Genomic DNA, 54,737 nt, shown 5'->3' on the forward strand with positions numbered 1-54,737 from the left:
CTGGCCCTGACGCAAGCCGGAGCCAGCCGCGAGGAGAGCTATTCCCTGGTCCAGCGCAACGCGATGCGGACCTGGGAGCATGGCGAGGACTTCCTCACCAACCTGATGGCCGACAAGGACGTCGCGGAAAAGCTCTCGGCCTCCGAGCTCAAGGCGATGTTCGACGAGGGCTATCACTTCAAGCATGTCGACACGATCTTCCGCCGGGTATTCGGCGAGGCGTGACGCTCTGGACTTCGGCGTCGGCAGGTCTATCTAGGCCTGATGAAATCCTCCGACGTCGATATCCTCATCGTTCCCGGCTGGTCGGGCTCCGGGCCCGATCATTGGCAGAGCCGCTGGGAAACCCGCCTCAAGACCGCGCGCCGCGTCGAGCAGGCGGACTGGTACAAGCCCTCCCGCCATGTCTGGGCCGATGAGATCGTGAAGGCCGTGCGCTCCGCGACGCGGCCCGTGGTGCTCGTGGGGCACTCGGCCGGCTGCAGTGCGATCGCCTTCGCCGCCGAGCATCTCCATCCCGGCGAGGTCGCGGGCGCCTTCCTGGTCGCGCCGGCTTCCGAGAGGGCGAAGGGTGCGGTCCCCGGCATGGGATCGGATTTCATCGGGCATCGCCGCGAGAAGCTGCCGTTCCCCTCGGTGCTGATCGCGAGTGCGACCGATCCCTATTGCACGCCGGACGAGGCGCGGGCGCTGGCCGAAGCCTGGGGCTCGGAATTCGTCGAGGCTGGCGATAGCGGGCATCTCAACAGCGAATCCGGGCACGGTCCCTGGCCGGACGGACTTCTGCGTTTCGCAGGGTTTCTCAAGAGCTTGAGCGTGGTTTCGCAGAAAGTGAATCAGTAGCCGGCCTGCGATTTCGCCGTCATCAGGGTTACCTGCCGGAACAGCAGCCGGCGGACCGGTTCCCGCCATGGCGGGTTCGCCAACGAAAAGCCCGCCCCGGACGATCCGGGGCGGGCTCTTTCGTTCAGGAGGCCGGATCAGCCGCCGAGATCAATTCTCGACATAGGTGATCTTGCCGTCGGCCTGCTTCTTCCAGGTGTAGACGGTGTAGTCCGGACGGGTGATGTCGCCCTTCTTGTCGAAGCCGATATCGCCGATCACCGTCTTGACCGGCTGGCCGCCATGCAGCGCGGCGGCGATCTTCTTCGGATCGACCGAGTTCGCGCGCTTGGCGCCTTCCGCCATGATCTGGACCGCAGCGTAGCTGTAGAGCGTGTAGGCTTCCGGCTTGAAGTTCTTGGACGCGAACTTCTTGATGACAGCGGCCGCCTCCGGGCGCTTCTGCGGGTCCGGCGGGAAGGTCATCAGCGTGCCTTCGACGCCGGGGCCGCCGATCGTGGCGAACTCGTCGGTGGTGATGCCGTCGCCGGAGACGAGGATCGTCTTGAGGCCCTGGTCGCGCATCTGGCGCACGATCAGGCCGCCTTCGGTGTGCAGGCCACCCCAGTAGAGGTAGTCGGCGCCGGAGGCCTTGATCTTCGAGACGAGGGCCGAGAAATCCTTCTCGCCGGCATTGATGCCTTCGTAGAGCACTTCCTTGACGCCGCCGGCGTTGAGGCCCTTCTTGGTCTCGTCGGCGAGACCCTGGCCATAGGTCGTCTTGTCGTGGACGACGGCGATCTTCTTGTCCTTGAAGTTCTTCAGCAGATAGGCCGACGCAACGCCGCCCTGCTGGTCGTCACGACCGCAGACACGGAAGGTGTTCCACAGGCCGCGCTCGGTGATCTTCGGGTTGGTGGCCGAAGGCGAGATCATCAGGATGCCGTTCTCGGCATAGACTTCGGACGCCGGCATGGTGACGCCGGAGTTGAAGTGGCCGACCACCCATTTCACGCCGTCGCCGACGAACTTGTTGGCGACGGAGACGCCCTGCTTCGGATCGGAGACGTCGTCGCCGACGCTGACCGCGATCTTCTGGCCGAGGACGCCGCCGGCGGCGTTGATGTCCTCGGCGGCCTGCTCGGCACCGTTCTTGAGCTGCGCGCCGAATGCAGCGTTCGGGCCGGTGATCGGACCGCCGACGCCGAGCTTGATCTGCGCGTTGGCCATGCCGGAGAAGGCGAGGACCGCGCCGAGTGCAATGCCGCCCAACAGCAGTTTCTTCATGTGATGCAACTCCCCTGTATTGATTGATCAACGGGCTGGACGGGCCGCCCGTCTCGGCGCGTTCTGGCCATCGTGAGCCGCAGTCTTGCGCTTTTCCGATGGTCTGTCACGCGACAAGCTCGCAAATTTCCTAGAGCAGTTCGGGCCGGATCACGGCGCCTGCGCGGGGCTTCCAGCCGAAGGGGCCGGCGGGCTCGAACAGCCAGTGATATTGCCGCGTCATCTGCTTGGCGCGGGTGTAGCGCCAGCCGGCATAGCCGAAGGCGACAAGCACGATCGTGTCGACGACGTAGTAGTGGACGGTCAGCAGCGTCGCCTCGAACAGCGCGAAATGGATGAAGCGCACGAACAGGCCGAGGACCAGCATGTAGACGACGAGCTGCCAGTTCGGCCGCCAGGTCAGCGCGATGGCGCGGCCCGCCATCCAGGCAAGCCAGCCGCCCATGACGACGGTCACCAGCAGGAAGAGCCAGATCGTCGGTTCTTCGTAGAGGATGCCCTGCATCTCGTGCTCCCGGCTTCAGGCGGCTTTGGAAGCGGCTGACATCACCACAGCGATGACATGGGTGGCGTGCAGCCGTCTCTCATCAAAAAGTTGCAGCGGAGGAGAGGTGCTCCTCCGCCGTCTCATCTCAGTGCCGGCCGCCTTCGAGATAGGCGGCGCGCACCTGCGGATTGGCGAGCAGTTCCTTGCCGGTGCCGCTCATCGTGACGACGCCGTTGACCATCACATAGCCGCGATGGGCGAGCTTCAGCGCGTGGAAGGCGTTCTGCTCGACCAGGAAGACGGTAAGCCCTTGCGTCCGGTTGAGTTCGCGGATCGCCTCGAAGATCTGCTTCACGATCAGCGGCGCAAGACCGAGCGAGGGCTCGTCCAGCAGCAGGAGCTTGGGGCGCGCCATCAGGGCGCGCGCGATCGCGACCATCTGCTGCTCGCCGCCCGAGAGCGTGCCGCCGCGCTGCTGCAGGCGCTCCTTGATGCGCGGGAAGAGCACGCAGATCTTTTCGAGGTCCTCGTCGAAGTTCTCGAAATTGCGGACGGCGGCGCCCATCTGCAGGTTCTCGTACACCGTCATGCGCGGGAAGATGCGGCGTCCTTCCGGGGATTGAGCGATCCCCAGCCTCGCGATCTGGTGGCTCGGCATCCGCGTGATGTCGCGGCCCTCATAGGTGACCGAGCCTTCGCGGGCCTGCGGATTGCCGAAGATCGTCATCATCAGCGTCGATTTTCCGGCGCCGTTAGCGCCGATCATGGTGACGATCTCGCCGGGGTTGACGTCGATGTCGACGCCCTTCAGCGCGATGATCTTGCCGTAATAGGTCTTGACGCCACGGACGGCCAGAAGGGGCTGGGCGGGAGGCTGAGTTTCAGGCTGGGCTGCAGTCACGAGATGCCGACCTCCGCTTCGACCTCTTCGACCTCCTCGTCGTCGACGCCGAGATAGGCGGCGATGACTTTGGGATCGGCCTGTACTTCGGCCGGCGTGCCGTCGGCGATCTTGGTGCCGTAGTCGAGAACCACGACGTGGTCCGAGATTTCCATGACGACCGACATGTCGTGCTCGATCAGCAGCAGCGCCGTGCCCAGGTCCTTGCGGATCGAGAGCAGGAGATTGTTGAGGTCGAGGCTTTCGCGCGGGTTGAGGCCCGCGGCCGGCTCGTCGAGGCAGAGCAGGACCGGGTCCGTGCACATGGCCCGCGCGATCTCCAGCCGGCGCTGGTCGCCATAGGGCAGGTCGGCAGCGGGATCGTCGGCGCGGTGGGTCAGGTTGATCTTGTCGAGCCAGAATTTGGCTTTCTCGATCGCCCGCTTCTCGCTGGCCTTGTAGCCGCCAATGCCGAGCACGCCGAGGAAGGTGAAGCCTGAGGCCAGCATCAGCGGGTTGTGCTGGGCGACGAGCAGGTTCTCCAGCACCGTCATGCCGCCGAACAGGCGGATGTTCTGGAAGGTGCGGGCGACCTTGGCCTTCCAGGAGATGCGGAAGTCCGGCATGCGCTCGAGCAGGTAGCTAGACCCGTCGTCATGGTTGAGCGAGACCATGCCCTGCGTCGGCTTGTAGAAGCCGGTGATGCAGTTGAAGCAGGTGGTCTTGCCGGCACCATTAGGGCCGATCAACGCGGTGATCTCGCCCTTGTGGGCCTGGAAGGAGAGGGCGTTGACGGCGGTGAGGCCGCCGAAGCGCATGGTGACCTGCTCGATCTCGAGCAGGGCGCGGCCCTGCGGCGTCGTCTGGGGAGCGATCATGGCCATCAGCCGTGTCCCTCCTGCACCATATCGGCGGAGATCGCCTTCTTCTCCTTGAGGAAGGCGGTGGGCTCGCGGGTCGAGATCAGGCCGCGCGGCTTCCAGATCATGATCACCACCATGGCGAAGCCGAAGATCAGCATGCGGTACTTCGTCGGGTCGAAGTCGTTGCCGAAGATCTGCTTCATCCATTCGAGCTCGCGCAGGAGCTCGGTACCGCCGATCATCGCGATCGCCGCGATGGCGCAGCCCCAGAGCGAGCCCATGCCGCCGAGCACGACGATGGCGAGGATGACCGCCGATTCCATGAAGACGAAGGATTCAGGCGAGATGAAGCCCTGCCGCGCCGAGAAGAAGGCGCCGGCGAAGCCGCCGAACATGGCGCCGATCGAGAAGGCGGTGAGCTTGGTGTTGGTGGTGTTGATGCCGAGCGAGCGGCAGGCGATCTCGTCCTCGCGCAGGGCCTCCCAGGCGCGCCCGACCGGCAGCCGCCGCAGGCGCAGCGTGACGAAGGCGGTCAGCAGCGCCAGGCACAAGATCAGGTAGTAGAGGAAGATCGTTCGGTAGAGCGGCGTGAACTCCAGACCGAAAACGGCGGCGAAACCATCGTCCGCCGCCGTGAAGGGAATGCCGAAGAAGGTGGGGCGCGGAATGCCGGAAATGCCGGCATAGCCGTTCGAGAACTCGGTCCAGTTGATCAGGACGAGGCGGATGATCTCGCCGAAGGCCAGCGTCACGATGGCGAGATAGTCGCCGCGCAGGCGCAGGACGGGGAAGCCGAGCAGCATGCCCCAGAAGGCGGCGAGGATGCCGGCGAGCGGCAGCAGGAGCCAGAAGGACAGGCCGAAATTCTTGGCCAGCAACGCGTAGGAATAGGCGCCGACGGCATAGAAGGCGACATAGCCGAGATCGAGCAGGCCGGCGAGGCCGACGACGATGTTCAGGCCCCAGCCGAGCATGACGTAGATCAGGATCTGGACGCCGAAATTGTCGATCCATTTCAGCGCGCCGCCCCAACCGGCGAGCCCGATCGCGATCGCCGGGAAGGTGGCGAGGAAGCCGAGCCCGAACAGCGAGAAGACGCGGGAGTGGCGCTGGAAGAAGGCGATGGTGCCGTGCGGCAGGATGCGCAGCGCGGCCTTGCCTTCCTGCCGGCCCTGCTTGCGCAGCGCGACCAGGAAGCGGCCGACGAAGACGATGCCCACCGCCCAGGCGACGGCATCCCAGCGCGGATCCAGGACCAGGACGTTGTCCATGTTCTGGCGCGTGCCCCAGGCGATGATCGGGATGCAGAGGCCGAGCGTCACGAAGGCGGCGAAGCCGGCCTCCTTGAAGGCCGCCTTCAGGTCGCGGCCGGGAGCGGCCGGGTTTGCGGTCGGATTGTTCGCCATGGTCTCAGACCTTCTCGACTTCCGGGCGCCCGAGCAGGCCGGAGGGCATGAAGACCAGCACGATCGCCAGGATGGCGAAGGCGGCGACGTCCTTGTAGTCGATGGTGAAATAGGCCGACCACATCACCTCGATCAGGCCGATCAGCAATCCGCCGATCACCGCGCCGGGCAGGGAACCGATGCCGCCGAGCACCGCCGCCGTGAAGGCCTTCACGCCGGGCACGAAGCCGTCGGCGAAGTTCACGACGCCGTAGAGCACGAGATACATCACACCGGCCACCGCCGCGAGCGCCGCGCCCATGACGAAGGTGATCGAGATCGTGCGGTCGACGTCGATGCCGAGCAGCGCCGCCATCTTGCGATCCTGCTCGCAGGCGCGCTGGGCGCGGCCGAGCGGCGTCTTCTGCACGATGTACCAGAAGGCCGCGAGCAGCACCGCCGTCGTCAGGATGATGACGATCTGCTTGTAGGAGATCTGGACCGAATAGGTCGTGCTCTCGATCAGAGTGATCGACTTGTTGAGCAGCGGCGGGATCGATTTGTTGCGCGGGCCCTGCACGACCTGCACGAAGTTCATCAGGAAGATCGACATGCCGATCGCCGAGATCAGCGGCGCCAGGCGGAAGGAGCCGCGCAAGGGCCGGTAGGCGACGCGCTCGATCGTCCAGTTCCACAGCGAGGTGACGAACATCGCCAGGCCGAGCACCACGACCAGCGCCAGCATGACCATGCCGGCGCCGGTGCCGACCACCGCCGTGATCAGCATGAAGAAGATCAGCGCGATGAAGGCGGAGAGCATGAAAATATCGCCGTGGGCGAAGTTCACCATGCCGATGATGCCGAAGACCATCGTATAGCCGATGGCGATGAGACCGTAGATCGATCCCAGTGTCAGCCCGTTGATGAGCTGCTGCAGGAAGACTTCCATTGAAAAACGCCGACCCCTCGAACCAGCTCCCGTTCTCGTCACCGGCATGACGCCGGCGCATGCGGGATGCGATTGCCGTGCAGAGCTACCAACGGCTCGTGCCGGGGACAATCGCTCCGCGCCAAATTTCTGTCAAAAGCAATTACGAACGACCTGCCCTGAAAATGTGCAGAATTCTCTGCGAAGCAGCGGGTGTTATACGCATGATGATTGCGTTGCAGGCTGTGAAAACTCGCTCCGATCGCATTTCCTGCCATCGCGGCGGTGATGGTCTGCCATGCGCCTGAGTGCAGGTTATCCAAAAGACGAATACGAAAAGTCGATTGTTGGATCGGAAAAATGCATGGGAGGGCGCTGCGAAGCCGTGGGCTCGGCAGTGCTTCCGAGGCCGGTCATCGGGCGGCTGCCGTCACGGCAGCGAGAGTTCCTTGAGGGCTCCGGGCTGCTTCACCTCGATCTCGACGAAGGCGATCGGATGATCCGAGCCGTTCATGACGTCGTGGCGGATGCCGGCCGGGCGCATATAGGCTTGGCCCTGCGCCAGCGGCACGTCGGAGACATCCGTTCCGTTATGGATACGCAGCGTTCCGGCGGTCAGCATGATGACGAAATAGGGCCAGCCATGCTCGTGCCAGCCGGTCACGGCGCCGGGCTCGAAATCCCAGCGGGTGATCCTGATCTTCTCGTCGTCCTGCTGGACAGTCGGCGCGGCGGGAATCGTGCAGGTGAAGGCCATCGGGATCTCCATGGGCGGAACGCCGACGGCCACAGTCCCGATCAGGCTCCGGCCCGGCCGCTGGCAGCCGACATCGCCCCAGCCTGATGGATCGCCATCACGATATCAAGTTGCAGCGGTGCGGCCGCTTGTGGCGCCCGGCCCGTTAACGGAAGGGTGCTATATCCGGTGGCGTATTGGAGTGAGCCGCCGGCTTCGCCCTGGCTGGCGCCGGCGACCTCAAGTCTCTACATGGACTGCTGTTCCGCCGGATCCGGGACATCGAACCGATCGAGCCGATGACGAAGACCGTTCACCCCCTGCCGCCTCTGGACCATCCGGACGCCCATGCGTTCCGCGATGCCATGGCGCGAGTCGCGAGCGCCGTGCATGTCGTGACCACCGACGGGCCAGGCGGGCGCATCGGGCTGACGGCGACGGCCGTTGCCTCCGTCTCCGATTCGCCGCCGACGGTGCTGGTCTGCATCGCCCGCGGCAGCCGCACGCTGGCGGCGATCGAGGCGAGCGGGGTGTTCTGCGTCAACACCTTGCCGGAAAAGCTCGTCGATCTCGCGGAAATCTTCGCCAGCCGGCGCGGCATCGAGGGCGAGGCGCGCTTCGACACGGCCCGCTGGGGCCGGCTCGTCACCGGGGCGCCTGTCCTGCTCGACGCGATCTCTGCCTTCGACTGCCGGCTGGTCACGACGCATGACGCCGCCAGCCATCGCATCGTGATCGGTGAGGTTGCCGGCCTCGGCGGGGCCGGGCGCGGGGCGGGGCTGATCTATCGGCACCGCCGTTTCAGCGCGGTGTAGAGGCCAAACTCAAGCGTCAAGCGATGGTGATCAGACCCTCTGCCGAGATCGTGATCCTGCGGTCGGCGAGCGGTCCTTGATCGGCGGCCGGCAGGCGGAAGGCCGGCGGCGTCGGCCAGCCCATCTCGCGGGCGACGACCAGGCCGAGCAGGAGGATGGCGTCCGGCGCATCCATCAGCAGGGCGGCCGGCGCCTTGCCGGCATGGACCAGCTCCAGCAGCACGGCGGAGGCTGAGGACGAGCCGATCGTGCCGGGCAGGGCGAGGATGCGGCCGGCGATATTCCGGCCACGCTCGGGATGGCGGGCATCGATGATCGCGCCGCTCGCAGGATCGACGCCGCCCCAGAAGCTGATCGGGGCGGTCAGGGCAAGGCAGCCGCCAGTGACGGCGTCGCCGGGCAGGAGGATCTCCGCTTTCAACACCATGCGCGGGCTTCCCTGACCAGCCGGCCGGCCACCGCGCTCTCGACGCATTCGGAGAGCGAGCCATAGGTCACGGCGTAGCCGGTATTGCCCGGCGCGTAATGGGCGAACTTGCCGGAATTGGTCATTAGCACGGCGCCCTCAAGCTCAGGCAGGATCGGGGTGACGACGACGCAGGTATCGACGACGAAGATCACGCCCGCCGCTTCCAGCGTTGTGCGCCGGCCCTGCTCTTCGAGCGGGCCGACGACGTGTCGGCCGGTATTGGCATAGAGCGGCACTGTCAGCTTGCGCCCGGCCATGAGGCGTTCGAGCGCATCGATCTCGACCAGCGAGAGATGCGGCGAGCCGATCGCGACGGCATCGATGCGCTCCGTCGGCCCGGCTGTCGAGAGGCGGGCGAGGGCGGTCGCGATGTCGGCAGGCGTCAGAGCGCTCGTCTCGCGCGGAGCGATGCCGCCCAACGCGGTCGCGGCATCCGGAGCCTCGGGCGTGACACCCGCGACATGGAACAATCCGACGCCGCCCGCCGAGGCGGCGGCGGCACCGAGCGCCTTGAGGCGGTCCTCTGTCGTGCAGCCCTGCAGGCCGTCGATCACGGCGACGTCGCTGCCGGCGCGGCGGCCGAGGATCGTGCCGAGCACGGGATAGAACACGTCCGACGAACGTAATTCGCGGGAAAGGCCGCCGACATCGATCAGCAGAGTCGCGACCCGGTTCTCCGGGCGATGCAGGCCGTAATCCGGGGCACGGCCGCTGATCGCGCAGGCGATGTCGAGGAAGTCGCCATAGCGGTTGGTCCGGGCGCCGAGCACCGAGTTGCAGAACACCACGGCATTGGATTCGCCCCAGGCGACGTCGCTGCCCTGCGCCGGGCGGTGGCCGGCCTGGTAGGGCGCGCAGGTCCAGCTCGGCTCGCAGCCCATCGCCTCATAGGCCCGCATCATCCGCCGGGCCATGTCCCGCTCATGCGGCGGCAGACGGATTGCGGCGCAGCCGGCCGGCGCTAGCGAGCCGACATTGAGGCTGGCGCGCACGCCGACGCGAGCGCCGCCTGAGACCAACTTCTCCGCGAAAAGCGTGCCGGAATCGCCATGGTAGAGCGCGCCGTCGATATGGGCGGAGGCGATCGGGATCAGGCGCGGCGCGCCCATCAGGCGGGCGGCTTCGGCCACGATCCGCATCGCCATGGCCGCCCCTGCACCGGCAGAGCCGCCGGCGATCATGCGTTCGTCGGTGGTGAGTTCCAGCATCGGTTCTCCCGCGGCCTGCCGCTTTCCAGGCCGGGCGCCTCTTGTGCAGGCGGGGGCTTTGCGACCATGGATAGGGAACTGGATAACCTTCGAACCGCGCCGGCCGCAATCGTCCGCGCTGCGGTCGTGCTGCTCGGGAGATGTGCCATGGCGATGACGATGAACGGCGAGGCGACGCTGCCGGCCGCCAAGGACGTGGTCTGGGCCAAGCTGAACGATCCCGAGGTGCTCAAGGCCTGCATTCCCGGCTGCGAGCAATTGACCATGGACGACGTCACCCATCTCTCGGCCATCGTGAAGGTCAAGCTCGGGCCGGTGAAGGCGACCTTCAAGGGCAAGGTCGAGCTCAGCGAGCTCGATCCGCCGAACGGCTATCGCATCTCCGGCGAAGGCGAGAGCGGCATTGCGGGCTTCGCCAAGGGCGGGGCGCGGGTCCATCTGAGCGATGCAGAAGGCGGCCAGACCCTGTTGCGTTACGACGTCGAGGCCCAGGTCGGCGGCAAGCTGATGCAGCTCGGCTCCCGCCTGATCGATTCGGTCTCGAAGAAGCTCGCCGACGAGTTCTTCGCCAATTTCGCCAAGGCGGTCAGCGAAGGCTGAGCGCCCTCAGGACGCTTCGCGCAACGTGGCCAGTGCCTGGGTGACGGCGGCCTCGGCCGCCCCGACCTGAAGCGCGATATTGGCCGCGGCGGCGTTGGCCTGCTCCAACGCCTTCTGCGTCATGTCGAGGCTGCCATTGACGGCATTGGCGCTTTCGATCGCCTCGTCCGAGCTGTCGGCAACCAGCGCGGCGTCATGCGCGATCGTGGCGGTGACCTTGCTCTGCTGGGTGACGGCTTCCGAGATCGCCTCGGAATCGAGACGGATGGCATCGACGGTGGCTGCGATGGCGGCAGCGTGCGTCCCGCAGGCCTCGGCGCTCGCCGCGAGTTCGGCGATCTGGCCGGCGATGTCCTGCGTCGCGCTCGCGGTCTGGGTCGCCAGCGACTTCACCTCGGCGGCGACGACGGCGAAGCCGCGACCGGCCTCGCCGGCGCGGGCGGCCTCGATCGTGGCGTTGAGCGCCAGCAGATTGGTCTGCGCGGCGATGTCGGCGATCATCCCGACGACCTTGCCGATATTGCCGGTGGCCTCCCGCAGCCGAACGACGGCCTCGTTCATCTGGCCGGCGTCGAGCACGGCCTGATGGGTGATCGACAGGCTTTGCCGGGCGCGCTGGCCGATATCGGCGATATTGGCCGACATTTCCTCGGTCGCGGCGGCCGTCTGCAGCGATTTCTCGCGCACGACCACCGAGGCGCTGGCCACCTTTCCGACGGTGTCCTTGATGAAGCTGGTGGTCAGCCCGGTCTGGTCGGCGGTCGCCACGAATTGCTCGACGGCGTCGCTGATGGTGTCGTCGAGATGGCCAATCCGGGTCCTGAGCTTGACCGCCGCCTCGTCGAGGGTGGAGGTGCGCCGGCGGGCATCACCTTCCTCGATCTGCTGATTGATCGTGATCGCCGTATTGATATCCATCACCAAGAGGTTCTCGATGATCTCCATGTCGCTTGCGAAACGGCTGGGCGACAGCAGGGTGGCCAGGCGCGGCTTCGTCGCGATCGCCCGAAAAAGAGCGCCAGCAATCGATACGCGCGATCGGGTGCCGACCTTGATCGCGCGCTCCAGCGTGCACACGCGCTCCATCGACTCGTAGTAGCGGTCGTCGAAATCACCTTCAAAGATCAGTCGGAAGTGCTGCTCCGTGACCTCGTAGATGCTCTCGGTCAGCGGGCTGATGTTGTCTTTCAGATCGGGATGGATCTGGCGGCCGTAAGCGAAGGCATTGGCGACGATCTGTTCGATGACGAGATCGACATGCTTGCGATAACCGCGCAACGCGGCGCGTTTCTGCTCACCGTAGCCCGTCGAGCGCAGGCGTCGCTCGACCTGTTCGGAAATCGACGTCAAGAACGGCTCCCGTGCAGCCGGCAAACAGCGCTCCACCGCCACATCACCGTGAACGGGCTCGGTTAAAATTTCGGCAATGCGAGGCCGGCCGCGCGGTTTTGTAAATTTTCGGCTACGTTCCAGCCAAACGCGACGAAACGCCCGCAAAACGGTGCAAATTAGCCTAGCTTGTCTTGGTGCCTCCGGCTTGACCCCGGAAAAACGCGGGTCCACATTCATTTTTGAGCTGTTCCAAGGAAAGCCTGCCTGATGAGGCCGGTTGCTCCTTAGGCTTCAGCACGGTCCAGTCCCGGGGAGGGGATGGGCCGGCGTCGGAGACGGGTCACAGGAGATATGCTCATGGCCACTGTTTCGCTGACGGTGAACGGCAAAGCCGTCACCGCCAACATCGACCCGCGCACCCTTCTGGTGCAGTTCCTGCGAGAGAATCTGCGGCTGACCGGAACCCATGTCGGCTGCGATACCAGCCAGTGCGGCGCCTGCCTCGTGCATCTCGACGGCAAGGCGGTGAAATCCTGCACCACGCTCGCCGTCTCCGTGGACGGCGCCTCCGTGACGACGATCGAGGGGCTCGCTTCCGGCGACACGCTGCATCCGATGCAGGAGGCGTTCCGCGAGCATCACGGCCTGCAATGCGGCTTCTGCACGCCGGGCATGATCATGTCCGCCGTCGACATGGTGAACCGCCGCGGCCATCAGCTCGACGAGAAGACGATCCGCGAGGATCTCGACGGCAATATCTGCCGCTGCACCGGCTACCACAACATCGTCAAGGCAATCGCCGCCGGGGCCGAGGCCATGGGCAAGGGCGCTGCGCCGGCCCGCCAGGCCGCCGAATGAGGCCGCTGCCCGCGCCGCTCGGTGCGGGCTCTTCATCCTTCATGCGTTCCATGCAGTGAGGCGCCCGCGAGAGGCGCCGTGCGAGGAGGGAACACCATGTCCGCCACCGGAATCGGCGCCGCAGTCCGCCGCAAGGAAGATCACCGTTTCATCACCGGCCAGGGCCGCTACACCGACGACGTCAACCGGCCGGGCCAGGCCCATGCCTATTTCCTGCGCTCGCCGCATGCCCATGCCAAGATCAAGTCGATCGACACCAAGGCTGCCGGCGGCATGCCGGGCGTGCTCGGCATCTTCACCGGGGACGACCTCGCGACCGACAAGATCGGCGGTTTGATCTGCGGCTGGATGATCCACAACAAGGACGGCTCGCCGATGCGCGCCGGGCCGCATCCGGCGCTGGCGCAGGGCAAGGTGCGCTATGTCGGCGACCATGTCGCCGTGGTGGTGGCCGAGACGCTGGCTGAGGCAAGGGATGCTGCGGAGGCGATCGCAGTGGATTACCAGGAGCTGCCGGCCGTGGTCGACACCGCCAAGGCGATGGGCGCCAAGACCGTGGTCCATGACGAGGCGCCGGACAACAGCGTGTTCAACTGGCATCTCGGCGACAAGGACGCGACCGAGAAGGCCTTCAAGGCCGCCAGGCACGTCACGAAGATCGATCTCGTCAACAACCGGCTCGTGCCGAACGCGATGGAGCCGCGCGCGGCTGTCGGCGACTACGATGCCGGCGACGGCATCTTCACGCTCTACACCACCAGCCAGAACCCGCATGTCGCGCGGCTCGTGCTCTCGGCCTTCATCGGCATCGCGCCGGAGAACAAGCTGCGCGTGATCGCGCCTGATGTCGGCGGCGGTTTCGGTTCGAAGATCTTCATCTATGCCGAGGAGACGGTCTGCGTCTGGGCGGCGAAGAAGGTCGGACGGCCGGTGAAATGGACGGCGGACCGGACCGAGGCCTTCCTCTCCGACGCGCATGGCCGCGACCATGTCACCCATGCGGAACTCGCGACCGACGCCGAGGGCAGGATCCTGGGTATGCGGGTCAAGACAACCGCCAATCTCGGCGCCTATCTCTCGACCTTCTCCTCCTCGGTGCCGACCTATCTCTACGCCCCGCTGCTCTCGGGCCAGTACGACATCCCGGCGATCTATTGCGAGGTCGATGCGGTCTACACCAACACCGCCCCCGTCGATGCCTATCGCGGCGCCGGGCGGCCGGAGGCGACCTTCGTGGTCGAGCGGTTGATCGAGGTCACCGCGCGCCAGCTCGGCAAGGACCCGGCCAAGTTCCGGATGCAGAACTACATCAAGAAGTTCCCGCACCAGACGCCGGTCATCATGATGTACGACACCGGTAATTACAGCGCCTCGCTGAAGAAGGCGCTGGAAATGATCGACTACAAGGGGCTGGGCAAACGCAAGCGCGATTCCGCTCGTGCCGGCAAGCTGCGCGGCATCGGCTTCTCCTCCTATATCGAGGCCTGTGGCATCGCGCCCTCGGCGGCGGTCGGCTCGCTCGGCGCCGGCGTAGGTTTGTGGGAATCGGCCGAGGTCCGGGTCAATCCGGTCGGCACGGTCGAGGTGCTGACCGGCTCGCACAGCCACGGCCAGGGCCATGAGACGACCTTCGCGCAGCTCGTCAGCGACCGGCTCGGCATCCCCATCGACAATGTCTCGATCATCCATGGCGATACCGACAAGGTGCAGATGGGCATGGGCACCTATGGCTCGCGCTCCGGCGCGGTCGGCATGTCCGCGATCTTCAAGGCCCTCGACAAGGTGATCGCCAAGGGCAAGAAGGTCGCTGCCCATGTGCTGGAGGCCGACGAGGCCGATATCGATTTCGCGGACGGGCATTTCGCGGTGAAGGGCACTGACCGCAAGCTCGATTTTGGCTCCTGCGCGCTGCAGGCCTATGTGGCGCACAAGTTCAACGGGCAGGAGCTGGAGCCGGGGCTGAAGGAGGGGGCGTTCTACGACCCCACCAACTTCACCTTCCCGGCCGGCGTCCATATCTGCGAGGTCGAGATCGACCCCGAGACCGGCGTGACCAGGATCGAGCGCTGGGCCGCCGTCGACGATTTCGGCAATGTCATCAACCCGATGATCGTCGAAGGGCAGGTCCATGGCGGGATCGCGCAGGGTGTCGGCCAGGCGCTGCTGGAAGGCGCGCGCTACAACAGCGACGGCCAGCTCGTGACCGCGAGCTTCATGGACTACACCATGCCGCGCGCCGACGACCTGCCATCCTTCGATGTCGGCATGACCGTGACCCCGTGCCCGTCGAATCCGCTGGGGATCAAGGGCTGCGGCGAGGCCGGGGCCATCGCCTCGCCGCCCGCCGTGATCAACGCCATCACCGACGCGCTCGGCCATGAGGACATCGCGATGCCGGCCACGCCGCAGGCGGTGTGGCGCGCGGCGCAGAAGTCGATCAGCCGCCAGGCGGCCGAGTGAGCTGAAAGGACAAGTCGATGTACGCTTTCACCTATCACAAGCCCACCAGTGCCCGGCAGGCGGCGACGCTGCTCGCCAAGAAGGAGGACTCCAAGCTCCTCGCCGGCGGCCACACCCTGCTGCCGACGATGAAGCAGCGCCTGGCCTCGCCGACCGCGTTGGTCGATCTCGGCGCCTGTCCAGATCTCAAGGGCATCAATCGCAAGGGCCGCAACATCGTCATCGGTGCGATGACGACCCATGCCGAAGTGGCTTCCTCGGCCGAGGTTCAGGAGGCGCTGCCCGCGCTCGCCTTCCTCGCCGGCAGCATCGGCGACCCGCATGTGCGCCATCGCGGTACGATCGGCGGCTCGGTCGCCAATAACGATCCGGCGGCGGATTATCCGGCGGCCCTGCTGGCGCTCGGCGCCACCGTCGTCACCAACAAGCGCAAGCTGACGGCGGAGGAGTTCTTCACCGGGCTCTACGAGACGGCGCTGGACGAGGGCGAGATCATCACCAAGGTCTCGTTCCCGCTGGTCTCGAAGGCGGGCTATGCCAAGTTTCGCAACCCGGCCTCGCGCTATGCGATGGTCGGCGTCTTCGTCGCCAAGCGCGGCAGCGAGATCCGCGTCACGGTGACCGGCGCAGGCGAGGGCGGCGTCTTCCGCTGGCCGGAAGCGGAGGCGGCGCTGAAGGCGCGCTTCGCGCCGAAATCGCTGGACGGGCTGAAGCATACCGCCAAGGGCATCAACGGCGACATCCATGCCGATGCCGAATACCGCGCCCATCTGATCGGCGTGATGGCCAAGCAGGCCGTGGCGCAGGCGACGGGGAAGTAGGCGCGGGCGCTTTCCCTTCTCACCAGACCGTCATGCTCGCCCTTGTGGCGAGCATCCGCGTCTTGGACACGGTGTTGCTTCGACAAAGACGTGGATGGTCGGGACAAGCCCGACCATGACGCGAAGAAGGATGCGAAGCGGACCGGCGCTTCGAAGGCTTGACCCTTTGCCTTCTTCCACGCCTAGCTCATTGCTCATTCCCGAGAGATGCCCGGGTCAAGCCCGGGTATGACGTGTGTCTTGATGTCCAGTCCTCTGCCTTCCTCCATCGATGCCACGCTCGCGCTGCTGCAGGGCCAAGGCTATGTCGCCGACCGCGCGCTCGCGACCGTGCTGTTCCTGGCGCTCCGGATGAAGCGGCCGCTGCTGCTGGAAGGCGAGGCCGGCACCGGCAAGACCGAGATCGCCAAGGTTCTGGCCGCCGGCCTCGGCCGCCGGCTGATCCGGCTGCAATGCTATGAAGGGCTCGATCTCGCCTCTGCCGTCTACGAGTGGAACTATGCCGGGCAGATGATGGCGATCCGGTTGGCGGAGGCCGGTGGCGCGGCGGGTGATCGCGAGCGGCTGGAAGGCGACATCTTCTCCGAGAAATATCTCGTCAAGCGGCCGCTCCTGCAGGCTCTGGAGCCGCAGGAGGGCGGAGCGCCGATCCTGCTGATCGACGAGCTCGACCGCACGGACGAGGCCTTCGAGGCTTTCCTGCTCGAGGTGCTGGCCGATGCGCAGGTGACGATCCCCGAACTCGGCACGATCCGCGCCGCCGAACCGCCGATCGTGATCCTGACCTCGAACCGCACCCGCGAGATCCACGATGCGCTGAAGCGGCGCTGCCTCTATCACTGGGTCGGCTACCCCGATGCCGTGCGCGAGCTGGCGATCCTCAAGGCGAAGGTGCCGGATGCTCCGGCCAAGCTCTCGAAGCAGCTCGTCGCCTTCGTGCAGGCGATCCGCAAGGAGGAATTGTTCAAGGCGCCGGGCGTCGCCGAGACGCTGGACTGGGCGACGGCGCTGGTCGAGCTTGATGCGGTCGCGCTCGATCCGGCCATCGTTTCGGATACGCTGGGCGCATTGCTGAAGTATCAGGACGATATCCAGGCGATGCAGGGCTCGCAGGTGAAGGAGCTCCTGGATCGGGCCAAGGCGGAGGCGGGGCGCTAGGTTTCCCGCGCCGCGAAGCGAGAGGGTGCTGCCATGAACGCCGATATCAAGGCCGTCGAGGCGACGGTCCGGACCTATCTCGACGGGCTCTATGAGGGCGATGCCGAGAAGCTCGCCCATGTCTTCCATCCGACCAGCGCTCTGACCACGGCGCGCGACGACGGCGCGATCCAGATCGTCCAGCGCGACGCCTGGCTCGACGCCGTGCGCAATCGGCCGGCGCCGCAGGCGGCGGGCATGCAGCGCGACGATCATATCCTGACGATCGACCTTGTCGGGCCGACGCTGGCAATGGTCAAGGTGAAGTGCCAGATGCCGCCGCGCTATTTCACCGACCTGCTCTCGCTCCTGAAGATCGAGAGCCGCTGGCAGATCGTCCAGAAGGTGTTCATGACGGAGACGCAGGGGACGTGAGCGGCAAGCTTGCCGAGAACGTCGCCTATTTCGCCCGTGCCTTGCGCGTGGTGGGGCTGCCGGTCGGGCCGGGCGCGGTGGTCGAGGCGATCGCGGCTTTGGGCGACGGGGCGCTTGGTGGACGGGACGATGTCTATTGGGCGCTGCACGCGATCTTCGTGAAGAAGCACGAGGATAGCCCCGTCTACGATCAGGCCTTCCGGCTGTTCTGGCGCCGGCGCAACCTGATCGAGAAGATCATGGCGCAGATGTCGCCGGTCTCGCCCCGCGCCGACAGCCAGCCGGAGAAGGCCGAAGCCGGGGCGCTGCGGGTCGCAGAAGCCTTCGCGCCGCCGCCGCGCGAGGACGAGCCACCCAAGGAACTGACCGAACTGACGGCGCGGCTCACCGTCTCCGATCGCGAGATGCTGAAATCGCGCGATTTCGCCCAGATGAGCGCGGCCGAGATCGCCCGTGCCAAGCAATTGATCGCTGAGCTCAGGCTGCCCGACGACAGCATCGTGACGCGCCGCTTCCGGCCGGCGCATCGCGGCACGCGCATCGATCCGCGCCGGACCTTCCGGCAGTCGCTGCGCGGTGGCGGCGCCTCGATCGACCTCGCCTTCCGCGAGCGGCGCGAGGTGCATCCGCCCATCGTGGCGCTGGTCGATATCTCCGGCTCGATGGCCGAGTATTCGCGCATCTTCCTGCATTTCCTGCACGCACTGACCGAAAAGCGCCGGCGCGTGCATTCCTTCGTCTTCGGCACGCGCCTGACCAATGTCACGCGGATGCTGAGGGCGCGCGATCCCGACGACGCGCTGGCGCTGGCCGGCAAGGCCGCGCCGGACTGGGAAGGCGGCACGCGCATCGCGACCGCTCTGCATGACTTCAATCGCATCTGGTCGCGGCGGGTGCTGGCGGGCGGGGCGATCGTGCTGCTCTTCACCGACGGGCTGGAGCGGCATCTCGACGACAGCCTGGGTTTCGAGATGGACCGGTTGCACCGCTCCTGCCGGCAACTGGTCTGGTTGAACCCGCTCCTGCGCTATGATGCCTTTGCGGCACGGGCCAGTGGCATCCGGGCTATGCTGCCCCATGTCGACTCGTTCCGGCCAATCCACAATCTCGCGGCGATGGCCGATCTCTGCGCCGCGCTTTCGCTGGATGCAGGGCGGGAGAGCGATCCACGCCTGTGGTTGAAGAAAGCCGGTTGAGGCATGATGTCTGGCGCCAGATTCAGGCGTAAGGTGACATCATGATCAGCACCGAAACCGACATCCTGCGCGCTGCCGAGGATTGGGCGCGCGGCGGACGTGGCGTCGCCATCGCGACCGTGGTCGAGACCTGGGGCTCGGCGCCGCGCCCGGTCGGCTCGCATCTCGTCATCGACGGGGAGGGGAATTTCCTCGGCTCGGTCTCGGGCGGCTGCGTCGAGGGCGCCGTGGTGGCCGAGGCCGCCGATGTGATCGCCGACGGCAAGGCGCGCATGCTGGAATTCGGCGTCGCCGACGAGACGGCCTGGCAGGTGGGCTTGTCCTGCGGCGGGCGCATCAAGGTCTATGTCGAGAAGGTGAACTGAGATGGCCTCCTGGGAAACGCTTGTCGCCTTCGCGACGGTGACGATCCTCGTCGCCTATTTTCCGGGGCCGGCGCTGCTCTACACGGCCGCCCAGACGATCAGCCATGGCCGCAAGGCCGGCCTGATGGCGATGCTCGGTATCCATCTCGGCTGTTACCTGCATGTCTTCGCAGCGGCTTTCGGGCTTTCGGCCGTGTTCAAGCATGTGCCGGAGCTCTACATGGCCGTGAAGATCGCCGGCGCGCTCTACTTGATTTGGATCGGCATCGGCATGATCCGCTCGCGCATGGGCTCCCCCGATCAGCCGGTCGCGCCGCCCAAGACGGTGAAGCGGGCGCTGCTCGATTCCTTCATCGTCGAGATCCTGAATCCGAAGGTTGCGCTGTTCTTCATCGCGCTGCTGCCGCAGTTCGTCGACCCTTCGGCGTCGCTGCCGGTCTGGGCGCAGTTCCTGATCCTCGGGATGGTCGTGAACTTCGCCTTCTCCTCGGCCGATCTCGTCACCGTCTTCGGTGCCTCGCTCGTGGTTGGCGCGATGAAGAAGACCAAGGCGAGCTTCGCCTTCGGGCGCTGGATCGGCGGCTCGCTGATGATCGCGCTCGGCCTGAAGCTTGCGACGGACAGGGGCTGAGCGGTGGAGCTTTCGACCCTCGCCGCGCTCAATGAAGAGCGCCAGGCGCGCCGCGCGGCCGTGCTGGTCAGCGATCTCGCCACGGGCGCGCAACGGCTGGTGAAGCAGGCTGCGATCGCTGGCGATCCGCTGGCGGAGCTGCTGGAGCGGCAACTGCGCTCCGGCAAGAGCGGCATGATCGAGGCGGATGGGACGACCTATTTCTTGACCGTGCAGGCGCCGCATCCGCGCGTGGTCGTGACGGGTGCCGTCCATATCTCGCAGGCGATGGCGCCTATGGCCCGGGCGCTCGATCTCGATCTCGTGGTGATCGATCCGCGCAGCGCCTTTGCCACGCCTGAGCGTTTCCCCGAGGTGACACTGCTGGCTGAGTGGCCGGAGGAGGCGCTTCCGCGGATCGGGCTCGACGCCTACACCGCTTTCGTCGCGCTGACGCATGATCCAAAGATCGACGATCCCGGCCTTGTCGCGGCTTTGCGCTCCGATTGCTTCTATGTCGGCGCGCTCGGCAGCCGGAAGACGCATGGCAGGCGGCTCGAGCGATTGACGGAGGCGGGCTTCGATACCGCCGCGACGGACCGTATCCATGCGCCGATCGGGCTCGATATCGGCGCGGTCTCGCCAGCGGAGATCGCGCTCGCGATCCTGGCCGAGATCGTCGCGACGCTGCGCGGCCCGCGCCGCAAGCCGGCCTGAGGATCACGCGATGAAATTCGGACCGGTCGCCATCGCGGACGCCGTCGGCTGCATCGCGGCGCATACGATCCGCGCGGATGGGACCATCGTGAAGAAGGGCGCGACCGTCACGGCGGAACTGGCCGCGAAGCTCGCGGCGGCAGGCATCACCGAGATCGTTGCCGTCCGTCTGGAGCCCGGCGATATCGACGAAAATGCTGCGGCGGAACGGCTGGCCGAACGCATGGTCGGAGATGCGATCGTGGCCGAGTCGCCCTTCACCGGGCGGGTCAACATGTTCGCGACGCAGGCGGGGGTGCTGCGTGTCGACATTGCGGCGATCGACGCCTTCAATGCGGTGGACGAGGCGATCACGGTCGCGACCCTGCCGGCACTGAAGGCGGTCGTGGCGGGCGAGCTCGTCGCCACCGTGAAGATCATTCCCTATGCGGTTCCGCAGACTCTGGTTGAGCAGGCGCTCGACGCACTCGGCAACACGCCGCCAGTCTCGGTCGCGGCCTACCGTCCGTCCAGCGTCGCGGTGATCTCGACCCTGCTGCCGGGGCTGAAGCCGAGCGTCGTCGACAAGACCTTGCGCATCATGCGCGATCGGCTGGAACCGGCCGAGGCGATGCTGGCCGCCGACCAGCGCGTGCCCCACGAGGCCGAGCCCCTGGCCGCGGCCATCGCCGAGCAGGCGGCGGGAGCGGCGGACATCATCGTCGTCTTCGGCGCGTCGGCCATCACCGACCGGCGCGACGTGATCCCGCAGGCGCTGGTGGAGGCGGGCGGCGAAGTCGAGCATCTCGGCATGCCGGTCGATCCCGGCAACCTGCTGATGCTCGGCCGCATCGCCGGCAAGCCGGTGATCGGCGCGCCGGGCTGCGCCCGCTCGCCCAAGGAGAACAGCTTCGACTGGGTGCTGCAGCGCTATCTCGCAGGCGTTCCCGTCGGGCGCAGCGATGTCCAGAAGATGGGAGTCGGCGGCCTGCTGATGGAGATCGTCTCGCGGCCGCAGCCGCGCGCTCCGGGTTCTCCCGAGCGCGGTCCGCTGGCGGGGATCGTGCTGGCGGCGGGGCAATCGACGCGGATGGGCGCGGAGAACAAGCTGCTGCAACCCCTGCGCGGCAAGCCGATCCTGCGCCATGCCGTAGAAGCGCAGATCGAGGCAGGCTTAAGCCCGGTCATCGTCGTGACCGGTCACCAGCGCGCCGAGGTCGAGGCGGCTCTGTCGGACCTGCCGGTGCAGCTCGTGCATAATTCCGACTACGTCTCCGGCCTCGCCAGCTCGCTCAAGGCCGGTGTTGCGGCATTGCCGCCAGAGGTCCCGGCAGCGGTGATCTCGCTTGGCGACATGCCGAATGTCACGCCTGCGGTGATCGAGCGCCTGGTCGAGGGGCATCGCGCGCAGCCCGAGGCGCTTGCGGCCGTGCCCACCCTGTTCGGCCAGCGTGGCAATCCGGTGCTGCTCGCACGCGCGATCTTTCCCGCGGTCTCGCTGCTGAGCGGTGATCGTGGCGCACGGCGGCTGCTCGACGAAGCCGGGGAGCGCGTCATCGACGTGGCCTTCGAGGACCCCGCCATCGCCATCGATGTCGATACGCCGGAGGCCTTGCGGGCGCTGCGGAGCTGACCGCCTCTCAACGCTGCCAGTGCAGTCCGAGCGTGCCGTAATAGGCGGGGGGCCGGTCGCTGGTCTTCTGCAGGCCGCCCGAGAGGCGCCATTCCAGCCCGAGGAAGCGCAGCCCGGTGAGATGCAGGCCCAGCCGGAGCTTGCGATAATCGCGTTCGCGATAGGCTTCGAATTCCGGGCCGAGATAGAAGCCGGCCGGGACCTGCCAGCCCGGCGCGAGACGCGCCCAGAAGCGCCCGTTCAGGGACGATGCGTAGGCGTTGGCCTGCACGATCATTCCGGGCGCGGGAACGATCCAGAGATCAGCTTGCAGCCGGGCACCGTAGCGGGTGCCGGTGAAGGACGGGCCGAAAGCTTCGATCCGCTGTTCGCTTTCGATATCCGAGCCGGCATAGAGCGCGAGAAAGCTGTCACCGACACGCCATTCATAGCCCAGCAGGGCCTGCGTTTCGCTCTTGTAGGTCACGCTGTGCGGCCGGCGGCGGTGGGTCTCTTCCTGCGCGCCGCCGGCCTTGACGAAGAGGCGGAAGCCGCTCTCAGAGAGGCCACCGGCGATGGCACGCTTCATCCCGACCGAAAGAAAGGTTTTGGTCGGCCCGGCTTCCATCGAACCGAAGATGACCATCGAGAGTGGCGACCGCTCGGGCTCCTCTTCATCGACGCTGGCCGCAGAGGTCGGGGCGGCGGCGAAGACCATCGCCAGCCCGGCCAGTCCGGCCCTGCCCACTCGGTACGCCACGCAAGCCCCCACGCCCGCTGTCGCGCACGCTGCCATGCTCGGCAGCCTGCCTCAGGATTGCACCAGTTTGGCAGTAGGCTGGCAAGCCTTTGTTAACCAGGCGGGAGCAGGCTCGATCTACCCGGCAAAGCTTTCAGTCCGTAATGGGGGGAGGTGGCGATGGTTTCGACCGATTTCATCCGGCAACTCGAAGGCTATGGGCTGACCACGGCAACCATCCTCTACCGGATGCCGGATCATCTCAGCGTCCTGCAAACCTATATCTGGCAGCAGTACGACCTGGCACCGCGCTTCCCCGTCCTGCAGGACTTCCTGACGTTCTGGAAGAGAGAACTGGAAGGGCCGCTCCATTCCGTAACCGTAGCGCATTCGCGTCTGATCAAGCCGGCGGAAATCCGCAACGTAAACGGTGTGTTCACCCTGCACTAAGCGCTTCGCCGGCCTCCCGGCCCCGTGCCAGGGGCATTGAAAACCTGCGTCCGGCTCGCTTGTTGGCGGGTGTCCGGCCGTGCTAGGCGGGCGCTTCCGCTTCGGTACGGCCTGCTCCCTTGTCATCTCCCTTGCGTACATCCGGACTTCTGACGGCGCTGGCGGGTCTGCCCGGGGAGCGCATCGCCGTCGGCACGATCGTCGCTGCGTTGCAGGACCGGGCCTATGCCCTGCTCGTCGTGCTGCTCGGCCTGCCGAACTGCCTGCCGATGCCGCCGCCGATCCCGCTGGTCTGCGGCCTGGTACTCGCCTTCGTCGCCGTGCAGATGCTGACGGGGCGGCGGATGCCGTGGCTACCGCAAGCGCTGCTCAAGCGTAGCATCGGCAAGCCTGAACTCAGCCGGGCGGTGGCGCGGGCGCTGCCTGCCCTGACCTGGCTTGAACGTTTCTCGCGGCCGCGCCTGACGATGCTGGGAGGGGCTTATGCCATTCCGGTGCTGGGCCTCGTGATCCTGATCCTGGCGCTCGGCCTGATCGTGGCCGCGCCCTTCATCGGCCAGATTCCGCTCGGGCTTGCCGTCTGCCTCGTCGGGCTCGGTCTCGTCGAGCGGGACGGGGTGCTGATCATCATCGGTGCGGTGGTCGGTGCTGTCGGCCTGCTGCTCAGCGCAGGCTTCGCCTACGCGATCTTCAGCGGCATCCACGAGCTGTTCTTCTGAGGTCCGCCGCGCGCCCGGCTCGTGGTGTCAGGCGGCGGCGAGGATTTCGGCGAAGGGATTGTCCAGGCCGAGCAGGCGGTCGATCTCGGTTGCGGGCACGGCCTTGGAGAAGAGGAAGCCCTGCAGTTCGTGGCAGCCGATCGCCTGCAGGAAGCGATGCTGCTCGGCGGTCTCGACGCCCTCGGCGCAGACGCGCAGGCCGAGCGCCCGCCCGAGATGAGCCATCGAATGGACGAGGATCGCCGATTCGCCGGTCGATTCCATGTACTCCAGGAAGGTGCGGTCGATCTTGATCTTGTCGAAGGCGAAGCGCCGCAGATAGATCAGGCTCGAATAGCCGGTGCCGAAATCGTCGAGCGCGAGGCCGACGCCATGCGCGCGGATGTCCATCATCGCGGCTTCGGCGGCGTCGGCATCCTCGATCAGCACGCCTTCGGTCAGTTCGAGTTCGAGCTGGGCCGGGTCGAAATCCGTCTCCGCGATGGTGCGGATAACGTTGGCGACGAAGTCCTTGTGGCGGAACTGGATCGGCGAGACGTTGACCGCAAGGCGGATGCCCTTCCAGCGCCTGGCCTCGGTGCAGGCGCGGCGCAGCACCCATTCGCTGAGCGGCACGATCAGGCCGCGTTCCTCGGCGATCGCAATGAAATCCGAAGGCGGGATCATGCCATGGGCCGGGTGCTGCCAGCGCACCAGGGCCTCGACGCCGACGATGGTCGATCCGTCGACGGAGACCTGCGGCTGGTAGTGCAGCGTGAGCTGGTCGTTGTCGATGGCATGGCGCAGGTCGTCCTCGACCATGCGCTTCAATTGCATCGAGCGGTTCATCTGCGATTCGAAGAAGGCATAGCGGTTGCGGCCGCTGTTCTTGGCTTCGTAGAGCGCGGTATCGGCGAGCTTGAGCAGGGCTTCGCGGCTGGTGCCGTCGCGCGGGGCCATGGCGATGCCGATCGAGGAGCCGATGGTGACTTCGGCGCCGGTGATGGTGAACGGCTCGCTGAGGCTGGCGAGGATGCGCTCGCCGAGCGCGGCGCAGCCGGCCGGCGTCGCGGAATGGGTCTGGATGATGCCGAATTCGTCGCCGCCCAGGCGTGCGACGGTGTCGCCGACCTGGACCGCGCCGGACAGGCGAACCGCGACCTGACGGATGAGTTCGTCGCCGGCGGTATGGCCATAGGTGTCGTTGACGGCCTTGAAGCGGTCGAGATCGATCAGCAGCATTGCGAGGCTTGGCCCGTCATCGTGCTGGATATGAGCCAGGGTCTGATCGAGCGTCAGGTCGAAGCTGCGGCGGTTCGGAAGAAGGGACAGCTCATCCTGGCCGGCGAGGCGCTGGATCTGGCGCTCGCGCAGTTCGATCTGCTCGGCCGAGGCACGCAGGCGCTGGACGACGAAGATGAAGATCGCGGAAAACAGCAAGGCAACCGCAATCAGCGCCCAGAGGAAGCGGCGCAGCATGACATCGCCGGGACGGGCCGGGGACCAGGTCAGCCAGGCGCCGATCTTGCCGTCGGCGGTGCGCAGGCTCAGATTCGACAGCGGGTCGGCAGGCGGCGTGGTCACGAGCTGGATGTCGGTCACCCGATTGCGCTCGGCCAGGTCCGAGAGCAGGGCGCTGGACAGGTGCCGGTAGGCGACGAAGGACAGCGGGATCGAGCCGCCTTCGGAGCTGAAGGAGGCGATGCGCGACAGGTCAATCACCGTCAGGAGCAGTGTCTCGTCGCCATCCGTGGTGATGGTCGAACGGGCCGCGCCGAACTGGGGCGTGACCTCGTCGCCGATGACGGTGGCGACGAAAGAGCTCTTCGCGCCTCGCTGCAACGCATCGATATGATGCGGGCGCTCGTGATCCGCATGATCCATCGTGGTCGGGTTCTCGACCCAGGCCAGCACGGTTCCGCCGGTTCCGCCGATATAGGCGCCGTCGAAATCCATCAGCTGATTGCCCAGACGCTTGAGCGCGGCCTTGAGCATGGCCGGGGAGCCGGGCTGCTGCAGGGCTTCAGGCAGATCGCCGGCAGCGACGAGCCGCTCCAGCCTCAGTTCGTTCAGCTTGATCTGGGCGTTGACGGCGGCCTCGATGCGCTCGCCCTGGCGCTGGGCCTCGAGGCGATTGGCCTCGCGGGTGATCGCGACGACGACGCCGATCCCGGCAGCCATCAGCAGCAGGAAGGCGCAGCCCAGCGTCACCACAGTGCTCGCGAACATGCGAGCGGAGGAACCCGCATTCGTCATCTTCGCGGCAGTGAATGCGGGCATTACGCGTCCGGAAAAGGGTCTTGGTGCTGTGACTTAAGGCTTGAATTATTGACATCCCGTTGCCTGCACACGGGTTTTCAAGCGCTCAAGCTCCGGGTGGCGCGTAAGGTGGCCGCGGTATCGCCATATGCGCGGCCCGCAGTGCCGCCGACCAGCGTTCGCGCAGATCGTGGAAATACGGCTCTCCCGCTTCGATCCGCCGGTTGAGCTCGAAATCATCGGCGTCGCGTCTGATGACGACGAGATCGATCGGCAGGCCGACGCCGAGATTCGAGCGCATGGTCGAATCCATCGAGATCAGACCGACTTTCAAGGCGTCGTAGAGATGGGTCTTGTAGGTGACGGCACGGTCGAGGATCGGCTTGCCGTATTTATGCTCGCCGATCTGCAGGAATGGGGAATCGATGCCGCACTCGATGAAGTTGCCGGCGCTGTAGACCATGAAGAGGCGCATCGGCTGCCCCTTGATCTGGCCGCCGAACAGCATGCCGATCTCGAATTTGACGCCAGCATCCTCCAGCGCGGGCCCGTCGATGTCGCGGACATGGCGGATGCAGCGGCCGACGAGCTGGGCGGCCCTGAACATCGAGCTGGCGTTCTGCAATGTGTCGAGTTCGCCGCTCTCGGGATTGAGCAGCCCCTCGTGCAGGAAGCTCACCACCGATTGCGTGATCGAGAGATTGCCGGCCGTCATCAGGCCGAAATTGCGGTCGCCCGGCCAGTTGAAGACATGGAGCTTGCGGAAGGTCGAGATGTCGTCGAGCCCGGCATTGGTGCGGGTGTCGGCGATCATGACGAGGCCATCCTGCACGAGGATTCCGGCGCAATAGGTCACGGGTTCGATCCCTGCTTTTTGGCCCAGTCTTCCTGGCGGAGTGCGCTGGAAGGGGCGCTACTGGTTGGCGAAGCGGCCCTCAGTTTCGCGGGCGCTGACGAGGACGCTGAGGTTCTCGCCTTCGCCGCCCTGGCGCGAGCCTCGAACCGGTGCGGCATCCGCGTAGTCGAGCCCTATCGCAACACGCACGTGCGTGTCGATCGGGCAGAGCCCATTGGCACAGTCGAAGCCGATCCAGCCATAGTCCTCGAGATGAACCTCGGCCCAGGCATGGGCGCCGTTGCCATGCGGCAGGCTGTCGGACCGTGCGACATAGCCCGAGACATAGCGGGCGGGCAGGCCGAGATGCCGGGCGCAGGCCATGAAGACATGGGCGATGTCCTGTGCGATCGCTTCGCGCGCTGCAAAGGCTGCGGCCGCGCCGACGCCGCTGCGGCCGCTGGCCTCGAGGCAACCCATGCGGTCGCCGACGGCATTCATCAAGGCATGCATCTGGGAAAGCGGCGTGTCGGCGCCGGCGGTGACCGCGTCGGCGAAGCTGCGCAGCGCCTCGTCCTGCCCGGTGAGGAGCGTGTCGCGGCAATAGACCTCGCAAGGCACGCGCTCCAGCCCGCCACGGACCACGCCGGCGAAGTCGATCGTCTCGATCAGTCCGTCGATGCGGATGGCAAGCGAGGAGATCGGCCCGTCGGCGTAGAACGAGTGCACGATATTGCCATGGGCATCCTGCGAGGCGCGCAGCCGGCCGTCGACATTCGGCTCGATGCGCCAGGACATGACATGCTGGCCGTCATGGTCGCGCGGCGTCAGCCGCAGGATCTGCGTGATGTGGCGCGCCGGCTCGGCATATTCGTAGCCGATCGTATGGGAAATCCTGATCCGCATGCTTCAGTCCGGGGCAGGGTTTATGGCAGTCGCGCCGAGAGCGCAGGCGAGCACTTCATTGCAGATACTGCTCGAAGATGGTGTTGCCGAGGCGGTTGTTCTCGGTGATGAACTCCTCGATGAACTCGTGCAGGCCGTGCTCGAAGACGTCGTCGATCTTTGTGTTGCTGAGGCTGCCAAGGGTTTTGCGCGCCTGGCGTTGCGCCGGTCCCTGGCGACCATAGGCATCGCCGAGCGCATCGAGGAAGCGCGAGATGTTCTCGTAGCAGGCAGCGAGCGAGCGCGGCATGCGGCGGTTCAGCACCAGGAGATCGGCGACGAGGATCGGCTTCACCGCCTCGCGATAGACCCAGTGATAGGCGGTCAGCGCCGAGACCTCGCGCAGCACGGTCGTCCATTGGAAGTAATCGAGCGAGCCGCCGACCTGCTCGTCGGCCGGTAGCAGCACATGGTATTTCACGTCGAGGATGCGGGCGGTGTTGTCGGCGCGTTCGAGATAGACACCGAGGCGCGAGAACCAGTAGCCGTCGTCGCGCAACATGGTCCGATAGGCCGAGCCGTCGAAGACCAGCGAGACGTTCTTCACCCAGTCGAGAAAGCGGGCGAACTCCTCGCGATCCATGCGCTTCTTCTCGAAGCGCTGCAATTCCAGCCAGGCGCCGTTCAGCGCGTCCCACATCTCCGAGGTCAGCGCCGTGCGCACGCCCCGCGCGTTCGAGCGGGCCTGGGCGAGGCAATTGCGGATCGAAGACGGATTGTCGGGGTTGAAGGTCAGGAAATCGCAGACATTGCGCTCATTCGCTTCGCCATAGGCCCTGGCGAAGTCCTCCTCGCAGCCGGCGGTGAGAACCGCGCTCTGCCATTCCGTGCCGGCACCGCCATAGGTCGTCGGCAGGTTGGTCAGGCGCGTCGTGGCGTCGAGGATGCGGGCGAGATATTCGGCCCGTTCGACATAGCGGGAAACCCAGTAGAGGCTGTCTGCGGTACGCGAAAGCATGGTCAGCGTGTGCCTTTCCGCGGGATGGCAGGCTGTTGCGGGAGGAGGGCTGGCGAGGGCGCGGCGGGGATGCTCATGCGTCGAGCACCCAGGTGTCCTTGGTGCCGCCGCCCTGGCTGGAATTGACGACGAGCGAGCCTTCCTTGAGCGCGACGCGCGTCAGGCCGCCGGGCACGCAGGAGATGCCGTTCGCGCCGGAGAGCACATAGGGGCGCAGGTCGACATGGCGCGGCGCGACGCCCGAGGCGACGAAGGTCGGGCAGGTCGAGAGTGCCAGCGTCGGCTGGGCGATGAAGCCCTCGGGCTGGGCCTTGAGCTTGCGCCGGAAGGTCTCGATCTGGGCCTTGTTGGCGTGCGGGCCCACGAGCATGCCGTAGCCGCCCGAGCCGTTGACCTCCTTGACGACGAGCTTGTCGAGATTGTCGAGCACATAGGCATTGGCCTCGGGCTCGCGGCAGCGGAAGGTCGGGACGTTCTTCAGGATCGGCTCCTCGCCGGTGAAGAACTTCACGATCTCCGGCATGTAGCTGTAGACCGCCTTGTCGTCGGCGACGCCGGTGCCGACCGCGTTCGCCAGTGTGACATTGCCGGCCTTGTAGGCGCCGATGATGCCGGGCACGCCCAGCACGGAATCGCTGCGGAAGGCGAGCGGGTCGATGAAGTCGTCATCGATGCGCCGGTAGATCACGTCGACACGCTTCGGCCCCTGCGTCGTGCGCATGTAGACGACGTCGTCCTTGACCAGCAGGTCCGAGCCCTCGACCAATTCGACGCCGAGCTTGTCGGCGAGGAAGGAGTGCTCGTAGAAGGCCGAATTGTACTGGCCGGGCGTCAGCAGGCAGATCGTCGGGTCCGACGAGGCGCTGCGCGGCGCGACCGAGCGCAGGGTCGCCAGCAACTGGTCCGGATAGTTGTCGACCGGCGCGACGCGGTGGGTCGAGAACAGCTCCGGGAAGAGCCTGAGCATCACCTCGCGGTTCTCCATCATGTAGGAGACGCCGGAAGGCGTGCGGGCGTTGTCCTCGAGGACGTAGAAAGTATCCGCGTCGACGCGCACCACGTCGATGCCGGCGATGTGGCAGTAGATGCCGTGCGGGACCTTGAAATCGACCATTTCGAGCTGATAGCAGGCGTTGCGATAGACGAGATCGGGCGGGATGATGCCGGCCTTCAGGCATTCCTTGGGGCCGTAGACATCGGCCAGGAACATGTTGAGGGCGGTGACGCGCTGGCGCAGGCCGGCCTCCAGCTTGGTCCATTCCGGCTTGGTCAGCACGCGCGGGATGATGTCGAAGGGGATCAGGCGCTCGGTCGATTCCTCGTCGCCATAGACCGCGAAGGTGATGCCGATGCGGCGGAAGAACAGTTCCGCCTGGCTGCGCCTGAGCGCCAGCATCTCGGGCGGCGCTTCCTTCAGCCAGCGATCCAGGGCTTCGTAGGCGGGCCTCAGCTCGGCTCCCGAACCGCTCATTTCATCGAATGCGACCATGCAGCCCTCTTCCCCGTTAAGACCAGCCTATGCGCATTCGCGGCCGTTCGGGAAGAGGGAGAATAGCCACGTAATTCATCTGATCTGCCTTTTTCATGGGCAGTATTGATCAGGTACAGTTTGCTTTAGTTGATCTTGGCAAAGCTGAGCCAGCCCGCATGAAGCGGCTGTACATTCGTCGCGCCGCGCCGGGCGGCCATGCCTGCGCTATTCTTGGACCGAATTCGGGCGGGCGTCCAGCCAGAGGCGCAGGGCAACCGCATTGTTCCGGTTCTCGTCCTTCGCCGCATAGAGCAGGACGACCGGGCCCTGCTTCCGTTCGGCTGCCAGGGTCGCGAGAGCGGCCTGGGCCGGCGGGCTGCCGAGCTCGGTCGCATAGGCGATACAGAACTCGTCCCAGTGGTCGGGGTGGCCGTGGAATTCGTGGCGCAGCGCGTCGCTGGGCGCGAGATCCTTGAGCCAGAGATCGATCCGGTCCTTCGAGACGCCGCGCGGCCAGAGTCGGTCGACCAGGATACGCCGGCCGTCACTGGGTGCCGGGGGATCGTAGACGCGCTTGACTGTCAGTTTCGTCATCAGATCAGCCCGAGACTGCGGAAGCTGGCATGGCCGTCGCGGCCGACGATGATGTGGTCGTGGATGGCGACGCCCAGGGGCTTGGCGATATCGACCAGCTCGCGCGTCATCCGCATGTCGGCGCCGGATGGGGTGGGATCGCCTGACGGATGGTTATGGACCAGGATGATCGCGGAGGCCGACAGCTCCAGCGCGCGGCGCATCACCTCGCGCGGATAGACCGGCGTATGGTCGACCGTGCCGGTCTGCTGGACTTCGTCGGCGATCAGGGTGTTCTTCTTGTCGAGGAAGAGGATGCGGATGTGTTCCTCCTCTTCGGATTTCGACATAGAATCAAACGCTTGCGCGCCGCGTCCCCCAAACGTCCTTGTCGCGTCCCTCATGGCTTGTTCTCGCTACGTTTTGCGAGCCGAAGTTGGGCGACGCGGCTGGTCTGCTCAATTGTGCCACGGTTGTACCGAGCGCTGGTCTGGCGGTTCAGATGGCCGGCTGATTTCATGACGTCTGTCTCGGTCGCGCCAAGGTCATAGGCCTCGGTGATAGCGCCGGCACGGGCGTCCATGTTCCAAACCCCCTTAGGTACGCCTGCCTTGTCGGCAATGGACCGCCAGCGATCGGTAAAGTTCCTATGCTTGTAGGGCTCGCCAGTCGTCTTGGCGATAATCATAGGGCCAACGCGCTTCTCCAGCGGCACGCGAGCGATCTCTTCCAGCACGGCCGGATGAAGTTTCAAGTCGTGCTCGACGGGAAAGCCCGTTTTCGTGTGCACCTTGCGGATCACCATCTTCTCGTCGATGTCCGACCATAGAAGGCCGTTCACCCAACGCCGACCATTGTAATAGATGCCGCCTTCGGTTTCGGCCGGTTCCCACTCGCCGATGACATCCTTCTGGCGCATGGCGAGTTCGAACTGCAAAGCGGTAGCCAAGGCGACCGATGGCCAGCCCTCGGCGTGGGCGGTGGTGCGCACGGCATTCACATGGTCAATCGTCATCACGGCTGTCCGTGCCGGTGGCGTCGGGAATCGGATCTTGCCAAGGATGGTATCGGCACGGAAGCAGTCGTCGTATCCAAGTGTCACGCCATAGCTAATCAACTGCCTTACGGCGTCCATGGCATGCTTGCCACGCCAGGGGCGGGCAGGGGCGTCCGGCTTCTTCGGTGCGCCAAAGCGAGCGTGCCAGCGCTTGAAGTCCGGCCCGAGCAGCTTGGCAATCTGCCTGTCTCCGACGCTCTTCTCGATAATGGTCAGCGACTTGAGCACATTGGCCCGGCTGTTCCACTTCATTGTGCGGAACGGCGAATCCTCGTTCGTCTGGAATAGACGCGACAGGCTCAGCATCGAGCCGTCATAACTGGGAGCGCAATGTTGACCGCGGGTGGCCCAAGCAAGCATCTCCGACTGCAGGCGATTGCAATATGAAGAAAGCGATGCGCGGCCTTCCGGCGTCTCCGCATAATGTAACCGGACCGACGAGGGGCGATAGCCGCGCTTCACCAGATCGGCGCGGGCTTCCCAGTACTCGCGAACCGAGCCGTCTTTGTTCCGCTTGCGCTTGAGCCCCGGGAAGTCGATCACTGCCATACCTCGACGCCGTCAGCCGCAGAGGGCAGGGCACCTTGCCGGATACCGTGCCGGCGGTCGAGAAATTCCCGAACCGCAGGCCAGTAGCGGCAACCGGTGAGAGGGTCCACACGAGGCAGGCCCTCGCGCTCCAGCACAAGGGCAAGAGAGTCCCACCGGACCTTAGCCTTGGACCCAAGGATGCGCTGCGCGATTGCCTGCTCCGGCAAATACAGCGGCGAGTTATCGTTGGCTGGCTGCACTCATGCCTCCACGGTGGGCGAATGCCCGTTAATTGACGGATTCGCACAGGCTTCTGTCAAGCCGGCCCGTGCGATGTCGAGGCTCTTCAATAGCCGAGTGGTTACATGCGGTTGTCAAGCCGCCGCCCTTTCGAGCGCGCGATGGCGACGCGCTGCTGCTGCGGGCTACGACGCGTCACCGGCCGTGATTCAGGCTGCCTAGATTCTGCCTCACACAGCACGCAACTTTCGCTAGCCGACCAGTTCGCTGGGCGGCGGACGCCGGGCTATCCTCAAAGCCCCCCAGCCCCGGACAGCCCGGCGTCTTCACGCTGCCCTCCGGAGTTCGACGCGCTCAATGCTGAAGGGGAACTGGAATGCCTTGTAATGCAACTCGGTGCTGTCCTCCGGGCTGAGTACATCAATAGCTCGACGCAGGGCCGCAAACGCGCGCTGCCCGCGTTCCTGAATGCGCTCGTCGGAATGCTCTAGCGTGAGGTCGAGATAGGCCAGCCGGCCTTCGTCAGCGCCGCCAACGACCTGCGTGAGGCAGCGCAGCACCATGCCGTTACCGCAGGGCGTGGGCTCGTAGGTGCTCTCGACGATTTCTAGTGTCTTGTTAACTGCGTTGGCGGTCATGGGGTGGCTCCCTGTTGATTCCAAATCCAATGTTTGACATAATGTCGGAAGTCGGATTCTGTGTCAACAAGGAATCGAACGTTGGACTTAAAGTCGCTCAGCCCCGATCAATGTCGCGCGGCCCGCGCGCTCATATCAATGGACCAGAACGCATTGGCGGCTGCCGCCCATGTGTCGCGCGGCGTCGTCATTGACTTCGAAAAGGGCAAGCGTACTCCCGGCCCGAACAACCTCGCTGCCATCCGCGCCGCCCTTGAACAGGCAGGCGTGACCTTCCTAGCCGACGGTGACGTGGCTACCGGGCCAGGGGTGGCGTTGAAGCCATGAGTCGGGAATGGGATATCCTCAATAAATTTAGCAAGGTAATGCCCCGCGTCCGCTATGTTTCTCTGCAGGAAGACGGCGAACTTACGGGATATGTTGACCGTGACCTTCAGAATTACGGGTGGAATATCCCCAACAAGGGCGATCGGTTAATGACGCTCCATGATCCGCCGGATTACACAACATCCGTCGTTCATGATCGGATATTTATCGAAGAGGGATTCGGAGACGATTATTGGCTGATTGTTCTAAAGAACGACGATAATGTCAGCGAGCGCTATCTTGACGCCGTCGCAAATCACATGTGGCTTGTTACGGACTATGAGCGAGCGAATTTTTCGGGCGACCCCGAGGAAAACTTGATTGCGCGAGCGCAGCAATTGTCGGGTCAGCCATCCGGCCGGGTGCGTATCCAACCCAAATCCCGCGATCCCGAGCCGGATCGGGGGTGGGATGATGATGACGACGACACCCCTTGACCGCACCCGGCCCGCCCCTTGAATCGGGCGCGGCGATAATGAAATTACCTCTATTCTCATCTGATGGAGGTGGGCATGCCATTTTCCTCACTCAGGGACCCTGTTGACCTCGCCCGTGCACACGGCGCCTTCAACCTCGCGTGGACTGAGATCGTCGCCGACGGCCACGCTTCCGGATCTGCACACGCTGAACGTGATCGGCTTGCGCAGATCATCGTCGCGCTCGTGCCGATCTGCACCGATGAAACGGAACTCGTAGAAAGGGCCATCGATCGTTTCACAGAGATAAAGGTCGAGCCGTAAGCCCCTTGACCGCGCCGAGGTGTGCCCATCAACCATGAATAGCGGGGATTTTAAGGACTGCGCATCGTCCCGCACTGTGGCAATCTTGCCGAGCAGCACCCGATTCACAGGCGATTTCCGAGGCTTAGCGGGCGCCCTGCAGCTTATCCCCATAACCCACATCGCCCTACCAGATGTCGTGTCCACAGGTATGTCTGAACACTATTCCTTGACGATAGGGCAGTTTTGCGCGAAAAAAAGGCAGGCCGCATTCGCGAGCCTGCCTCGTCTTTTGGGTGGCTCCCAAGGGACAACCGCCCACTACACAGTGTGCAAGCTTGTGGTAGCGCGGACTTGGGGCTTTGATCAAGCCACGCGAGAATAAATCATGTCGAAGAAACAGTCGGGCAACAGCGCCTCCTCGATCGCGGGCAAAGTGCTCGGAGGAGCCAAGCCCACCCAGACGCAGGTCAAGACGCTCGCAGCGTCGGTCCTCAGCCAGGATGAAAAGAAGGGCCGCCGCTAACCGGCGGGACTCTGACAGCTGGGCGCGGCGGGAGAAATCCTGCCGCGTTTTCTTTTTGAAGTGCCTTCGCGGCTAGCTGGGGACGATCCGTTCAAGTTTCTTGATCTGATCAATCAGATCAAAGCCAACGAAGCGAAGGGCAAAATAAACAAACACTGTAATTATGGCTGCGCCGATATTTGCGATAATGGCTGTCCATAATTGGCGTAGTGAACTGCCTTTTAGTGCAGTTGTCAGCGCCTCTTGGACAGCTTTCTGCTTTTCGGCGTCGGCATATGACACGGCAAACTGGGCGAGCGCCTGTGTGGCGCTCTCCCAAACCAAATTGATCTGACCATCACCCCATGTACGGTGATATACATCAATCTCTGCAGTAGGTACCGGGCCGCCGAGTTCTTCCTTACGGCGCATTAAAAAGTCCCGCTTCTGCTCCTTATATACGCCGTAAGCGATATAGGCGATAATTTGATCGCCCTCGGATTGCGATTTCGCGCAGATTCGCTCAAAAACCCGGTTGTAGTCAGTCAAGTACCTTGCCCCCCGTGGCCGACTGAACTTTATTTTTTACCTGGCTTTTGCGTCAATACCGATGCCGCAAGCCTTTTTGCCTCAAAAAACCGGCCCGTGTCGACAGATCTGACTGAATATGAGCCGACACGCCCGCCCAAGGGTTTTTCCGAGATGACAGCCACTGATTTGTAAGCCCCGTCTTTTCCGGTGTTTACATTCCGTTTGCTGAACATTCTCATTCTCCCGCCTTCCACATGCAGCGCTGGCCGCAGATTCTCGCAAGTCCACCACTCAAACATAAGCATGAACTATAAATCCTAAAAGAGCAGCCCCAACGGGTTGCCGCTAAGCGGCATCTGTCGGGCAGGTTCGATCTTCCGCCCGACTCCATCCTCCGGCCAGCCGCCACCCCGTGGCTGGCCGACCCCGGCCCGCCCGCACATCGCAGCCGGGCCGGTTCGCTCACTCCTTCTCGGCCAGCTCGATCGTTACACTGGTTTCATCGTCCGCAAGGAGCGCGACATGCTCCGGAACGCCATCGTCCTGGCGACGGATGATCGTAACGCGGTCGAAGCCATCGGCCTTCGGAGCGCGGATTTTGACGGTGATGGGGTGGTTGTTTTCCATGGTATTCCTCGTTGTGACTAGCTGATCGCCGGCGGTTCTTCGATAACTTCAGCCAAAGCGGGCTGTTCATGCTGGCCGGTTGCTGCCCCCAAGTCGGACGCGATCTCGGCTTCTAATTCCGCAATCCTCCGCTCTGCAGCCTCGGCGCGATGCTCATTTACCGCCGCCTGGACGATGGCCTCGCCGATGGCGAGCTTGATCTTCTGATCGATGTCCATCGCCATCACCCGGCGATCCCAGAGAACACCGGCACGTAATAGGCTGTCGTGCCGGCATACATTTTGATGAACCCGGCGCTGTCTCTACTGGTTGTGCCTTTGAACTTGATCGTACCGACGCCGGTCGAATTGGCCGTCAGGTTCGAGGTGCCGGTCAGCGTGTTCTGGTTCGCGGCGCCGCCGACATCGCCCGCCACCCGCAGCTCTTGCGCCACGGTAACGGGTCCGGTCGCGGCGATCGTCAATCGCGTCGTGCTGCTGGTCTGGAACTGGATATCGCGGGCGCCGGAATTGTGACCGATCTTCGCGCCCGTTCCGTCGAGCGCTATCGTCAGCTCATAGCCCGCGCTCGCGCCGAAGGCTTTGAACGCTTGAGCGCTGACCTGGCCGTCGGATCCGACACCGCCCCCGACGACGAGTGCGCCCGTCGTCGGTGATGTCGAGGCTGTGGTTCCTTCGACGGTCAGCTTGCCGGAATATCGATAGTCCGTAGCATAAATTTTGATGGCCATGACCGATCCTCAAACTAATCCTTCGACCACGAAATTGGTGCCGTTGTTCACCACACTGGACGATGCAAGGCCGAGCGTGCCGGTTGAGGCATTGGCGGTGACAGTGACGTTGACCATCGTGTTGTCGCGCCCCTTGATGTCGTTCGCGTAGTCAACGGAAACGTCACCGAGCACGCAGCCGATCATGCGAATGAGAGACGATGGCTTGGTCGCATTGGACCCGGTAATCGAGAGCTTCTGGACAGCGCCGTCAGCTTGGTAAATTTCGAGGCCATCGAGGCGCACGCCGCGCGCCTGCCGTAGCTCGACGCTGACCACGTTACAGTTGAATACCTGCGTGTTGCGGACGAAGAGGTTACGGACGCCCTTCAGGCCATTGGGCGCAGTGCCATCTCGTGCATTGCCATCGAAAATGAGGCCATAGGCCGAGGTAGCAGCCGAGAACCCGGTGAAGTTGCATTCGTCGATGAAAAAGAAATCCGGAGAAGTTCCGCCGATTGCAGCAATGAGCTGTACATAAGCGACGCAGGTCGTACCGCTGTCATTGACGACCGAGAGATTTCGAAGACCTCCACCATTCTCATCAGCGCCAGTGAACACAAATCCGGTGTTCGCGTGATGCATTTTGAAGACGGAGAAGCTCTTGTGCTCGCCTTCGAGGACAGGCCCCTTCGAGAACTGAATTTGCTCTCCAAGGCGATAATTACCGGCCGGTGCGAGCACCAGCCTATGCCCGTCGGCCACGAGCCCTGAAACCACCGAATCGAAGTCGCTCTGGCCGTAGTCTGTCGATCCGCTGGACGTGATGCCGTAATCCCCCAAATCGGGGATGTTGCGCAGGCGCTTGCGAATTGCTGGTAGGTTGACCGCGTCAGAGGGAAAATGAACATCACGCAAAACGTCATTGTTCAGCGTCCACGTGTCGCCGTCGTCAGAGGTGGTGATGTCGCCCTTATCGCCATCGGGGATGGTCGCAGTGCCCTCGGGTCCGCGGATATCAATTGCATCGCCGATAGTTGGCGTAAGCCCCGTCGCGCCCACGTAGTCCCCGGTTGTGGGCTTCGTGCCCTCGCCGCCGAACCAGTCAACAACCTGCTGCACGCGGCGTGTTCCGTCGGTGACGACCGCAAGCTCCGGGGTCCAACCGTTATCGCCGTCCGTCCCGTCCGCTCCGTTTGCGCCGTCGGCACCGTCGAGACCGGGTTCGCCCTGAATACCCTGCGACCCCGTCAGTCCCACAGGACCCGCCGGACCAATCGCTCCGGTGGCGGTAACGACAGCCTGGTTAGGGCTCCAGTTGATGAATGCCTTGCGGTTCTGAACGCCCTGCACGAGACGCCCGGGCAGGTCCAGCACAAACCGCACAGCCATAATGCGAGAGTGCCCGCCGCCTGTGATGTCCACGACATCCGCGGAATACTCGCCGCGCGCCCATCCCGTCATCCCGGCCTTGGCGTAAGCCGCCTCAAGAACGTTCGTGCCTGTGATGGTAATTCCAGAGCCGTTGGTCAGCGTGACTTTCGTCACATTAGACGCTCGCTCCGTAACCTTGATCTCGAAATTCCGGCCCGTAAGGTCGAGGCCGCTGAACTCAAGGACATAACTAAGGTCTTCTTCAGTCGAGAATTGAAAAAATGCGATTGATTGGGGCATAGTTACCTATGAAAATGCCGCCCTGATGCGGCTGAATTGTACAAATATTGAGATGACGGAGGCGGCTAAGCCGCCACCCCCAGCGGCTCGCCGACCTGATCCGGCCAACGCCTGACGATTGCAGTCTGGATCGAGTGCGGTCGGATCACCGTCACCTGGCAGAAGCCGCCCACGCCGGCCACAGAGGGCCCAGCGCCGGCATGCGGACCGCGGACCTTCCGCTGCTCCTCCATCAGGGCGGCGCCCATCGTGATTACATCATCACTGGGCTCCAAGGCGGCACAGCGCGCATCGAGGTCAGCATCGTACGGCGCCACGGCGATCGGGCCGAGCGGCTGAAGCGTCCAAGCCGGCCCGCTCAGTGAGTGCGAGGTGACCACGTAGCTCTCGGGACGCTCCCGCGTCTCCGACCAGCCAGCCAGGAACACCTCGACCTCCGGCCCGGTAGCGCAGTGCTCGTACTGAGTCCGGCCGACAGTGTAGAAATTCGACACTGCAAGAGCGAAGCTATCGACCAGTTCGTCAAACGTGCCGAATTCGCCGTTGATGGCCTGCGCCAGATCCTCCGCAAAGCCTCGTGGGCCGCGGCAGGAAATTGCGCAGTTGAGGTGCGCCAAGATGGAAACCTTCTGACTAACCGCGCCGAGGGTGCCATCGCCGTAGTAGTTCGCGGCGTCGGAAAACAGGTAAATCGCTTCGTCAGTTTTGATGATGTTGCAGGCGCTCAAGCGGCGCTCCTTTCAATTCCATAGATTGGTCCGATTGGCCCAGAGCCGACGAGCGCAGCCTGCAGCGCCGCTTTTGCGAGCTGCTTCACCAAGTTGCGCATCACGTCCTCGGCCTTTTCGCCGTCCAAAATCATGTCGCCCAGCGCGTCGGTTATGTTGTCGCCGAAGAACTTAGAGGCGTCGTTGAAGCCCTCGATGGCCTTCTGGACGTCCTCCAGTTTCACCTTCGCGTTTGCGTAGCCGGTCGCGGCCTCGTCGATTTTCTTGCGCATCGCGTCGGTGATCGGGATGTTCGCTCGCTTGGCTGCGGTCTCGAGTTCGAGCGCCTCGCGGGCCTTGGCCTTTGCGAAGGTGCCTTTACCTTCCATCTCGGCCTCGAGCTGCAGAGCCTTGGTGCGCTTCTCAGAGGCGATCAGGGCTTTTTCATATGAGTCCAGCGTATCCGCCGAGGAGCCCCCTGATCCGCCCTTTTCTTTGTCGCCTGCGGGTTTGAACTTGTCGTTGTCGATCGGCTTGATGACCGGCTTGGTCACACCGAACCGTGTAAGGCGAGGCGCGTCGGTGGACCCGTCGCCTCCGATGCCGGAGTTGTTCGCAAACTCGATCTCGGCTCGCCGAAAACCGGCCCGCGCCTGACGTGCCGCGATCTCGGCCGCTTTGCTATTCTCATCCGCGACGGCATCACGCCCGCCGGCATTGGCGAGCCCCATTTCGCGGGCCTGAGCCACGCGAGCGGCGCGCTCGTCCTGATAGGATAGTGCCTGCTGGCGCTGGACCGAGGCATTCGCGCGAGCAAGCTCACCGACCTTGGCAATCAACGACTGCACGCCGTTCACCGCGCCAGACGCCGCGCTGCCAATGCCTCCGATGGACCCGGCAAGACCGTCGATGGCAACCGCCAAACCTCTCGAAAAGCCAGTGGCCTTATCGAACTCGCCGGCGGCTTTGATCACCTCATTCTGAAGTTTCTCCATGGCTTGGGCAGAGGTCAGCGTGGCGCCGGCGAGTTTCTGCTCGAGCAACGGCGCACCGGCCTGGATGGCGCGGAAGAAACCCTCGCTGCTTACCTTTCCGTCCTTGACGAGCGCCGTGAGCTTGGCGACGTCCCCGCCGGCCTGCTGCATTCCGGCTGCTGCCGCCTGCAGAAGTGGATACGCGCCGTCGAGGAGCGAATTGTACTCCTCAGCCTGAACCTTTCCGTTGCTGAACGCCTGTGCGAGCTGAAGCAGCGCGCCGGACGATTCTGATGCGCTCTTTCCCGACACCCGAAGCGATTGCGCCACGATGTCTGTAACCTGCAGAATCTCGTCGGATGAAGCCTTCAGCGTGGTCTGGGCTTGGCTAACACGGCCGTAGAGCTGGGCCAGCGAATCCAATGGTACGGCATTTCGCTGCGCTGACGCGTATAGGTTATCAAAGACACCGCCGAGATCGGCGTCCTTCACACCTGCGACCTTCAACTGATTGATAATGCCGGTATAGACGTCTGAGAATTTCCGCAGGTCATTCAGCGTCGAGCCAACGGCAAGCCCGGCAAAAACTCCGCCAAGGCGCTTGCCGAGGGTGCTAAAAGAGGCTCCGACACCCCTTTCCATCGCACTGGCGCGGTCTTCGATTTGTTTGCTGATGCGATTGAACTGCGCGGACTGCCGCTTCATCGCGTTTTGGAATTTCTGAGTTTGAACGTCTAAGATCAAACTCAGTTTTTCTAGATCTGTTGCCAAATGAAATCTCTGTAGTTAAACGGAGCAAAGAGAAGATGCCGCGTGGGTCTTCGTCAGAATCCTAGGAGAATAAAATTGCCGGAAAACAACGAAGCTATCGTCGACCTTGTCGCGCACATCGTCTCGGCATTTGTCTCGCATAACAGCGTGACTCAGGCGGATTTGCCGGCGCTAATCGCTAACACGCATGCTGCGCTGGCCGGACTTGGCCAGGCTCCCACGCCGGTTCAGGAAGAGCGCGCCGCCCCGGCCGTGTCGATTAGGAAATCCATTACACCCGATTTCCTGATTTGCCTGGAAGACGGCAAGAAGTTCAAATCGCTGAAGCGCCATCTGCGCACCGCGTTTGACATGTCGCCCGAACAATACCGAGCAAAGTGGGGGCTGCCGAACGACTACCCGATGGTCGCGCCGGCATACGCCGAGGCCCGCTCGCAACTCGCCAAGAAGATGGGCCTCGGAAATCAGCGTCGGAAACCTGCGCCTGTCGCAGCAGCGAAGCGCGGTCGGGCAAAGGCGTCAGCCTGAACCAAACGCTATTACCTTTCGTTTACCTAGCGTCGCTAGTATAATTCTGCCTTCTGCGAGAGGGCACTGGCCAGGGACGGTGTAGCGTTATGTCCCTGGCCGGTGTCTCGCAGGGGAGACCCCTCAACATTTGAATTGAGGAAACGCGCGCGTTGGGCACATACCGTTGCGGTCGGGGCGACAGCGGTAGACCGCTGATCACCCCCTCCCGGGCTTAGATTGGATACCCGTCCGCGCCGTATCGCACCGTCACTCGCCCATGCTCCTCGCGCTGCTTATGTCTCGAGTGACACGACGGGCAGAGCGATTGAAATGGTCCCGACCAGAACTTCTCAGCGTCGCCGCGGTGAGGCTCAACGTGGTCGACCGTGTTGGCCTCGGTGACGACATCGATCTCAAGGCACATCCGACACAGGGGATTCTGCGCGAGCTGCCATTGCCTGATCTGTTGCCACCTGGCGGTGCCATACCATTTGCGCCACGGCCGCCTGTCCGTCACGCCAGGCATCGCAGCACCTCGGCTCGCTCCGCTGTGACTGGCTTGGCATTGGTAGCGATGACCGAGCCGTCCTGCGTCATGAACGGCCGATACTCGACCTGCTCGCCGATGGCCGGGTCGCGCTCGCCGAATGCTTGGCGGTGCACGAAAAGCGGGCCGGTGCTTGAGCTGATGCGCACGCCGTGGACCCCAACCGAGATGACTTCGCCGATCATCGGATGCCTCGCAGCCGGTGTGCGGCCTCGATCTTCTGGCGAATGCGGCGAACAGCAGCTTGACCATCGTCCTGCTTGCCACGGACTAACGATACGGTTGTGCCCGGGTACGCAGGCACCGGGCAAAGGCTCAACTCAATCAGCATCACGTCCGTGATAACGCGCTCGGGCGGGCCATTTTCCGGATCCCTCCAACTTTCCGCCAGAACCCGGAAGCCAAAGGAGCATCCAAAGACTTCGCCCCTATCCAACGCCGAAATTGCGGTCATGCCAGCCGGCGAGCGCTCGTCCAATTGAAGCCTGAACCACAGGCCGTGCTGGCGCTCTTCGAGCTGCAGCGTGCCGGCGGAAAGGCGTCCGAGCACGGAATCATAATTGTGATTCCACAAGGCGAGAACGTCGTTGCGATAATAGTTCTTCTTGTTGAAGGCGCCTTTGGCGACACTCTCGACGAAATATTCGCCCATCGGCTCCTTTTGTCCAAAGACTACTGCGTAGCCTTCAGCGACATTGCCGGACACGGTTGCCGAACTGTTGCGCGTCTCAACACCGTGCAAGGTTTGCCTCCGCACGGCGCAAGCGCGCTTCTCGCTCCGCCATAGTCGGCTTTGGCTTGCGGCTGCGTACGATCGCCCGTGCGAAAGCCTTCGGATCGAAGTCAGCGTGCTCGGTCGTTTTGCCCAGCAAGGTCACTCGGCGCGGCTGGTCCGGGCTCTTGGCATCTGCATGCTCGATCCTAGCCATAGTATCCAGAACTCCTCGCTTCGCGGATAAACCTCTCGACCTGGCCTTCTCGAGCATCGCCGAGGAATCGGAGATCCAGTGGCCCGAGAGACCCCCACGACACGTCTTCACGATCAAAGGCGTTGCGCAGATCGTCATAGGCGGCCCGGGCAACACCCACGACTTTGAGTGCGTCAGCGATAGCCGCAACGCGGCGGCCGTATTCGGCGCGCGTCGTCTGGCAAATCGCTTTTGATGCAGAAGTACGGGCGACAGCGAGCCGCTGGCGAATAATCTCCAGCGCTGCGGTAATATCCACTCCAAGCTTCTGAACTTCGCCCAAACGAGCGCGGAGGCCGGTGGTGGAATCCGACGTTTCGCCGAGCAACGCCGCAACGCCTGGCCGCATGGCGGGCGCTGGTGCTTCGGCAATCTTCTGTTCGATGTCGCTCCGCTCGGCACTCAATGCGGATTGCTGCGCGAGCAGTTCGTCGCGTTTTGCGATGAGCCCCGCATATTCAGGGCTGGCTTCGGCCAAGCTGGGCACGCGGAATTCCTGGGCCGCCGAAGCGGCGGTTTTCTTCAAAAATGCCATTGGTTACCTCTGGAAAAGAGCGCGGATCATGTCGACGAATGCGCCGCCGCTGACGGTTGTGGCCGTGCGCCGGCCGCGTACCTGCCACGTGTGGGGGCTGGCGCCGGGCTCGACAAAGCGCGCGACACGCCCGCTGTGGTGGATAGCGATCTCCGGCCAGTTGTGAACGAACTCAAACCGAGCCGTGGTGACCGCGCGTTGAGCGCCTAGGCCTACGAGGGCCATTTCGGCTTCAACGAGCAGGGCTTCGTGCGCGGTTCGCGGGATCGATGCGGGAGCGCCGGTCAAATCCACGCCGGCGGGAACAAGGAGCTGCGCCCGTGCAGCAGTCTCTCGGGCCTCTCGCAGTAGAGGGTCGAAGGCAACGGTTTCGAGGAAGAACAGGAACTCTTCAACCGATAATACCTGCGCCATCCCGGGCGCTCCCATCGGTATAACGCCGTTGTCGATGAGCGCGCGGCTGATTGTTCGGCAGCGCTTAGGGTCGAAGCCGCCATAGCGTTCGAGTGCGGCAACCGCCGCTTTGATAGTCGCCAAGGCGACCTCCAATGTCTTGAAAATGAAAGTTGATGGGGACAAAAACAAAACGACCGCCCCGGAGGACGGCCGTTTCGAAGTCGAAGGGGTCACCGAGAGAAGCGAACTCCTCTCATTTGATATGCGCCTGAAATGTAATTTGGGGATACTATGCGGCGCGCTTCATGGAAATTTCTTGCAGTCCGTGGGCCAAAGACTTGCACGCTGCTATTGTCAGGCGCTTACCGGCCTTCCTTGCGTACTCGCCAGTATGGCCCATGCCTAATCCAACGTCCTCGAAGTTCTTCGCGCGTATGGCGATGTCGAGTACCTTCACGTGGTCCATCGTGAGGAGCGGGCCGCTCTTGCCTTGGGCGGTCTGGAGTAGCGCCAGCGTCTGCTGAGCATCGACGATGTCCTCGGTGCCCGGGACATAGCTCTCAGGAGGGCGATGGTTGTTTTGCTTCCCGTTGCCGCGTCCTTTGCCATCGAGCGGGCGCAGGTCGTAACCCTCTTCGACCTTTCGAAAGCGCCCTCCACCGTCCACAAAGCAGAGGGTGCCCTCGTCGAATCCATCGACGCGGTGCGCGGGGCCGCTGAAATAGGCGCCGCCGCAGCGTGCGACCGCGCCGGGGGCTTCTAGCTTCCTGCGCGAGCGCGGTTTGGCTCGAAACTTCGTATCCGGATAACGTTCGAACTCACCATCAGCCTGCCCAACCAGCATCGTCCGGGAGCGTCGTTCCGCGACATATAGCTCCCCTGACTCATCGCGACGCAGGACCGCTTCGGGCTTCTCCTCCGCGACATAGCTTCCGAGTCGACGGACCAAAGCCTCCGCTGTGTCCTCGGTGATGTCGAAGTCACGCTGTGGCATCGTGCGGCTAGCAGGCTGATTATCGTTTGCCGGTTCCGGCGCTTCGTGAGTGGCCATCCAAGTTGTGCCGAGTCCATCGCTCTCCGATATGTCACGCAGCCGTCGCCAGGTCATGAGGACCGCGCATTCTTCCTCAAGATGCTCCAGGCGTGGCGCGACGGTCTCGGCGGAGCGAGCGAATATCTCGCTGTCATTCTTTGGCGCTTGTTCGCGCCAATGGTCGAGTATCCGCTGCCTAACGGCGGGGGTATTATTGTTCGCGGGAATACGGAAAGGAAGAGTGTGGAGTACATGCGGTATCAATGGTGTCCCCTATGAGTTGTTATGAAGCCCCGTTGCTCGGCGTCTACTTATTGAATGCCATTTCCTGCCCCGCAGGCGGGCGTCGGTGGCGATTATTTGGTTTTTGGTAGTGGGCTACCCTGCAGGGCGCGGAAGCCGCGTGCGGCCCCGCAAATCCCAATGTAGGGAACCTAGGGTTTCGATGCCCCGTGGAGGGGGTGTCAACGGTCAGAATCTAGTGCTCGCGCGGCGAAATCGTCAAGGAATAGTGTTGAGACAGTCGCCAGATACGATATCTGGTAGGGATATGTGGGTTATGGGAATAAGCTGCAAGGCAGCCCGTAGCGCCTTGATTTACTTCAGCTAAGCACAGCGGTCGTGCAAGAATGCAACAATCAAAAATCAAAACTCCGCTTTTAGTTGCGCGTGAGAACCAGGCCGGTGTTGTGGAGCGAGTTGGGTTTGCAGGTGCTAGCCCCCCGGCGCTCATTTTTCCGAAGTTCACTATTTAGTGATTTCGCTCGCCTCGATCTGTGCTACGTTGATCCGTTACGTATTTGCCGACCCGCCCTTAATATTCTCCTTGCAGTACGGGGCCACAATGAAAATACCGAAAAGCCGAATACGCCAGAATTCCAATTATGATCAGTGCAATATCTTGCTCATAAGTGCGTTTTTTTGCGTAACTGGGCAGGATCCTGGCGACGTTGAGCTAAGAAGATCGATTGAGGCGCTTCTTATTAATTTGGCTAAATTTGAAAATGCTGTAGTTCCGCCCAACATCATCCAACTTTTCCCTAAAACCTGATTTTCACCTCGCGCGCTTGCGCGCGCATGATTCCGAAAAACTGTAATAGCGCTATCGCGAAGGGAGCCGACCGTTCCGGTGGTGGCGAGGGGAGAGTGTTACCCACCCCCGTCAATCATGTCTTTTGACAATTCGTCGGCTCAAGTTTTGCGCTTTTCTGACTTGCTACGCCTCTGCCTGACCAGTTTTGGACATTTGTGTACCGTGCGAGGCCAACATGCCGTCGAAGGACAATCAAGGGCGACCCGGACGTCCCAAATTGGGTTACAGCCAAGCGACAACTTACCTATTGATGGCATTTTACTGCATTACGGGGAATAAGCCGGAAGATCAGCGAGTTCGTAATTCTATTGAAGCTGCATTGACCAGCCTAAATAGGGCGGAGCTTGCTGCGGCGCCTAGGAACATCGCCCAGTTCACTCGCAAAGAAACACGGACTGACAATTGATTTTGCACGCCTCCTCGGGCTTTCCATCGCCTATTCCGAATTTTGCGGATGAACGTTTTTTCCTACCGGGCCGGTGCGATGAGGCGAGCCGCGGCTATCGCGAGGTGCCCGCCCCGGGTGGGGGCTTCGAAGTTTCTTCGTTCTCGCGGATCGACTTAGCTTGCCAAACCGCGAGGACGAAAACCCGAAAACTTCAAAGCAACTCCGCATTTGTCACCAAGTGTCCCTTGCGCGCGGGTGATGCCAGAAGTGCCCTGATTCATAGAAAAAAGGCAGATTATCTTCTTTGCCTTGCGCGCAAGGGACAAGTGGTGACAAGTGCATTTACATGGCGCCACCCGTAAAGGTTGCGCTTTCAGCAATAGCCATTCGGATCTTAAATCGTCTGGCCACTTCAGCCTCGGCGCGTATCTCGAACATGTCATGAACTGCTGCTCGAACTCGCCACCGCGGCGCGTGCTGATTGCCCCGGCTATCTACTGGGTCCAGCCAACCGAAGGCGTCCAGGCGATTGAGCACTGCAACGGCGCCTTCTTTATCGAGTTCGCGCATCGACCGGCTGCCCCGCATGACGTCGCGTGGCGTGATCTCGTCCAGATAATGGGCAAGGATGTAGTTCGCGGTATCTAGCACGACGTCGTTACCGTCTGTCAGGCCCAGCACATTCGAGTAGAACGCGAGAGCGTGCCGGAACAGGAAGTTGTGCAGGAAATCCGCCACACGTTCCGCCGTCACGACGCTGATCTCGATGTCGGGCTGGGCACCTTCGCATTCAAGACAATGGAACACGACGCATAGGCGCGCGAAGACACCGTCATACTTGCCGATATGAGCAGCAAGCTTACGGTTTACCGCTTCCCAAGTCGCTGCCATGTGATGGTGCTTGGCAGCAAGGTCGTTACGCAAAGCCTGCGCCGCCTCGCTGAAGCGCATCGGCGCGTCGATGGGTATCGGCCCGAGCTTTCGCTGTGGTCGCTTCATCCCGTGTAAACGCTTCACGGCTTCGCCATAGTCTCGCACTGAGCCGGTCGGTGGCTCGTCGCTGTCGATGCCCGCTTGTCCAAGGACGACAGGCAGCAACCGCTGGATCAAGCCGTCGTCCTGCGTGTCGTTGGCGATGGCGCGCATCGGCTCCGGCTGGATGCCACCCAGTAGGCTGACTGAGAGATTCGGAACGAAGATGAGGCCGCGGCCGATGCGGTTAACGGTGTGCGCACCGCCATTAAACGATTGCAGCCAAAAGCTTCGATCAGCGGCCGCGCCCTTGGTTGAGCCATAGCGCTCCATGCTACCGAACCAGCCCGATAGTTCGTCACGATACAGCAGCAGGCCCTCCGCGCTGTCGCGCAAAACTTCCTGTGCCGACTCAACCGTCGTGTCCTCAAGCACGGCACGCCGCTGGGGTGGCTTTGGCGTCGCGGCACGCTCTTTCTGGTCAAGGGCGTTGTGGGCGATCAATGCGGCTTGGTAATCGCGCGCGAGATTATGATCGATCTCCCGCAGTGGCTTTGAAGCTGCGGCCATCAGGGGGCTCTTTTTCGTCGACGGGCCACCGACCAAAGCAACCCACAGCCGCGGCGACTCTGTCCAGTCCGGATCGTGCTGCTTGACCTGAAGGCGCACGCCGTCTGGGATAGCCGCAGCGCAGACGGCAAGGGCCGCTGCTGCGAGGCCGCCGGGATCGACGCCCATCTGCGCACCTCTATCGCGAGCAAAGCGCTCGATGACAGGCGGCAGTAGCCCCTCCGGCAAGGAAGGCCGCTCATATTCCGCCCAGAGGTCAATCGGCGCGTTGTCATTGTCGGGCGTTGGCGGCATCGCGGGGAGGCCGATCGCCATGCGGGCGAACCGAACGAGGTCACGCTTGCCGTGATGGCCTTCATCCTCGTTGAGGACGCGAGGATTCCCGGCAAAGTCCAGGCCGACGTCGCACCGTTGGCCCGCAATTACAGCACCCCCGAGCACGCTGCCGGTGATTACACCGCCGAACTGGGCTTGAAGTGTCGCAAGGAGTTCAGTTGCGGGCATGGCGGGCATTGAGCCTCCTGTATTCCGCCTCAGCAGCGGCATTGATTTGGCGGAACAGGTCCCTGTCGAAATTCGCGACACGCTGGCCGTGGATGGCGGGCGGCGCGGCGATGAACGTGCCGTTCGGACGAAGGCGGAGACGGAAGCCGCTGAGTTTCATGTCTGGGAAACTGACGGCGAAGTGCGCGACCGTCCGAGCGGTCGAGCCGCCGGGGTCGTGCAATGGACATAGGTCTACGATCTGCATCTAGCAGAGTCCTTATTCGAGATTTTATGAAGGACGCCCGCCGCAGGGCAGGGGACGTCCGCTAGCTAAATCAATAGCTTGTCACAGAATGCGGAACTGCTCGCGCTCGGCGAAGGCCATCGCCATCCGGCAGTAATCCAGCACCGAGGACCAGGAGGAAAGCACCGGCCGCTTGCCGACGGCGCCCTTGGCCATGCGCTTCAGGGCGGCTTCGACGATCTTGAGGTCGAGCGCGACGCCTTCGCCGACGCCCTTCACCTCGGTCAGGCGCGAGGCCGGGGCGCCGAGCACTTCCGCGAATGAGCCGAAGCGCTGGATCAGCTCCTTGGCGAGCGGCTTGACGTCACGCTGCGGGATCGAGCGGAAAAGCAGAAGCTCCAGCAACTCGTAATCCGGCAGGGTTTCCGCGCCGGATTCCTCGAAACGCGTGCGCAGGCGTTCGCGATGGCCGCGATAGTGCGGCGTGCCGGCGTCGGAAGGGCTGGCCGGCGAGGGCGCCTTGCGCGGTCCCTTACCTGCACCCTTGCCGATGCCGACGCTCATTTTGCAACGAGCGGGTTGTCGAGGCCGCCGGGCGAGAGTGTGAAGATCTCGCAGCCCTGCTCGGTGACGCCGATCTGATGCTCGAACTGGGCCGAGAGCGAACGGTCGCGGGTCACGGCGGTCCAGCCGTCGGAGAGCACCTTCACTCCCGACTTGCCGAGATTGATCATCGGCTCGATGGTGAAGACCATGCCGGGCTTGAGCAGCACGCCCTCGCCGGGACTGCCATAGTGCAGGATGTTCGGCGCGTCGTGGAAGAGCTGGCCGATGCCGTGGCCGCAGAAGTCGCGCACCACCGAGCAGCGCTCGCCTTCCGCATAACGCTGGATGGCGAAGCCGATATCGCCGGTGGTGGCGCCGGCGCGCACGGCCTTGATGCCGCGCTGCAGGCTCTCATAGGTGATCTCGACCAGGCGCTCGGCCTTCCGCGAGATCTCGCCGACGCCGTACATGCGGCTCGAATCGCCGTGCCAGCCGTCGACGATCAGCGTGTAGTCGATATTGAGGATATCGCCCTCGCGCAGCGGCTTGTCGTCGGGAATGCCGTGGCAGACGACATGGTTGATCGAGGTGCAGATCGACTTGGTGTAGCCGCGATAGAACAGCGTCGCCGGATAGGCGCCGTTGTCCATGGCGAACTGGAAGGCGAGCTCGTCAAGGCGCTGCGTGGTGACGCCGGGCTTGACATGGGAGCCGAGCATGTCGAGCCCCGCGGCGGTCAGCCGGCCGGCCTTGTGCATGGCCGCGAAGGCCTCGGGGCCGTGAATCTTGATGGCGGGCTCGCGCGAACGCGAGCGGCCGATGGTGTCTTCGAAGGTCATTGCGCGCGGAAAACTCCTTGCCCCATATCTATTGCGTTTAATGGCGCACGCAAGCCGGTCGAGCGCGAGAGGCGGGTGACTGGCGCGCGGGCGCGGCGAGGTGTATCAGGCGGGCGCAATGGCCATCATCGAACAGAACCCGGCGGAAGAGCGGCCTTTCGGCACCTTCGCGCCGAAAGCCTATCTCGCCCGCATCATCGCCCGGACGCGGGCGGCCTCCGACAGCTTCCTCGGGCGCAAGGTGGCCTATGCGCTGCGGCGCCTCGGCTTGCGCTCGCTCGACGGCGCGCCTGTCGACATCGAGTCGCTGGGGGCGAAGATGCGCCTCTATCCGGACGGGAATGTCTGCGAGAAGCGGGTGCTGTTCACGCCACAATATTTCGACGCGATCGAGCGGGAGCTGCTGGTCTCGCGGCTGCGCGACGGCTTCACCTTCATCGATATCGGCGCGAATATCGGCGCCTACTCGCTCTTCGTCGCGGCACGGGCCGGGCGGGGCGCGCGCATCCTGGCGGTCGAGCCGCAGCCCGAGATCTTTGCGCGGCTGGCCTTCAACATCGCGCAGAACCCGTTCGGGACGGTCAAGGCGGTGGCCTGTGCGCTCGCCGACAAGCCGGGCGAGCTGACGCTGTTCATCGATCCGACCAATCGCGGGGAATCGAGCGTCCGCATCCTCAATTCGAGTGCGGGGACTTCGGTCAAGGTGCCGGCGATGACGCTGCTCTCGCTGGTCGAGGGCGAGGGCTATGAGCGCATCGACGCAGTCAAGCTCGATGTCGAGGGCGCCGAGGACCTGATTCTCGAGCCTTTCCTGCGCGACGCGCCGCAAGCGCTCTGGCCGGGCTTCATCATTATCGAGGATTCGCGCCAGCGCTGGCAGACCGATCTTGCCGGCCTGCTCGGGCGCAGCGGCTATAGGCTCGTCGCCCAGACACGGCTCAACCTGGTGTTCGAGCGCAAGCCGGCCTGAGCGCGCGGCTAAAGCATGACGGGCGCGCCCGCGGCGGAGCTTGAGCACTTCGCGGGGAAAGCCTAGCTCTTGTGCGCAAGCCAGGAGCGCCGACGCCATGTCCGTGAATGAATCCAGTTCCGCCACCATCGTCACGGCCGCGATCCTGGTGATCGGCGACGAGATTCTGTCCGGACGGACGAAGGACAAGAATATCGGCTACATTGCCGAGTATCTCACCAATATCGGCGTCGATCTGCGCGAAGTTCGGGTCGTGCCCGATGTGTCCGAAGAGATCGTCGCGGCGGTCAATGCGCTACGCGGCCGCTACACTTATGTCTTCACCACCGGCGGGATCGGGCCGACCCATGACGATATCACGGCGGATGCCGTCGCGGCCGCCTTCGGCGTCACGATCGACCATGACCCCCGCGCCGTTGCGATGCTCTCCGAACGCTTCTCGCCGGCGGAACTGAACGAAGCCCGCATGCGGATGGCGCGTATCCCCGCCGGGGCCGAACTGGTTGCGAATGCGATCTCCAAGGCGCCTGGCTTCAACATCGGCAACGTCTACGTCATGGCCGGCGTGCCCGCGATCATGCAGGCGATGCTCGACGTCATCGGGCCGACCTTGCAGACGGGGGCGAAAATGCTGTCCGACACGGTCCGGGCCGGGCTGCGCGAGGGAGATATCGGCGGGCCGCTTGCCGAGGTCGCCAGGGCCCATCCGGAGGTTTCGATCGGCTCCTATCCGTTCTGGTCTGAAACCGGACCGGACACGAATATCGTCGTGAGATCGCGCGACGCAGAGAAACTGCTTGCAGCAATGGCTGCGGTGAAAGCGATGGTCGCTGTAGAGAAGCAGAAATCATTCTGAAGAAAGTCTATTATACAACTTTTGCGTTTTTTATACAACTTTACGGAGCGTTTGTGTTTTTATAAATCGTGACCTAATCTTCCCATGGCCTTATTATATCTACTATAGGTATGAAGCGCTTTTTGTAGATGAATTTTCTACTTCAAGTTGAGATATATTCTAATCATCAATCATTCATAAACTAGTTTGAGTGATGCTTGGTGGGTGGCCGGAAAGCATTCGGCCCCCTGCCGCGCCCGGGCGCCGTAGGTATCCGATCGGGGCTTTCACGACGACGCTGGCCACAAGGACGCCTGATCCGCGGGCCGCGCCGAAGGGGGATATGGATGCCGCTCTTTTCCGGCCTTTTCGCGAACCGGCATGCTGCGGGACAGCTGGACGCCATCAACCGCTCGCAGGCGCGGATCGAGTTCGATCTCGACGGCAAGATCCTGGATGCCAACGACAACTTCCTGTCGGCGGTCGGTTACACGCTGGCGGAGGTGAAGGGGCAGCATCACAGTATCTTCGTGACGCCCGAGGAGAAGGGCAGCCCGGCTTACAAGCAGTTCTGGGCCGATCTCGGCCGCGGCGAGTTCTCACGCGGGCAGTACCTGCGGCTCGGCAAGGGCGGCAAGGAGATCTGGATCCAGGCGAGCTACACCCCGATCCTGGGGGCGGGCGGCAAGCCGGTCGGTGTGATCAAATACGCCTTCGACGTGACCGAGCAGAAGAACCGCCTCGCCGATCTCGAAGGGCAGCGCGCCGCCATCGACAAGGCGCAAGCCGTGATCGAATTCGATCTCGCCGGCAAGATTTTGACGGCAAACGAGAATTTCCTCAGCGTCCTCGGCTATTCGCTGGCCGAGATCGTCGGCCAGCATCACCGCCTGTTCGTTGACCCGGCCGAGCGCGAGACGCCGGCCTATCGCGCCTTCTGGGAGCGTCTCGGCAAGGGCGAATACGATGCCGGCCAGTACCGGCGCATCGGCAAGGGCGGCAAGGAGATCTGGATCCAGGCGAGCTACAACCCCATCCTGGATGCGCAGGGGCGTCCCTATAAGGTCGTCAAATTCGCCTCCGACATCACTGCGACCTTCAAGGGCAAGCAGCTCGAAGCGGCGGTGAAGGAGACGAGCGCGGTGATCGACCGGGCCAAGGGCAAGGACCTGACCGGGCGCGTGCCGCTCGACGGCAAGACCGGGGAGGTCGCGACGCTTTGCGCCGGCGTCAACGACCTGCTCGACACGCTGGCTGAGGTGGTCGGTACGGTCAGCGACATCTCGGCCCGTATCGACGGCGCGTCCCTCAAGATCACCGCCGACAGCCAGCAACTGGCGGAGCGGACCGAAGCCAACGCATCGAGCCTGCAGGAAACCGCGGCGACGACGGAGGAGCTTGCCGCTTCGGTGAAGCACAGTGCCGGCAATTCGCGGATGGCGGTCCAGCTCGGCAACGAGGCGAGCGCGGTTGCGGCGCGCGGCGGCGCCATCGTCACCGAGGCGGTCGCGGCGATGGGTCGGATCGAGCAGGCTTCGTCCGGCATTTCCGAGATCATCTCGATGATCGACGAGATCGCCTTCCAGACCAACCTGCTGGCGCTGAACGCCGCGGTCGAGGCGGCGCGGGCCGGCGATGCCGGGCGCGGTTTCGCTGTGGTCGCAACCGAGGTGCGGGCGCTCGCTGCCCGCTGCAGCGAATCCGCCAATGGCGTCAAAGCGTTGATCGCGAATTCTACGCAGCAGATTCAAGCTGGTGTCGGCTTGGTCAAGGATGCCGGAACGACGCTGGGCGAGATCGTCGGTGCGGCTTCCAAGGTGGCATCGACGGTCAGCGAGATCTCGCAGGCGACGACCGAGCAGGCCAACGGAATCGACGAGATGGCCCGCACCGTCGCGCATATGGACGAGATCACGCAGCAGAACTCGCTCCTTGCCGAGCAGAGCGCCAAGGTCGCCCGCGATCTCCAGCAGGAAACCGCGGCGCTGAGCACGATGGTCTCGGCCTTCCAGCTCGGCGGTGACCGGCACAGGGCTGCGCCGCAGCTGGTTCATTCGGCCCCGCCGGCACCGCGGGTGGTGCCGGCAGCCCCACGCGGCCGGCGCGTCGCATCCGGCGGCGGGGCGGATGGCTGGGCCGAATTCTGACAGGACCGAATGACGTTCGGTTGGGGATGTTCGGCGCGTGCCTCTTGTCAGGCGCGCGCCGATAGGCTTTTCGGTCGGAAACCCGCGCCTTTCGCGTCGGGCCAAGTCCGGAGCGCTGTCCATGGCCGAACCGTCCTCGAACAAGGCTTTCCCGGTTTCCTGGGATCAGTTCCATCGCGATGCCCGCGCTCTCGCGTGGCGCCTTGCCGAGAAGGGGCCCTTCGAGGCGATGGTCTGCATCACCCGCGGCGGCCTGGTGCCGGCGGCGATCATTTGCCGCGAGCTCGGCCTGCGGGTGATCGAGACCGTCTGCGTCGCGAGCTATCACGACTACAAGAACCAGTCCGAGCTCAAGGTGCTCAAGGACATCGCCCCGAACATCAAGGCGATCGGCGACGGCACGGGCAAGGGCGTGCTGGTGGTCGACGACCTCACCGATACCGGCAAGACCGCCCGCGTGGTGCGCGAGATGCTGCCGAATGCGCATTTCGCCACGGTCTATGCCAAGCCGGCCGGCGTGCCGACCGTCGATACCTTCGTCACCGAGGTCAGCCAGGATACCTGGATCTATTTCCCCTGGGACATGGCTCTGACCTATGTCGAGCCGATCGCCAAAGGGCATAAGGGCTGAGACGCCGCGTATTCGCCTCAGCCCGTCGAGGGCGAGCGGAACGCGATC

Annotated in this window: 61 protein-coding genes and 2 pseudogenes (2 of these 63 only partly in view); 24 read left to right on the forward strand and 39 right to left on the reverse strand. The window is 63.8% G+C overall.

Going from position 1 to position 54,737, the window contains the following annotated elements; genetic code table 11:
- Together purB and ASE61_RS11255 are read left to right on the forward strand one after the other, a co-directional pair.
- Positions 1 to 225 carry the end of an adenylosuccinate lyase gene (gene purB / locus ASE61_RS11250; RefSeq protein ID WP_061966959.1) on the forward strand. It extends 1,083 nt beyond the left edge of the window, so only the last 225 of its 1,308 coding nucleotides appear in the window; its start codon lies off the left edge, out of view; its stop codon occupies positions 223 to 225.
- 39 nt (positions 226 to 264) lie between these two features.
- Positions 265 to 843, forward strand: coding sequence for an RBBP9/YdeN family alpha/beta hydrolase (locus tag ASE61_RS11255; protein WP_061966960.1), 579 nt, complete (start codon positions 265 to 267; stop codon positions 841 to 843).
- 150 nt (positions 844 to 993) lie between these two features.
- On the opposite strand, the gene ASE61_RS11260 is transcribed toward ASE61_RS11255, so the two are convergent.
- The 7 genes from ASE61_RS11260 to ASE61_RS11290 all read right to left on the reverse strand — a co-directional run bounded on the left by ASE61_RS11260 (position 994) and on the right by ASE61_RS11290 (position 7,409).
- The gene (locus tag ASE61_RS11260) at positions 994 to 2,109 is read right to left on the reverse strand and encodes a branched-chain amino acid ABC transporter substrate-binding protein (protein WP_061966961.1); all 1,116 of its coding nucleotides are present in this window, start codon (positions 2,107 to 2,109) and stop codon (positions 994 to 996) included.
- A 130-nt stretch (positions 2,110 to 2,239) separates the two neighbouring features.
- A complete protein-coding gene (locus ASE61_RS11265; protein WP_061966962.1) occupies positions 2,240 to 2,614 on the reverse strand; it encodes a DUF6867 family protein in 375 nt (124 codons plus the stop codon).
- A 127-nt stretch (positions 2,615 to 2,741) separates the two neighbouring features.
- The gene (locus ASE61_RS11270; RefSeq protein WP_061966963.1) at positions 2,742 to 3,497 is read right to left on the reverse strand and encodes an ABC transporter ATP-binding protein; all 756 of its coding nucleotides are present in this window, start codon (positions 3,495 to 3,497) and stop codon (positions 2,742 to 2,744) included.
- Complete coding sequence (locus ASE61_RS11275; RefSeq protein WP_061967290.1) at positions 3,494 to 4,354, reverse strand: ABC transporter ATP-binding protein; 861 nt, start codon at positions 4,352 to 4,354, stop codon at positions 3,494 to 3,496. The genes ASE61_RS11270 and ASE61_RS11275 overlap by 4 nt, the downstream gene beginning before the upstream one ends.
- Before the next feature lie 5 nt (positions 4,355 to 4,359).
- Positions 4,360 to 5,745, reverse strand: a complete 1,386-nt coding sequence (gene livM, locus ASE61_RS11280; protein ID WP_061966964.1) for a high-affinity branched-chain amino acid ABC transporter permease LivM — start codon at positions 5,743 to 5,745, stop codon at positions 4,360 to 4,362.
- Positions 5,746 to 5,749: 4 nt separating this feature from the next.
- Complete coding sequence (locus ASE61_RS11285) at positions 5,750 to 6,673, reverse strand: ABC transporter permease subunit (protein ID WP_061966965.1); 924 nt, start codon at positions 6,671 to 6,673, stop codon at positions 5,750 to 5,752.
- A 409-nt stretch (positions 6,674 to 7,082) separates the two neighbouring features.
- Positions 7,083 to 7,409, reverse strand: coding sequence for a cupin domain-containing protein (locus ASE61_RS11290; RefSeq protein WP_061967292.1), 327 nt, complete (start codon positions 7,407 to 7,409; stop codon positions 7,083 to 7,085).
- Between the two features lie 278 nt (positions 7,410 to 7,687).
- Here ASE61_RS11290 and ASE61_RS11295 point away from each other — a divergent pair, with 278 nt between their 5' ends.
- Positions 7,688 to 8,203, forward strand: a complete 516-nt coding sequence (locus tag ASE61_RS11295) for a flavin reductase (protein WP_061966966.1) — start codon at positions 7,688 to 7,690, stop codon at positions 8,201 to 8,203.
- 16 nt (positions 8,204 to 8,219) lie between these two features.
- Here the strand turns inward: ASE61_RS11295 and ASE61_RS11300 are convergent, their stop codons facing one another.
- Positions 8,220 to 8,630 (reverse strand): aconitase X swivel domain-containing protein, encoded by a 411-nt coding sequence (locus ASE61_RS11300; protein WP_061966967.1) that lies wholly within the window; start codon positions 8,628 to 8,630, stop codon positions 8,220 to 8,222.
- Positions 8,621 to 9,880, reverse strand: a complete 1,260-nt coding sequence (locus ASE61_RS11305; protein WP_082617370.1) for an aconitase X — start codon at positions 9,878 to 9,880, stop codon at positions 8,621 to 8,623. The genes ASE61_RS11300 and ASE61_RS11305 overlap by 10 nt, the downstream gene beginning before the upstream one ends.
- A 147-nt stretch (positions 9,881 to 10,027) precedes the next feature.
- Between ASE61_RS11305 and ASE61_RS11310 the strand changes: the two genes are divergently transcribed.
- Entirely contained in the window at positions 10,028 to 10,480 is a 453-nt protein-coding gene (locus ASE61_RS11310) for a CoxG family protein (protein WP_061966968.1), read from the forward strand.
- 6 nt (positions 10,481 to 10,486) lie between these two features.
- On the opposite strand, the gene ASE61_RS27410 is transcribed toward ASE61_RS11310, so the two are convergent.
- Positions 10,487 to 12,049 (reverse strand): methyl-accepting chemotaxis protein, encoded by a 1,563-nt coding sequence (locus tag ASE61_RS27410; protein ID WP_082617371.1) that lies wholly within the window; start codon positions 12,047 to 12,049, stop codon positions 10,487 to 10,489.
- A gap of 120 nt (positions 12,050 to 12,169) precedes the next feature.
- Between ASE61_RS27410 and ASE61_RS11320 the strand changes: the two genes are divergently transcribed.
- The 10 genes from ASE61_RS11320 (at position 12,170) to ASE61_RS11365 (ending at position 22,023) form a co-directional block, all read left to right on the forward strand.
- Positions 12,170 to 12,670, forward strand: coding sequence for a (2Fe-2S)-binding protein (locus ASE61_RS11320; RefSeq protein WP_061967295.1), 501 nt, complete (start codon positions 12,170 to 12,172; stop codon positions 12,668 to 12,670).
- Between the two features lie 96 nt (positions 12,671 to 12,766).
- On the forward strand, positions 12,767 to 15,130 hold the full coding sequence (locus ASE61_RS11325; RefSeq protein ID WP_061966970.1) for a xanthine dehydrogenase family protein molybdopterin-binding subunit: 2,364 nt from the start codon (positions 12,767 to 12,769) through the stop codon (positions 15,128 to 15,130).
- Between the two features lie 17 nt (positions 15,131 to 15,147).
- The gene (locus ASE61_RS11330) at positions 15,148 to 15,951 is read left to right on the forward strand and encodes an FAD binding domain-containing protein (RefSeq protein ID WP_061966971.1); all 804 of its coding nucleotides are present in this window, start codon (positions 15,148 to 15,150) and stop codon (positions 15,949 to 15,951) included.
- A gap of 243 nt (positions 15,952 to 16,194) precedes the next feature.
- Positions 16,195 to 17,109, forward strand: a complete 915-nt coding sequence (locus ASE61_RS11335; protein WP_061966972.1) for an AAA family ATPase — start codon at positions 16,195 to 16,197, stop codon at positions 17,107 to 17,109.
- 33 nt (positions 17,110 to 17,142) lie between these two features.
- Positions 17,143 to 17,523: a nuclear transport factor 2 family protein gene (locus tag ASE61_RS11340; protein WP_061966973.1), complete on the forward strand. Its 381-nt coding sequence runs from the start codon at positions 17,143 to 17,145 to the stop codon at positions 17,521 to 17,523.
- Positions 17,520 to 18,719: a vWA domain-containing protein gene (locus ASE61_RS11345; protein WP_061966974.1), complete on the forward strand. Its 1,200-nt coding sequence runs from the start codon at positions 17,520 to 17,522 to the stop codon at positions 18,717 to 18,719. The genes ASE61_RS11340 and ASE61_RS11345 overlap by 4 nt, the downstream gene beginning before the upstream one ends.
- A 41-nt stretch (positions 18,720 to 18,760) precedes the next feature.
- Entirely contained in the window at positions 18,761 to 19,084 is a 324-nt protein-coding gene (locus tag ASE61_RS11350; protein WP_047574650.1) for an XdhC family protein, read from the forward strand.
- Between the two features lies 1 nt (position 19,085).
- Entirely contained in the window at positions 19,086 to 19,715 is a 630-nt protein-coding gene (locus tag ASE61_RS11355) for a LysE family translocator (RefSeq protein WP_061966975.1), read from the forward strand.
- Between the two features lie 3 nt (positions 19,716 to 19,718).
- Entirely contained in the window at positions 19,719 to 20,411 is a 693-nt protein-coding gene (locus tag ASE61_RS11360) for an XdhC family protein (RefSeq protein WP_061966976.1), read from the forward strand.
- Positions 20,412 to 20,421: 10 nt separating this feature from the next.
- On the forward strand, positions 20,422 to 22,023 hold the full coding sequence (locus tag ASE61_RS11365; protein ID WP_061966977.1) for an NTP transferase domain-containing protein: 1,602 nt from the start codon (positions 20,422 to 20,424) through the stop codon (positions 22,021 to 22,023).
- A 7-nt stretch (positions 22,024 to 22,030) separates the two neighbouring features.
- Here ASE61_RS11365 and bcsS read toward each other — a convergent pair whose 3' ends face one another.
- A complete protein-coding gene (gene bcsS, locus ASE61_RS11370) occupies positions 22,031 to 22,762 on the reverse strand; it encodes a cellulose biosynthesis protein BcsS (protein WP_162260091.1) in 732 nt (243 codons plus the stop codon).
- Positions 22,763 to 22,921: 159 nt separating this feature from the next.
- On the opposite strand from bcsS, the gene ASE61_RS11375 reads away from it, so the two are divergent.
- Together ASE61_RS11375 and ASE61_RS11380 are read left to right on the forward strand one after the other, a co-directional pair.
- Positions 22,922 to 23,191: an usg protein gene (locus tag ASE61_RS11375; RefSeq protein ID WP_061966979.1), complete on the forward strand. Its 270-nt coding sequence runs from the start codon at positions 22,922 to 22,924 to the stop codon at positions 23,189 to 23,191.
- Between the two features lie 119 nt (positions 23,192 to 23,310).
- Positions 23,311 to 23,910: an exopolysaccharide biosynthesis protein gene (locus ASE61_RS11380; RefSeq protein WP_061966980.1), complete on the forward strand. Its 600-nt coding sequence runs from the start codon at positions 23,311 to 23,313 to the stop codon at positions 23,908 to 23,910.
- Between the two features lie 27 nt (positions 23,911 to 23,937).
- On the opposite strand, the gene ASE61_RS11385 is transcribed toward ASE61_RS11380, so the two are convergent.
- From ASE61_RS11385 to ASE61_RS11430, 9 genes and pseudogenes are all read right to left on the reverse strand, one after another.
- Positions 23,938 to 26,118: a putative bifunctional diguanylate cyclase/phosphodiesterase gene (locus ASE61_RS11385; protein ID WP_061966981.1), complete on the reverse strand. Its 2,181-nt coding sequence runs from the start codon at positions 26,116 to 26,118 to the stop codon at positions 23,938 to 23,940.
- A 136-nt stretch (positions 26,119 to 26,254) separates the two neighbouring features.
- On the reverse strand, positions 26,255 to 27,004 hold the full coding sequence (locus ASE61_RS11390) for a hypothetical protein (protein ID WP_061966982.1): 750 nt from the start codon (positions 27,002 to 27,004) through the stop codon (positions 26,255 to 26,257).
- Between the two features lie 57 nt (positions 27,005 to 27,061).
- Positions 27,062 to 27,889 (reverse strand): transglutaminase family protein, encoded by an 828-nt coding sequence (locus ASE61_RS11395; protein ID WP_061966983.1) that lies wholly within the window; start codon positions 27,887 to 27,889, stop codon positions 27,062 to 27,064.
- Between the two features lie 55 nt (positions 27,890 to 27,944).
- A complete protein-coding gene (locus tag ASE61_RS11400) occupies positions 27,945 to 28,886 on the reverse strand; it encodes an alpha-E domain-containing protein (RefSeq protein WP_061966984.1) in 942 nt (313 codons plus the stop codon).
- A gap of 73 nt (positions 28,887 to 28,959) precedes the next feature.
- Complete coding sequence (locus ASE61_RS11405; RefSeq protein WP_061966985.1) at positions 28,960 to 30,375, reverse strand: circularly permuted type 2 ATP-grasp protein; 1,416 nt, start codon at positions 30,373 to 30,375, stop codon at positions 28,960 to 28,962.
- Between the two features lie 207 nt (positions 30,376 to 30,582).
- Positions 30,583 to 30,951, reverse strand: coding sequence for a DUF488 domain-containing protein (locus ASE61_RS11410; RefSeq protein ID WP_061966986.1), 369 nt, complete (start codon positions 30,949 to 30,951; stop codon positions 30,583 to 30,585).
- A pseudogene (locus tag ASE61_RS11415) lies at positions 30,951 to 31,268 on the reverse strand (JAB domain-containing protein); the annotation flags it as partial. The pseudogene ASE61_RS11415 and the gene ASE61_RS11410, both read right to left, overlap by 1 nt.
- A 62-nt stretch (positions 31,269 to 31,330) precedes the next feature.
- Positions 31,331 to 32,536 carry a hypothetical protein gene (locus tag ASE61_RS11420; RefSeq protein WP_061966987.1) on the reverse strand — a complete coding sequence of 402 codons (1,206 nt, stop codon included), beginning with the start codon at positions 32,534 to 32,536 and terminating at the stop codon, positions 31,331 to 31,333.
- A 548-nt stretch (positions 32,537 to 33,084) separates the two neighbouring features.
- A complete protein-coding gene (locus ASE61_RS11430) occupies positions 33,085 to 33,396 on the reverse strand; it encodes a hypothetical protein (protein ID WP_061966989.1) in 312 nt (103 codons plus the stop codon).
- A gap of 60 nt (positions 33,397 to 33,456) precedes the next feature.
- On the opposite strand from ASE61_RS11430, the gene ASE61_RS11435 reads away from it, so the two are divergent.
- A complete protein-coding gene (locus ASE61_RS11435; protein WP_274532865.1) occupies positions 33,457 to 33,723 on the forward strand; it encodes a helix-turn-helix transcriptional regulator in 267 nt (88 codons plus the stop codon).
- A complete protein-coding gene (locus ASE61_RS11440) occupies positions 33,720 to 34,199 on the forward strand; it encodes a hypothetical protein (RefSeq protein WP_061966990.1) in 480 nt (159 codons plus the stop codon). Before ASE61_RS11435 ends, ASE61_RS11440 begins: the two co-directional genes overlap by 4 nt.
- An 87-nt stretch (positions 34,200 to 34,286) precedes the next feature.
- Here ASE61_RS11440 and ASE61_RS26420 read toward each other — a convergent pair whose 3' ends face one another.
- Entirely contained in the window at positions 34,287 to 34,610 is a 324-nt protein-coding gene (locus tag ASE61_RS26420; RefSeq protein ID WP_156407055.1) for a hypothetical protein, read from the reverse strand.
- 259 nt (positions 34,611 to 34,869) lie between these two features.
- Between ASE61_RS26420 and ASE61_RS26810 the strand changes: the two genes are divergently transcribed.
- Positions 34,870 to 35,007, forward strand: coding sequence for a hypothetical protein (locus ASE61_RS26810; RefSeq protein ID WP_162260092.1), 138 nt, complete (start codon positions 34,870 to 34,872; stop codon positions 35,005 to 35,007).
- Positions 35,008 to 35,079: 72 nt separating this feature from the next.
- On the opposite strand, the gene ASE61_RS11450 is transcribed toward ASE61_RS26810, so the two are convergent.
- From ASE61_RS11450 to ASE61_RS11475, 7 genes are all read right to left on the reverse strand, one after another.
- Positions 35,080 to 35,535 (reverse strand): hypothetical protein, encoded by a 456-nt coding sequence (locus tag ASE61_RS11450; protein WP_061966992.1) that lies wholly within the window; start codon positions 35,533 to 35,535, stop codon positions 35,080 to 35,082.
- 444 nt (positions 35,536 to 35,979) lie between these two features.
- Positions 35,980 to 36,144 (reverse strand): hypothetical protein, encoded by a 165-nt coding sequence (locus tag ASE61_RS26425; RefSeq protein WP_156407056.1) that lies wholly within the window; start codon positions 36,142 to 36,144, stop codon positions 35,980 to 35,982.
- Positions 36,145 to 36,161: 17 nt separating this feature from the next.
- Positions 36,162 to 36,368 (reverse strand): hypothetical protein, encoded by a 207-nt coding sequence (locus tag ASE61_RS11455; protein WP_061966993.1) that lies wholly within the window; start codon positions 36,366 to 36,368, stop codon positions 36,162 to 36,164.
- A complete protein-coding gene (locus ASE61_RS11460; RefSeq protein WP_061966994.1) occupies positions 36,368 to 36,874 on the reverse strand; it encodes a hypothetical protein in 507 nt (168 codons plus the stop codon). The genes ASE61_RS11455 and ASE61_RS11460 overlap by 1 nt, the downstream gene beginning before the upstream one ends.
- A 9-nt stretch (positions 36,875 to 36,883) precedes the next feature.
- A complete protein-coding gene (locus ASE61_RS11465; RefSeq protein ID WP_156407057.1) occupies positions 36,884 to 38,401 on the reverse strand; it encodes a collagen-like protein in 1,518 nt (505 codons plus the stop codon).
- 191 nt (positions 38,402 to 38,592) lie between these two features.
- Positions 38,593 to 39,255 (reverse strand): hypothetical protein, encoded by a 663-nt coding sequence (locus ASE61_RS11470; protein ID WP_061966996.1) that lies wholly within the window; start codon positions 39,253 to 39,255, stop codon positions 38,593 to 38,595.
- Positions 39,252 to 40,979 carry a tape measure protein gene (locus tag ASE61_RS11475; protein WP_156407058.1) on the reverse strand — a complete coding sequence of 576 codons (1,728 nt, stop codon included), beginning with the start codon at positions 40,977 to 40,979 and terminating at the stop codon, positions 39,252 to 39,254. Before ASE61_RS11475 ends, ASE61_RS11470 begins: the two co-directional genes overlap by 4 nt.
- Positions 40,980 to 41,054: 75 nt before the next feature.
- Between ASE61_RS11475 and ASE61_RS11480 the strand changes: the two genes are divergently transcribed.
- Positions 41,055 to 41,507: a MucR family transcriptional regulator gene (locus ASE61_RS11480; protein ID WP_061966998.1), complete on the forward strand. Its 453-nt coding sequence runs from the start codon at positions 41,055 to 41,057 to the stop codon at positions 41,505 to 41,507.
- Positions 41,508 to 41,721: 214 nt separating this feature from the next.
- On the opposite strand, the gene ASE61_RS11485 is transcribed toward ASE61_RS11480, so the two are convergent.
- The 10 genes and pseudogenes from ASE61_RS11485 to map form a co-directional block, all read right to left on the reverse strand.
- Positions 41,722 to 42,015, reverse strand: a complete 294-nt coding sequence (locus ASE61_RS11485) for an HNH endonuclease (RefSeq protein ID WP_061966999.1) — start codon at positions 42,013 to 42,015, stop codon at positions 41,722 to 41,724.
- Entirely contained in the window at positions 42,003 to 42,221 is a 219-nt protein-coding gene (locus tag ASE61_RS11490; protein ID WP_061967000.1) for a hypothetical protein, read from the reverse strand. The genes ASE61_RS11485 and ASE61_RS11490 overlap by 13 nt, the downstream gene beginning before the upstream one ends.
- Positions 42,218 to 42,778, reverse strand: a complete 561-nt coding sequence (locus ASE61_RS11495) for an HK97 family phage prohead protease (protein WP_162260093.1) — start codon at positions 42,776 to 42,778, stop codon at positions 42,218 to 42,220. Before ASE61_RS11495 ends, ASE61_RS11490 begins: the two co-directional genes overlap by 4 nt.
- A gap of 179 nt (positions 42,779 to 42,957) precedes the next feature.
- Positions 42,958 to 43,539: a hypothetical protein gene (locus ASE61_RS11500; RefSeq protein ID WP_061967002.1), complete on the reverse strand. Its 582-nt coding sequence runs from the start codon at positions 43,537 to 43,539 to the stop codon at positions 42,958 to 42,960.
- Between the two features lie 3 nt (positions 43,540 to 43,542).
- Positions 43,543 to 44,076 (reverse strand): hypothetical protein, encoded by a 534-nt coding sequence (locus ASE61_RS11505; RefSeq protein WP_156407059.1) that lies wholly within the window; start codon positions 44,074 to 44,076, stop codon positions 43,543 to 43,545.
- 148 nt (positions 44,077 to 44,224) lie between these two features.
- Positions 44,225 to 44,986: a hypothetical protein gene (locus tag ASE61_RS11510; RefSeq protein WP_156407060.1), complete on the reverse strand. Its 762-nt coding sequence runs from the start codon at positions 44,984 to 44,986 to the stop codon at positions 44,225 to 44,227.
- A gap of 1,805 nt (positions 44,987 to 46,791) precedes the next feature.
- Positions 46,792 to 48,504: a DUF3987 domain-containing protein gene (locus ASE61_RS11515; RefSeq protein ID WP_061967005.1), complete on the reverse strand. Its 1,713-nt coding sequence runs from the start codon at positions 48,502 to 48,504 to the stop codon at positions 46,792 to 46,794.
- Entirely contained in the window at positions 48,482 to 48,742 is a 261-nt protein-coding gene (locus ASE61_RS26430; protein ID WP_061967006.1) for a hypothetical protein, read from the reverse strand. The genes ASE61_RS11515 and ASE61_RS26430 overlap by 23 nt, the downstream gene beginning before the upstream one ends.
- Positions 48,743 to 48,826: 84 nt before the next feature.
- Positions 48,827 to 49,285: pseudogene (locus ASE61_RS11525) on the reverse strand (JAB domain-containing protein); the annotation flags it as partial.
- On the reverse strand, positions 49,282 to 50,106 hold the full coding sequence (map, locus tag ASE61_RS11530; RefSeq protein ID WP_061967007.1) for a type I methionyl aminopeptidase: 825 nt from the start codon (positions 50,104 to 50,106) through the stop codon (positions 49,282 to 49,284). The gene map and the pseudogene ASE61_RS11525, both read right to left, overlap by 4 nt.
- Before the next feature lie 118 nt (positions 50,107 to 50,224).
- Between map and ASE61_RS11535 the strand changes: the two genes are divergently transcribed.
- The 4 genes from ASE61_RS11535 (at position 50,225) to gpt (ending at position 54,689) form a co-directional block, all read left to right on the forward strand.
- Positions 50,225 to 51,076: an FkbM family methyltransferase gene (locus tag ASE61_RS11535; RefSeq protein ID WP_061967008.1), complete on the forward strand. Its 852-nt coding sequence runs from the start codon at positions 50,225 to 50,227 to the stop codon at positions 51,074 to 51,076.
- A gap of 97 nt (positions 51,077 to 51,173) precedes the next feature.
- Positions 51,174 to 51,932, forward strand: coding sequence for a competence/damage-inducible protein A (locus ASE61_RS11540; protein ID WP_061967010.1), 759 nt, complete (start codon positions 51,174 to 51,176; stop codon positions 51,930 to 51,932).
- Positions 51,933 to 52,258: 326 nt separating this feature from the next.
- Positions 52,259 to 54,058, forward strand: coding sequence for a PAS domain-containing methyl-accepting chemotaxis protein (locus ASE61_RS11545; protein WP_061967011.1), 1,800 nt, complete (start codon positions 52,259 to 52,261; stop codon positions 54,056 to 54,058).
- A 121-nt stretch (positions 54,059 to 54,179) separates the two neighbouring features.
- Positions 54,180 to 54,689: a xanthine phosphoribosyltransferase gene (gene gpt, locus ASE61_RS11550; protein ID WP_061967013.1), complete on the forward strand. Its 510-nt coding sequence runs from the start codon at positions 54,180 to 54,182 to the stop codon at positions 54,687 to 54,689.
- A 17-nt stretch (positions 54,690 to 54,706) separates the two neighbouring features.
- Here the strand turns inward: gpt and ASE61_RS11555 are convergent, their stop codons facing one another.
- On the reverse strand, positions 54,707 to 54,737 hold the final stretch of the coding sequence (locus tag ASE61_RS11555) for a DMT family transporter (protein ID WP_061967015.1). It continues 863 nt past the right edge of the window; the window shows 31 of its 894 coding nt (coding positions 864-894); the start codon falls outside the window, past its right edge; the stop codon is at positions 54,707 to 54,709.

It is taken from the genome of Allobosea sp. Root670, assembly GCF_001429415.1.
GTDB classification, from domain to species: Bacteria; Pseudomonadota; Alphaproteobacteria; order Rhizobiales; family Beijerinckiaceae; genus Allobosea; species Allobosea robiniae.

What these genes read in the sequence shown, in the direction of transcription:
- ASE61_RS11305 (WP_082617370.1), bottom strand. Translation starts at nt 9,880, where the DNA reads ATGCTGGAACTCACCACCGACGAACGCATGATCGCCGGCGGCTCTGCC.
- ASE61_RS11500 (WP_061967002.1), bottom strand. Translation starts at nt 43,539, where the DNA reads ATGGCATTTTTGAAGAAAACCGCCGCTTCGGCGGCCCAGGAATTCCGC.
- ASE61_RS11515 (WP_061967005.1), bottom strand. Translation starts at nt 48,504, where the DNA reads ATGCCCGCCATGCCCGCAACTGAACTCCTTGCGACACTTCAAGCCCAG.
- map (WP_061967007.1), bottom strand. Translation starts at nt 50,106, where the DNA reads ATGACCTTCGAAGACACCATCGGCCGCTCGCGTTCGCGCGAGCCCGCC.
- ASE61_RS11395 (WP_061966983.1), bottom strand. Translation starts at nt 27,889, where the DNA reads ATGCGGATCAGGATTTCCCATACGATCGGCTACGAATATGCCGAGCCG.
- ASE61_RS11285 (WP_061966965.1), bottom strand. Translation starts at nt 6,673, where the DNA reads ATGGAAGTCTTCCTGCAGCAGCTCATCAACGGGCTGACACTGGGATCG.
- ASE61_RS11325 (WP_061966970.1), top strand. Translation starts at nt 12,767, where the DNA reads ATGTCCGCCACCGGAATCGGCGCCGCAGTCCGCCGCAAGGAAGATCAC.
- ASE61_RS11300 (WP_061966967.1), bottom strand. Translation starts at nt 8,630, where the DNA reads ATGGTGTTGAAAGCGGAGATCCTCCTGCCCGGCGACGCCGTCACTGGC.
- ASE61_RS11405 (WP_061966985.1), bottom strand. Translation starts at nt 30,375, where the DNA reads ATGGTCGCATTCGATGAAATGAGCGGTTCGGGAGCCGAGCTGAGGCCC.
- ASE61_RS11410 (WP_061966986.1), bottom strand. Translation starts at nt 30,951, where the DNA reads ATGACGAAACTGACAGTCAAGCGCGTCTACGATCCCCCGGCACCCAGT.
- ASE61_RS11330 (WP_061966971.1), top strand. Translation starts at nt 15,148, where the DNA reads ATGTACGCTTTCACCTATCACAAGCCCACCAGTGCCCGGCAGGCGGCG.
- ASE61_RS27410 (WP_082617371.1), bottom strand. Translation starts at nt 12,049, where the DNA reads ATGAATGTGGACCCGCGTTTTTCCGGGGTCAAGCCGGAGGCACCAAGA.
- ASE61_RS11335 (WP_061966972.1), top strand. Translation starts at nt 16,195, where the DNA reads ATGTCCAGTCCTCTGCCTTCCTCCATCGATGCCACGCTCGCGCTGCTG.
- gpt (WP_061967013.1), top strand. Translation starts at nt 54,180, where the DNA reads ATGGCCGAACCGTCCTCGAACAAGGCTTTCCCGGTTTCCTGGGATCAG.
- ASE61_RS11485 (WP_061966999.1), bottom strand. Translation starts at nt 42,015, where the DNA reads ATGCCTGGCGTGACGGACAGGCGGCCGTGGCGCAAATGGTATGGCACC.
- ASE61_RS11350 (WP_047574650.1), top strand. Translation starts at nt 18,761, where the DNA reads ATGATCAGCACCGAAACCGACATCCTGCGCGCTGCCGAGGATTGGGCG.
- ASE61_RS26810 (WP_162260092.1), top strand. Translation starts at nt 34,870, where the DNA reads ATGTCGAAGAAACAGTCGGGCAACAGCGCCTCCTCGATCGCGGGCAAA.
- ASE61_RS11490 (WP_061967000.1), bottom strand. Translation starts at nt 42,221, where the DNA reads ATGATCGGCGAAGTCATCTCGGTTGGGGTCCACGGCGTGCGCATCAGC.
- ASE61_RS11460 (WP_061966994.1), bottom strand. Translation starts at nt 36,874, where the DNA reads ATGGCCATCAAAATTTATGCTACGGACTATCGATATTCCGGCAAGCTG.
- ASE61_RS11295 (WP_061966966.1), top strand. Translation starts at nt 7,688, where the DNA reads ATGACGAAGACCGTTCACCCCCTGCCGCCTCTGGACCATCCGGACGCC.
- ASE61_RS11385 (WP_061966981.1), bottom strand. Translation starts at nt 26,118, where the DNA reads ATGTTCGCGAGCACTGTGGTGACGCTGGGCTGCGCCTTCCTGCTGCTG.
- ASE61_RS11455 (WP_061966993.1), bottom strand. Translation starts at nt 36,368, where the DNA reads ATGGCGATGGACATCGATCAGAAGATCAAGCTCGCCATCGGCGAGGCC.
- ASE61_RS11400 (WP_061966984.1), bottom strand. Translation starts at nt 28,886, where the DNA reads ATGCTTTCGCGTACCGCAGACAGCCTCTACTGGGTTTCCCGCTATGTC.
- ASE61_RS11340 (WP_061966973.1), top strand. Translation starts at nt 17,143, where the DNA reads ATGAACGCCGATATCAAGGCCGTCGAGGCGACGGTCCGGACCTATCTC.
- ASE61_RS26430 (WP_061967006.1), bottom strand. Translation starts at nt 48,742, where the DNA reads ATGCAGATCGTAGACCTATGTCCATTGCACGACCCCGGCGGCTCGACC.
- ASE61_RS11320 (WP_061967295.1), top strand. Translation starts at nt 12,170, where the DNA reads ATGGCCACTGTTTCGCTGACGGTGAACGGCAAAGCCGTCACCGCCAAC.
- ASE61_RS11540 (WP_061967010.1), top strand. Translation starts at nt 51,174, where the DNA reads ATGTCCGTGAATGAATCCAGTTCCGCCACCATCGTCACGGCCGCGATC.
- ASE61_RS11430 (WP_061966989.1), bottom strand. Translation starts at nt 33,396, where the DNA reads ATGACCGCCAACGCAGTTAACAAGACACTAGAAATCGTCGAGAGCACC.
- ASE61_RS11310 (WP_061966968.1), top strand. Translation starts at nt 10,028, where the DNA reads ATGGCGATGACGATGAACGGCGAGGCGACGCTGCCGGCCGCCAAGGAC.
- ASE61_RS11255 (WP_061966960.1), top strand. Translation starts at nt 265, where the DNA reads ATGAAATCCTCCGACGTCGATATCCTCATCGTTCCCGGCTGGTCGGGC.
- ASE61_RS11365 (WP_061966977.1), top strand. Translation starts at nt 20,422, where the DNA reads ATGAAATTCGGACCGGTCGCCATCGCGGACGCCGTCGGCTGCATCGCG.
- ASE61_RS11265 (WP_061966962.1), bottom strand. Translation starts at nt 2,614, where the DNA reads ATGCAGGGCATCCTCTACGAAGAACCGACGATCTGGCTCTTCCTGCTG.
- ASE61_RS11440 (WP_061966990.1), top strand. Translation starts at nt 33,720, where the DNA reads ATGAGTCGGGAATGGGATATCCTCAATAAATTTAGCAAGGTAATGCCC.
- ASE61_RS11290 (WP_061967292.1), bottom strand. Translation starts at nt 7,409, where the DNA reads ATGGCCTTCACCTGCACGATTCCCGCCGCGCCGACTGTCCAGCAGGAC.
- ASE61_RS26425 (WP_156407056.1), bottom strand. Translation starts at nt 36,144, where the DNA reads ATGGAAAACAACCACCCCATCACCGTCAAAATCCGCGCTCCGAAGGCC.
- ASE61_RS11375 (WP_061966979.1), top strand. Translation starts at nt 22,922, where the DNA reads ATGGTTTCGACCGATTTCATCCGGCAACTCGAAGGCTATGGGCTGACC.
- ASE61_RS11355 (WP_061966975.1), top strand. Translation starts at nt 19,086, where the DNA reads ATGGCCTCCTGGGAAACGCTTGTCGCCTTCGCGACGGTGACGATCCTC.
- ASE61_RS11545 (WP_061967011.1), top strand. Translation starts at nt 52,259, where the DNA reads ATGCCGCTCTTTTCCGGCCTTTTCGCGAACCGGCATGCTGCGGGACAG.
- ASE61_RS11260 (WP_061966961.1), bottom strand. Translation starts at nt 2,109, where the DNA reads ATGAAGAAACTGCTGTTGGGCGGCATTGCACTCGGCGCGGTCCTCGCC.
- ASE61_RS11275 (WP_061967290.1), bottom strand. Translation starts at nt 4,354, where the DNA reads ATGATCGCTCCCCAGACGACGCCGCAGGGCCGCGCCCTGCTCGAGATC.
- ASE61_RS11510 (WP_156407060.1), bottom strand. Translation starts at nt 44,986, where the DNA reads ATGGCCACTCACGAAGCGCCGGAACCGGCAAACGATAATCAGCCTGCT.
- ASE61_RS11535 (WP_061967008.1), top strand. Translation starts at nt 50,225, where the DNA reads ATGGCCATCATCGAACAGAACCCGGCGGAAGAGCGGCCTTTCGGCACC.
- ASE61_RS11420 (WP_061966987.1), bottom strand. Translation starts at nt 32,536, where the DNA reads ATGGCAGTGATCGACTTCCCGGGGCTCAAGCGCAAGCGGAACAAAGAC.
- livM (WP_061966964.1), bottom strand. Translation starts at nt 5,745, where the DNA reads ATGGCGAACAATCCGACCGCAAACCCGGCCGCTCCCGGCCGCGACCTG.